The following is a 57,671-nucleotide window of genomic DNA, read 5'->3' as shown; positions in this document are numbered from 1 at the left end:
TCCTACCCCAATATTGGGATGAAGCCGGCGAACAATTCATCATCCTGCGTAATCTGAAAGGGGCCGAACAGAAGGCCGAAAACAAACAGCGTGAAGCCGACAACGCCCTCTTGGTCAAATTCAAGGTCCGCGCCCGTGAGATTATCGAACGTTTCGAACTGGAAGGCATCGACTGGACGCTGAATCAGTTTGAGGACGCCTTCCTCAATACCGCCAGGCAGGGACGATTCAACGACTATTTCACGGCCCGTATCAAAGAGCTGCATGCGACCGGACACATCGGCAATGCTAAAACCTACGAGCAGGCACAGGATATGTTGAAACTGTATGATCGGAAACTGGATCAACGTCTTTTCTCGGATATTGATCTACGTTATGTCCGGGGATTCGATGTATTCCTCCAGAAAAGAGGCTGCCGGGGCAATACACGCAAATTCTACTTCAAGGCCTTGCGGGCCATTTTGAATCGAGCCAATGCCGAAGGAGTCGGTTCCGTGGCGACCTATCCATTCGGTCGGGGCGGATTCGAAATCTCCAAACTCGAAGAGACCACCGACAAGCGGTATCTGCCCGCCTCTGAACTCTTGAAGCTGAAAAACGCCTCTGCCAGTGATCCACGATGCGAATATGCCCGCAAACTGTTTCTCTTTTCCTACTATTGCTATGGAATCTCGTTCGTCGACATGGCTCTGCTCTCCGCATCCCACATCAAGCATATGGAGGACGGAGACTACATTGTCTATAAACGGCAAAAGATCAAGCGACAAAAGAATGTGAAGCCAATCTCAATCAAAATAACGCCTGCCATCCGTCAACTGATCGAAAGCCTGCAGGCAGGTTCTCCGACCGTAGATGATTATCTGCTACCGATTATTACCCGATCGGGATATACGGATGAGAAGCTCTATACGCACATTCGGGGGCGTTACAGCAAGTATCAGAAATACCTGCGGATGCTCGCCGAGGAGTTGCAAATCGCATTTCACCTGACGAGCTATGTCTCCCGCCATACGGCAGCCATGACCTTGCAGCGCAACCATGTTCCGCGTGAAGTCATTTCGCAAATGCTCGGGCACACCGACCTGGAAACCACCAATGTCTATCTTGACAGCTTTGACAACCGGGTAATCGACGAAGCCGCAAAAGTGCTCTAAAATCAGCTATTACATAACCCTGCATCCTATATGCACGAAAAAACACATCCTATGAAAGTACCTTTCAGCTACCAAACTCTCTTGAGGTCATACCCCAACAGAGAATCCGCAATTGCGTTCTACAAAAAACAGCATACCACCTTTTGCCCCAATTGCAACGAAGTTCTTCACAATCCTTTAAGGAAAACAGACCCATTACTATTGCGATGTCCCGATTGTGGGAGAACCGCTTCAATCTTTACTGGAACTATTTTTCAGGGGACACGCGCGGACATTCGTTACTGGCTCTACATCGGCAGCCTGTTCTATTACTGCAAACAACATCTCCAGCAAATCCCGGATCGCCGATTGCTCTCCATCCAATCCATCAAAAGAGCCATCGGAGCCACATCGGATCAAACCATAAGCCGAATATACAAGACCCTCAAGAAACTCTTTGAGAGCACAGAGATAGACGACATTAATTTCTGTAAACTCATTTTCAAACCATTCCTTGAAAAGCTCTGTCCCCAAGGCTTGCTATTGACCCATACAGGCGAAATCCGGTAGTCTGATTCATCATTTTCAGGAAATACCCCTTCGAAATTGCGGTTTCGAGGGGGTATTTTCATTCCCGGCCACAAGAAACCTCGCTCATTATAAATATGGATAGAAACTATTATAAACAAATAAAAAGATGAAAACAATTACAGATGATACCCCAATTGCCATGTTAACAGTGGGGCAACTTAAACAGATTCTATCCATTGACCGCACACTAGGCAACCCTGCATCGGTTCGCACTCCGGAGAACGAGGTTTTGACCGTAGAAGGTGTTACGCGGCTAACCGGCTACAGCGCAGCCACAGTGTATAAACTCACCTGCGAACGCAAGATTCCGTTTCACAAACCGGAGCACGGCGGTCGTCGCCTCTTTTTCAACCGGGAAGAGATTCTCGAATGGATGCAACACCGTTCATCCTCAACCATCGAACAATATTGCAACGAACATGTCAAATTATAAAATACGTAAAATTATGAATAACTATGACCCTTGGCACATGTTAGAGAATGTGTCGGAAGAAGAATTACAAAAATTCTGCAACAAACAAGCCTCAAAATCTGGACAACATCATCAAAGGCCGTTGAGAGAAGGCTTTGTCTTTCTCATATCCTACTTCGAAGCTATTGAGCACATACCTCGACGTCTTCAGTTTCGAGCCTTGAAGGTCCTGTTAGATTACGCCTTTTACGGAGAACTGCCACCCGAGAATACGCCGTCGCGCATCATGCAATCCTTTGTCGGATGGAAACGACTGCTTGACGCCGACGCAAAAAAATACGACAGGCGGAAGAAAGACCGCTTTGCCAGCAAACCTCTCGCTGGTAATGAACAAGAACCCAAGCCACAAAACAACAAAAGCAAGGTACGCAACAAGCAGAAAGCAGGCAAGAAGTGAGCATAAACTAAAAAATAATAAATTATGAATCAAGGAGATAATAATGCAGTTCGCTTACAATATCAACATAAAAAATCTATTAAACTAAAAAAACGAAAATGACAAACACCGTTGTTAGGATTCCCGAAGGAATTCCATCTCCCAAAGTATCTCTTTTCGAGAATATGGTTAACGTGATCCCGGTAAAAACAGTCCCTCTATGGGAGTTTTTACTGAGTTCGGAGTACAAAGACGAGGTTACCAGGTACCGCCAAACACAAGATCCTGAAATTCGCAAAAAAATAAAGAGGTTCAGCCTCCCCTGCGTAACGGTTTCAGGGATTTTCGACACCCGAGGCAAACATAAACTTACCGAACGACACAGTCATTATATTTGTATCGATATTGACGGCAAGGACAATCCTCAAGTCAACGGGAGATGGGAACTCGTCAAACAGGAATTGGCTGATGCGTTCTGCTGTCTGAGTTACGCGGGACTCTCCATTGGAGGTAACGGACTATGCCTTGTCTTCCGAATTGCATACTCAGAAAAACACAAAAGCCAATATTGTGCACTCGTCAATGAACTTCAAATGCAATTCGGATTGGTCGCCGATACCTCATGCTGCGACATTGCCCGATTACGAGTCGCAAGCTACGATCCCAACCCGATTTTTAATCCCAACGCAAGACCCTACTTTCTTCTGGGATTAAATGGTTGCCAGGAGCCTCGCCGGGACAAAAGATCAGCACATGTCGACATCAAGACACGAGCAAGAGTTCGTGCCTGCATCTCACAAATAAACACCTTGAGAATCGACATCACTTCGGACTATGATGCATGGCGTGCAATCGGACAAGCTTTGGCCAGCGAGTTTGGAGCAAAGGAAGGACGACGACTTTTTCATCTGGTAAGCATGGAGTATCCGGACTATTATGGTTCAGAATGTGACGAAATGTTTAATTGGTGCATGTCTCATCATGACTCTGTGGGAATCAGTACGTTTTTCTACTATTGTCTGAAACACGGTATCACCTTCAAATAATCTTCAAACAAATTCATTCCAATGGATCGGCTATTGCCGATCCATTTTTCGTAAAGGCAACAGCCATGTGCGCAAAATTTCAGCACACTCCAACAATAACTTTGCTCCTGAAATCGACAAAACAAGGATGGAATAGACAGAATTTATGAAAGAGTATCCGTATGAAGCAGGCTACAAGGCAGCATGGAAAGAGCCCCGAGAATGTGACTTATAGTCCATTTCCCAGGTAGCCTCGATAAGTTTTGTCTGACACCTCACGGGGAACGCTTCGGAGAGGGTTTTGTTTGACATACTTATCACAGCTGTCGTATCAATGGGAAACGACTTTTAGTATAACATTTATCGATTATTTAACTTTGATGTCTACAATACCCCATCCAAAGAGTGTTGTTTAAAAAACATTTTCTATCTTTGTATGTCGCGCAAGCGACGTACATATTTGATGAAAGTGTTTAGCTTTTATCCTTATGCAGAAATCTGGTAAATTTCACTGAATGTAAGGATTGCTACAACACTCATCATCTGTATTGGTATGTGAGATGTCATCCCATACTATACAGGTGTGGGGTATTGTATCTGTTTATTTACATTCGGGCTTTACCAGAGCCTCTGCATAGATAAACTAACGACTCCACACTTTCTTTTTGTACAAATCCCGCCATACCGGAGTCGAATGGCAACAACCTTTGTTGCTATGAACAAGCGAATCATTTGCGGACTCTTGATTTTTTCATTTACCCTATCCGGTTTGTCCGCAATGCCACAAAGCCAGGAGCCGGATAAAAAAGTTGAGCGCAAAGAACGACGGGAAGAACGGCGCCAGGAACGGGAAGACCGCAGAGAAAAGCGTAAAGCGGAGCGTCAGCAGAAAAAAGACAGCCAGGAACCAGTCGAGACCGAGGAGATCCGCGATACAAATCCGATATTGGAAATGCCCCAGGAGGAAGGAGCCAGCCGCTCCCGTGAATCCGTTGATAACACAGTTCCGGAGAGAGCCACACAAACCGTCGAAACCCGCGAAAACCGGGGATCCCACTCTTCCGCAACTACCTCCCAGCCATCATCCCCGAATTCCGTATCATCGGAAACATCCAAGACATCAGATCAGAGTTCAACCTTATCAACATCGTCGGATGCAAACACGGAAAATTCCGACAGCGGATGGGGGATCGTAATTCTCCTGCTTTTCATCGGATCGATCGTATACTCGATTATCAGTTGGATAAGATCCCGTCGCTGTCCGCATTGCGGCAAACTTCGGGCCATGCAGGAGATCGATGAAAAGTTTCTCGGACTTGCAAAAACCGAACGGGTAAAACGAGACAACCAAATCTATTATGTCCATCACAACCGAGTGCAAATAACACGCCGTTGCAAATACTGCGGATATATGGACTATCAGAACAAGGTTGTAAAAGGAGACGAAGCATAAACACGAACCAAACCAGCCATATTATGAAAAAGATTCTTTGTTTTTTATTCGCCGTCTCGGTTTTATCGGGATGCGGCGATGACTACGACGATTCGGCTTTGACCGGACGTGTGGATGACCTCGAAAATCGAGTCTCCAAACTCGAAGAGTTGTGCAAGCAGATGAATACCAACATCTCATCCTTGCAGGCCCTCATCAATGCCCTCCAAGACAATGATTACATTACCGGAGTTACCCCCATCACCAAAGACGGGGAGACAATCGGCTACACCATCTCTTTTGCCAAAAGTGCACCCATCACCATCTATCATGGAGAGGACGGCAAGGATGGGCAGGATGGCAAACCCGGCGAAGATGGCAATGACGGATTAACGCCGATAATCGGAGTAAAGCAGGATACCGACGGCGTTTATTACTGGACGCTGAACGGCGACTGGCTGACGGATGATTCAGGCAACAAGATTCAGGCAGAAGGTCGCGACGGTGCAGATGGCAAGCCAGGCGAGGACGGCAACGATGGACAGGACGGCAAGCCAGGCGAAGACGGCCAGGACGGCCAAGACGGGAAACCCGGTGAAGATGGAAAAGATGGGATTACTCCTCAGTTAAAAATAGAGGATGGGTATTGGTATGTTTCCTACAACGACGGAGCCTCCTGGACACAACTTGGAAAAGCGACCGGCGACAAAGGAGAACCGGGTGAACCGGGGCAGGCCGGAGGTATTTTCAAGGATGTTGAAGAAACCGACGACAGCGTTATATTCACCTTGAATGACGACAGCACGATTACGATTCCGAAAGCACCGGCATCCGAAACATTGGATATCGTATTCGGCAATACGGATTCGATCAATGTTTTGCCGAACAAAACCTATGAAATCGAGTATACAATTACCGGAGCAGACGAAAACACGCTGATTGAAGTCGTAGCGCAAGACCTTTATAAAGCCTCGGTTTCACCGACGGATTACCGATCCGGAAAAATCATCGTCACAACCCCGTCGGCTGATCTCGGGGCAAGCCGGGTGCTGGTCTTTGTATCCAAAGGGACGAATACCATCATGCGCATCCTCAATTTTGTTGAAAGCGTCATCCTCGTTTCGACCAACACCGTGGAAATCGCCGCAGAAGGAGAAACGGTGCAAGTCGAGGTAGAAACCAACGTAACTTACTCGGTAGAGATTCCGGAAGCCGACCAGACATGGCTTTCAATAGCCGAAACACGCGCGGCAACCCATAAGGAGACACTTACCTTTACGGCACAGGCCAACCCGAACACCACCTATCGTTACTCGACCGTCAATCTGAAAGACGACAGCGGGTTGATTGCCCAAAGCATTCTGTTCGCCCAAAAGGCTTCGGGATACAAGACAGTCCATGTCGAAACGGCAGGAACGTTGGAAACCTACATTTCCACGGATGAGAAAGAGAAATTGATCGGACTGAAACTGACGGGAAAACTCAACACGTTCGACTACGACTTCATGCGCACCATGCCCGCTTTGGAATCGGTCGATCTGGCACAAATCGACAATACGACCATTCCGGCCAGCTGTTTCAAAAGCAGTACAATTAAAACAGTCATTCTGCCTCTGAACCTGGAAGCCATACCGGACAATGCGTTTAAGGGAAGCAGCATTACTTCGATAGAAATTCCAGGCACAGTCCTCTCGATCGGAGCATCCGCATTCGAAGGGTGCTCTTCGTTGGCCGGGAATCTGGTGTTGCCCGAAAGCCTGCAAACGATTGGCGAACGAGCCTTCTACCAATGCGAGGCCTTGACCGGGAGCCTGCACATTCCCAACAGCGTCACCTCATTGGGTACACATGCCTTTTACAATTGTTCCGGATTTACCGGCTCTTTGTCGTTCGGCACAGGAATAACGGCCATTCCAGAATATTGTTTTAAAGGATGTTCCGGATTTACCGGCAATCTGGTAATTCCCGACCAGATAGCAAGAATTGAAAATTGGGCATTTTACCTTTGCACCGGATTCAAAGGCTACCTGACTATCGGCAGTGGAATAAGTCAGATAGGCTCCGGTGTTTTTTGTACGGCCGATAATGGCTTCAACATTTTACGCTTTACCAAAGTGTATTGTAAAGCAACGACCCCACCGAATGTTTCAACCTCTTCGTTTGGAAGTTCCGGTGCGTATAGTTATCTGGGAGTTCCCATCGGATGTAAAGATGCATACGAATCAACATCGCCTTGGTCCTATAGTTTTACCGTTATTGAAGAAATCGAATTTTAAGATTCAGGTATGGCACTACTTTGTTTGGACGACAACGGACTTCATCAAGAAATAACATACTGTCCATGGCAAACAAAACTTGAAACCCGCCAAGAAATTGCAGACTACCTAATCCGTCGCTTGCGAGAAAAGAATTACGCCGCAGGCACATGGTTTACGGCACAAAATTTAGTCGGAGAGAATCAAGTCGATTGGGCCAACACACGCCCTTTAGATTCCATCATAAGACGTTATACACACAGAGAAACTCAAAAGACTATTTTAGGGAAAATTCTGAAACGGGCATTATTCGATCTAAACGAAACCTACGAAATTAAATATGAGTTTAAAACCCATTATCGTAAAATAGAATAGGATTCGTATACAGTTCTGGTCGCGGATAAAACCATAGTTGTAAGTTGTTATCCATCCACCCGCCTCATTCAACTTTTATCCCGACCGTTCCTCGACCTGCCGTTATGCGGCAGGTCGTTTTATTAAATCCCGATAGAGGCGTTTCCGGGGCGATTACAGCCTATATGACCCCAAACTCAATAAAAACTATTTACCGTCCAATTGGGGCCAATGTATAGGCCTTCTATTGAAAATTACCAATCCTGCACCCAAGACAAAACTATCGGCTTTGCATTCGTGTTGCGTATTCATCTTTACAAGGAGTCATTAAAGCACAAACACGATGAAAGACAAAGAAGCAATCAGGCAATATCTCAACTCGGTTTGGGAAACAATGGATAATAATCCGGATTCAATAACACGGGAAGATTTCGACCGCATATTGGACAACGCAACGCACTGTAGGTTGATTTTCCTCGAAGGATCAATTGCAGCTATAATGCCACAACTTCGTTCAGAACTGAAAGACATCTTACCACCCAACACGACTTGTGACATTGCATTAAAAGTATGTCATACTCCACACTCCGAATTGAATTACAATATCATTGTGCAACTTTTAACCATCATCCACAATTTTATGCCATCAGCCAATATCGTCTGGGGTTGTAATGCGGACACAAAACTCTCCGGAAATACTCTTTCCGTGTTATTACTGATTCATCTTCCGACAGAATAGCGCCATAACCTTTTAGAGAATCCTGGAATTTCCAATCGCAGCCTTCCATGTTCCATTTATGTTCCACGGCAGCTGCGAAGGGCAGGCGCAACAACGAAAAAGGCTCGACAATCAGTTGATTGTCAAGCCTTTTCTTCAGTCGGGGTGACTGGATTCGAACCAGCGACCACACGCCCCCCAGACGTGTACTCTAAAGTAGAGTACACCGCTTGCGTTCAACACTTTAGCTTTCTACCTTACAAGGCGGTTGACTTCTCGGTTGATTCGACAGTCAAAGGTTAAACATTAATGAACTATTGGTGATAAGCAATCTTCTTTCGCATATCAGCAGCCAAAGGAAAAAGCCGCATTTTTTCAGCTCTCTTCTTATCCTTTATGGACACGATGCAATCCAACGAAATCAAGTTATTTCGTAAATTGCATCAGATAGTTTTCGCAGAATCCTGCTAACGGAAATTTCATCATCTCTTCCCGCCCATCTCTTTAAGCTCGCACTTTCATCCGAATAGGTAACGCCGATTCTTTGCAAGGATAATTTCAACGGGCTTTGTTATGTCTGCCATATTAGGGGCAAACACATAAATAAATGTTTCGGGAAATATTTCGTCTTTGGATTTTTCGACAAGCAGGGCGATTCCCTCAGTCGGGCTTCATCTGACCGTCTTTTGAATGATCTGCCTGTCTTCCCAAGTTTAGGATTTTCATTCTGTTTTTGGTTATTTGTATTTATTCATATCGTACAAAAAATTATAGTGTTCCATGTCTATAAAGATAAGATTATTAGCTAAATAAAAAAGAGACAGACCCCGCTAAAGGATCTTATTTGCCTTTCACGAAGTCTGTTCTTTGAAATTGGATTACCACAATTTGTTCTCGGGATGTTCTTTGATAATAGCCATGATTTCTTCTTTAGTCATTTCGGAATGTTCGTCTTCACGGGCTTTTAATCCTTTGACTTGGTAATTCGTGATTTTTCGGGTTGTTTCATTCACATCGCTGTATATCCAAGCGTCAAAAATTGTATTTGGGTCATCCAGAAAAAGAACAGAAACAAACAGCCCACCAGCAATGAACGGTTCAACATTGTAGATGACAAACTTACTTTTTAAGATAGATTGATAAGAGGTTAAATCTTTATTTTTAATCTTACCTTGGAGGTAGGCATCAACATATTTACGCAAAGTACGAAAATAGTCATTATCCTGCCAGTCTTCATCAGTCCAATTTCCGAAGCGAATATCGTTCAAAGACTCGGCTTCGTTAGATTCGCTTGTTGAGTCCTGTAAAATCTCCTGATCCTTCTCTTGCACATTAGGTATTGCAATGGATTCTGTTGTTATTTCTGTTGGTTGTGTAGCTGTCTTTTGTTTGGAAGACTGGCTGCCACATCCTGCAATCAGCAGGAAAAACAGAGAAATTAAGTAATTTTTCATATGCTAATCAGGGAAGAAAGTTTCATAATAGTTAAATTTGTTTTTATCAAATTGAACTATCTTCTTGATTAGAAATAATAAACAGCGCTATTATAAGTCGGTTTAACTTTATAGTCATATGCCTGTTCGTAATCATCGGCAATAAAGCCTTTGTCGGTTGGAGAATAGGCATAACAGGTAACCCACCCTTGGTACGACTGGTAATATTCAATAGATTGCGCTTGTCCATTGATATATTTGATTCTGAATGGTGCCGTATGGCCTGATTTGGTCGTACCTGTAACTCTCTGATATGTTACTTGTGTTTGTCTCTGATAGCCAAAAGGTCGTTGCTGAAAATTAAATGTCTGTTGTTGATTGTAATTATAGTTGTCTACTGAAGGTCTTGAATATGGAGTATATGTTGCTCCATAGTTCTGTGCGCTCACGTAACCGCATGACAAAATAAATCCGCAAAGAATCAATAGTTTTTTCATAATTAGGAGTTCTTATTTTAATGTTGGTTAATCATTTGTTTAATCCTTTGTGCCTATTTACATTTCTGTTGTAAAAACAATAGTCATAGCCCTGGCCATATCCGTATTGGGATGATTGAGAACAGCAGGGATTAGAGTTTGTCGGATGTATTCATTTGACATAGGAGTACTTAATCCTTTATTGTAATCCTGCCAAAAGTACATTAAGCACGCTTCTTTATCTGTTTGTGTTAACTTATCCCGATCTGCTAATATCGAGATAACGCCGTTCAGAATAGAAAGTAATTCATTCTCCGACACTTTTTTGAACATAACTGTTTGACATAAACAGGTGTGCATGACTTTTTTGTAATATTCATCATCCCGTTTCATTGTGATAAGTTTTTTGCCGTTCCACCCTCAAACAGCGGTTAATAGTAAAAGGAAGCGCAGGGCTGGAGCTTTATTTTAGTGCGACAGGTCGTAGGAAACCCAATAGATAAAATAAGCAACAACCCCGCGCCGTATCCGTGAAGGATATGACGGGAGAGTCATGCCACCTATTCTCTCTATTGTGCTATGAATTTCCTACGTTCGTCGCACGAGAATAAAGTTACACTTCCGTAATTCAATATGTCTCCTGCAAAAATAGGAAACAATCTTTGGAAATGCAATGGCATAGACCCTCTTTTTCAGGGTTGTTGCAACACAAATTTCGCCAAAACAAAGTTTTTCTCCAAGAGGTTCTTATCTGGATTTAGAACTTTGTTCGTTGTAACATGGGGTTAATTGTCCTCGCAGATTTGTTCAATTACATGGTCCATGTAAATGGCCTGTCCGCTTGACGTTCGTCCCCACCAATGGCTGCCCAGTTCGTCGATGACGGTTTCGCCCTGCTCTCGCAACCGATCAGCCAACCTCGGTGTGACCAGCCACCATTCCAACACCTCTTCCCCATTAAAGGGATAGATGAACTCTTCGTCGATTCGTCCTGCTTGGATTAACTCGTCGATTACCGAACTTTGTCCCCACAAGACATGGAGATCGGTCATGCGTCGTGCTTGTTCCTGAATTGTGCTCATGATTGTTTGTGATTTGAATATTCCCAAATAACCATAGAAACATAACTCCATCGAAAAGGGAATTGAATCCGCGAGCATTCAACTCTGTAAAGCATCTTTTTGATCATCGGATGAGCATCATGCCTGCCTTTTATATGGGCTTTTCAGGGAGGGAATGCAGGAACAGAAGTAGAGGTGGATTCTTACTAAGAGGATAGGTGCAAAAAGATCCTTTCCCATATAAAATGGGGCGGGAGTCGAAAGAGGGATTATCTGTTAGAATGGAGCATATAAAACAAACCCCGATCGACACAACATGTGGATCGGAGTTTTTCTGTGTTCCATGTTATTCTTTCGTGATTCACTTGTCCCGAATGATGGTTATGCAGGCGATCTGTTTTCCCTCCCTGCGAATTGTAGCATCCTTGGTTTCGTATCATTTGGCAAGGTCTGTTGCTTTGGCTGTCCGCTTTAATCCCAACGAATCGTAAATAGCTTGCAAATTCTCCTTTGCTTGGCTTCTGGGAATGGGTTCCTGTTTCTGAAATCTCATGTCTATCATCTTTACAATCTTATAATCGCTCCCTATTTTGAGCCCTTTGACCAGTTCGCGGCGAATATTGCCGACATGGTATTTCAGCGCCTTGACTTTCTCGATTCCCAATTGTTCGTAGGCTTGTTTGACCAATGGATTCCGACGTTCAATGACCGCCCGTTGCTGTGCGGGGCTATCCACAACGAAAAACGATTCGGTTTGTGACTTTAGACGGCAGTATTCATTGAACAGATCCTTGAAGGGAATGCGGGCCGAAGGTTGTTTCTCCAATTTTTCACGGATATAGTCGTAGGTCTGTACCTTTATTTTGTAGTCGTGTTGCCGTAGCTCCTTGGTAAGAGTGATATAGGTGGCATAAATCTGATGGCATATCTTGAAATTCACGATGTCAATGTTGGCCAGATTTTTATCCACAACCAGTTTGTTGTCTTCGATTCGCACATATTGCTCGTTGATATAGGGAATCTTTGAGAGCGTTTTAATCCGAGCGGCTTCACTCAATGAATTTATCTCGGCAGCATAACTTTTGGCCTCGGCTAATGTCCGTTGGGTGGCTTTTACAAAATCATCGAGAGTGACAGCCGAACTGTATTTGGTCGAAGAGTAGACAAGGATGATTTGAGTTTTGTAGCGGGAGTTTCGCACGCGGCCGCATATCTGTGTGAAAAGCGTCGAAATGTCCAATTGAGTGTGTGCTTTTCGTCCGTCGCTGACGATAAATGTCACTCCGTTTTCGTCGTAAATGTCACACCCTTCAAAACAGGTCGAGGTGTAAAAGTTGATCTTCTTTACAGAGTCGGAAGGCTGGCTTATTGGGAAGTCCTCGCCTAACTTGTTTTGATTCTCTTGTCGGCTTTCCCCGCTTGTAGAACAAACGACCTTGACCGTTTCGGGCGTAGCCTTGAGGGCGTTGATTATCCTCGCAATAAATTGGACGCTGTTTACAAAGATATGCAGATTATAGGGGAGATTGCCTTGCAGAACCTTTTGGCATTCCTGAATGATGTACAGATCTGGTTTGTTGGTTTGCCGAGCCCGTACATTTACCTGGGTTAGATCAGGTCAATTTATCTCGCAGGTTGGCAGATGTTGTATTTCATCCAATATATATTCCCGCTCGATCGGTGTTGCTGTCATGTAGGTTACACGCTCGAATTTAGCCGCATAATCCAGTAAAGATGCAATGGCGTGATGTCGGAACGAATAGGCATTGAACAACACGTGCCATTCGTCGATCAAAAGGAAAAGATCTTTATAAGGGGTCAGGCCTGCAATCTCCAACGCTTGTATGGTTCTTGGTAAAGAGTCGTAAGTAACGGCAATCTTCAAAGGGGTATGATTACGGGCGTAGTTGATGATCTCTTGTTCGGTAACACCTTCGTAAACACCCAACACCGAGATATGGTCTTTTCGGTAGATGGTCTTGTTCTTGACCAATGCCACATAAGGCATGGCGATAAGGGTAGGAATCGAGTTGCGGATAGCCAATTCAGTAGCTCCACACCCTGTTTTTTTCTTGTTAAAAAGGCAGTTGACAGGAATTTCAGTCAAAAAATCCGAAAGGTATTCTGCACCTTTGGGGGCTTTTATAATTCATTTTTCCATAGAAGTAATTTTTTGAAAATTTATAAAAATCTCTTGTTATCGAATCTGTTATCTTTTTTGATTCTATCTACTTATCTATTATAGAGGATGTCTATTTCAGGATCAAAAATTATAGCAATTTGAGATAAGAAAAAGAGATGCAAGATGCACCTCCTTTCTTATGGACGTAGAATTATCGACACCCCAAATTGATATTTCCTCTTGTGTATTACAAAGGTAACACTTTTATTTTCAATAAAAAAGGTCGAATGTAATTTATTGTAACATTTTTATTCCAGCCTTAAATGGTGATATATGCCTGTTGTACGGATGCTGAAATGAATCCGATCAGCCGAAAAACGCTTAAAAGGTCTTATTAGCGGGAATTCACTTGGTTCATTGTTCTGAAACACGTTTCGATGTCGATATGCAGAGTCTTATTAGTGGGTTTTATATGGTGTTATTGTTCTGTTATTCGCTTGAAACACACTTTGAGAGTCTTATTAGGGGTTTTTATATGGCGCAGAGGTGCTGTTAGTCCTGAAAAACTGTAATTTTGAATTGCCAACCGCTAAATAATGGAGACTATGGACGAAACGACACGAGAAGAAGCTCGTACGAAAATGTACAAAACGATGTTAATTGAAGACACCGATAGAATTGTATATCGGGACTGGGATCCTTCAAACCCAGAGTTGCGCGAGTATATTGATGTCGCCTGCGGTTGTAACGAAGAAACCTTCGGAGCGCAAACTCTGCAATTCGAATATCGTTATTGTACGGGTAAGATCAAGATGCCTTTTACCAAAGCGGATTATCTTGCGAACGAGGATATAATTGCAACAGTTAAAGGTCTGGGACTGGATGTCGAGAAGTTTTGGTTTGCGCTGGTCTTTATTTACGATTATGTCGAAACCTCGTTTAAGAACTGCGCTCTTATAAGACCAACATCGTTAAATAAGGCCGTACAGGAACTGTTCAAAAAACTAGGGGAGGATTTTACAGATAAGGAGATAGAGATCACCTTTAAAAAGGGCAAAAAGAATATCGAAATTCTTCCAGTAGTGAAGCGGGCCTTGTTAGAATGGTTGCGGGAGACTTATCAACGGGAATGCAAAGACAAGCCGATTCGGTATTGTTCCATTGAAACGGGGAAATTCGAGGAGGTTTTTACCAATTCATCGTATCGGATTTATCTGGCAACACAGATATATCGGAATATGTTGAATAACATATTGGGGGATAAACGTCCGAAGCAGCCAGACAAAAGTGTTTCATTGAATCGCCTACTGTTGATTTCGCGTATCTGCTATTTCTACGAATTCACCCGAAACGATAGCTTTTTATATAGCGATGACTCCCTGAAAGGAATTATTAAGTCCTGTAAAGGCCGTGTTCCTGCAACTCAACCTGCTGTTTATTGGTAATTTATAGAGGGAGAGTAAAAACGGGCCTTTTTCTTGCTCCCCGTATTTATGTCCGCGTAGCCCCACCTTTGCAGTGTCGAAAGGAATAAGCCTGACGACCTGCAACCCCTCGGGCAAGGCGAGCAGCATAATTTAAGCCCCTCCGTAACAGGAGTACCTAGGAATATGGCAAAAAATGCTATCAATTCCGCAGCCGAAGTCGCTGCCAACAACCAAGTCACGGCCCCTGTCGCCGCAACCTCCAGTGTCGCTTCTGCTTCCGAACAGAAAGAACCGCAGACGACGCAGACCTCTCGTCGCCGTCGTTCGACGACGCCTCCAATGTGGCGAGTAATGACGCAAGCACGGCCAGTTTTCGATGTCCAGTTGAAAAAGGACAATGAAATTAAACTGGCCTGTATCGAGAAGTTTATGAATGCGGCTTACTCCGACGTGAACAAATTCTGGTCCGATTTCATGGATCAGGTGAACACCTTACTTGACAGTCGCAAGTATTGTCGGGAGTGTGAAAGTTTGGGTTACGCCCCCGAATGTGTCGCCGAACATATTGTCTTTCTGGGAAGCGCAATTATGAAAAAGGTCCTGAAGGATGGCGTATATCGCACTCTTGGAGCCGATGTGCGACTTTATGGGAAACGATTCTCTCCGAAAGATGCAGATCGGTTTTTGTCGGAAGATGTAAAACGTCTTCCTGAACATGCCTTGGATGCCTAATTCCAGTTGGTCGCCGTTGAAGAAAAAGGGCACTCCCGTAAGGAGTGCCCTTTTTTCATTCATAATAAATTCTGCATGGCCTCATCAATCTGCGAGTTCTCAAACGCGCCCAAATAAATCTGCGTGGTCTTCAGGCTATGATGTCCCAATGCCTCGGATATGATGCCGATATTCACCCCCGATTTCTTCAACACGGTGGCAAAACTGTGCCTTGCAACATAGGTCGTAAGGTCTCCAGATATATCCAACCGACGAGCCAACTGCCGCAACTCCTTATTGACTTGGTGGCAGACCTTATGCACCCGATTCCGTTTCTGCATCGGTGTCGAATGCTTGCATGAATCGAGTATCGGAAAGAGATAACCCGACTGTTTGCAGGATTCGGCATAGCGATTTACAATCCGCATCGCCCGCTCCGACAACGGGACATTGATTGCACCATGCGTTTTCTGACGATGGTACGACAACCGCCCCTCGACGATATTATCGGGTGTCAAATTCGCAACGTCCACAAACGAGATTCCCCCACACAAATAAGAAAATGTAAAGATGTCTTGAGCCAAACGACAAAGATCGCTCTCCGTCGCACAGTCCGTATCGACAATTTTCATTACATCGGCCTTGCTCAACGCCCGCTTCGGAGTTTGGGTATTGAATCGGCTAATCTTATATTCGGTGAAAGGGTTCTTCTCTCGGGCAACGGCACGTCGCTTGATTGCCCGATTGAACACGGCACGCAGGGTGCGCATCTGGAAACTCATTGACGTCTCCTTATTTCCACGCGCCCGCATCCACTCCTCGAATTTTTCCAGATAATCGACATCAATGCGGCTGAATGTGAAATTAAGCGGTTTATCCCGATTAAATGATTTCAGCACGTTATAAGAGTTCAGATAGGCATAGGCATTGCCCACACTTCCCCGCTCTTTCAACTCGGCGATAATCGCTTTATAAACCTCTTCGACAGTCTGCGCCTTGATTCGCTCCTTTTGTTCGGCAACAATCATCTGCGGGGTAAACTCCTCCTCGTTCATCTCTTTCGCCAAAATCTTCCCGTTGTACTCGGATTCATATTTCAGCATGATCTGGCGAATCAACTGTCGATTCGGACAGTTGGGTTTGGGTTGGTTGGTGTCAAAATTCCAGAATTTGGGATCGACCGACACGCCGAGACTCTTCATCGTACGGCGTCCCTCTTTGGAAATGCGGAGCATCAGCGGGGATTCTCCATTTGCAAGTACCTTGTACCTGTAACAAACGACGGAAACACAGGTTTTCATCGGTTTTGGTTGACTTCTTGGTTGACTTTTTCGCGTCAACCGTGGCGTCAACCGCCCGTTCGGCAGAGAGGTGCAAAAACGAAAAAGGCTCGACAACCGTCAGATTGTCAAGCCTTTTCTTCAGTCGGGGTGACTGGATTCGAACCAGCGACCACACGCCCCCCAGACGTGTACTCTAACCGGACTGAGCTACGCCCCGATTCCGCCCTCGCGAAGTCCAAAACCCTTCGCTTTGGGACTGCAAATATACGCACTTTTTTGATAAAACAACACTTTTCTGCAATATTTTTTCCTACTTTTGCAGAAATGAAACCTTTCGCCCTTCTTATCCTGTCCCTCGCAGCCGCCCTCATGACGGGCTGCTCGGGATCCGCTGAACGCCACCTGAGCGACTTCACCTCAACGGTTTACGCCCCGACCTATGCCTCCGGATTCGACATCCGCGGCACCGAACGTGATGCCTCGACCCTCATCTCGGTCCACAATCCCTGGCAGGGAGACGCCCGCTCCGAACAACACCTCATCCTGCTGCGCGGCAAGGCCAAAGCCCCCGCCGACGGATCCGTTCAGGCCGTCCGGGCCCCCGTACAACGCGTGGTCTGCATGTCGTCGAGCCACGTGGCGCTGTTCGACGCCCTGGGGCTCGCCGACCGCATCGTCGGGGTCTCCGGCCTCGACTACATCTCCAACCCCCGGATCCAGCAGCGCAGCCGCAGCGGAGAGCTCCGTGACGTGGGCTATGACACGAATCTCAACTTCGAACTGCTCACCGCCCTGCATCCCGACGTGATCCTGCTCTACGGCATCTCGGGCGAGAACACCACCATCACCGACAAACTCCGCGAACTGGGAATTCCCTACCTCTACGTGGGCGATTACGTCGAGGAGTCGCCCCTGGGCAAGGCCGAATGGCTCGTCGCTGCAGCGGAAATGTGCGACCTGCGGGCGGCCGGAGCCGACACGCTGCGCCGCATCGCCGCGCGCTACAACGACCTCCGGGCACGGCTCGACCCGGCCGACGCCCGCCCGAAGGTGATGCTCAACACTCCCTACCGCGACACCTGGTTCATGCCCTCGACGCAAAGTTACATGGTGCGGCTGATCGAGGATGCCGGCGGAAGCTACATCTACACGAAAAACCACACGAACGCCTCGGCAGCCGTCGACCTCGAGGAGGCCTACCTGCTGGCCAACAGCGCCGACTTCTGGATCAACGTCGGGGCCTGCAACTCGATCGAAGAGCTCACGGCACAGAATCCGAAATTCGCCGAGGTGCCGGCCGTCGTCGACCGCTGCGTCTGGAACAACAACCGCCGTCAGACCCCCTCCGGAGGCAGCGACTTCTGGGAATCGGGCGTCGTACGGCCCGACGTCGTACTGCGCGACCTGAAGACCATCCTGGCCGGCGACAGCGATTCGACCTATTATTATAAACGCCTCGAATAACCGCCGATGTCGCGTACCGCCCTGCTCTTCACGCTGCTCACGCTGCTCACCGCCGCACTTTTCATCGGCGATCTGGCCGTCGGATCGGTCGATATCCCGCTCCGCGAGGTCTGGGCCGCGCTCACGGGCGGCAACTGTGACCCGACCTACGCCACCATCATCCAGAAGATCCGGCTGCTGAAGGCCCTCACGGCCCTGCTGGCCGGCAGCGCGCTGGCCGCCAGCGGACTCCAGATGCAGACGCTGTTCCGCAACCCCCTGGCCGGCCCCTACGTCCTGGGCATCAGTTCGGGAGCCTCGCTCGGCGTGGCCATGTTCCTGCTCGGAGCCCCGCTGCTGGGCGTCGCCGGCCACTCGTTCGTCCAGTCGCTCGGCATCGCCGGGGCCGCCTGGATCGGTTCGGCCCTCGTGCTGGCCATCGTCATGGCCGTCAGCCGTCGCATCAAGGACATCATGGTCATCCTCATCCTCGGCATGATGTTCAGTTCGGGCGTGAGCTCCGTGGTCGAGATCCTGCAATACCTCTCGAACGAATCGGCCCTCAAATCGTTCGTCATCTGGACCATGGGATCGCTGGGCGACGTGACGGGCAGCCGTCTGGCGCTGATGCTTCCGGCCGTCGTGGCGGGGCTCCTGCTGGCCGTGGCCGTCATCAAGCCGCTGAACCTGCTCCTGCTGGGCGAGAACTACGCCCGCACGATGGGGCTCAACATCCAGCGCACCCGCTCGCTGATCTTCCTCTCGACGGTGCTGCTGGCCGGCACGGTCACCGCCTTCTGCGGCCCGGTGGGCTTCATCGGACTGGCCGTGCCGCACCTGGCCCGCATGATCTTCTCGTCGGCCGACCACCGCGTGCTGATGCCCGCCTCGATGCTCTCGGGGGCCGCCCTGCTGTTGATCTGCGACCTGCTGGCCAAGACGCTGACCCTGCCCATCAACACCATCACGGCCCTGATGGGAATTCCGGTGGTCATCTTCGTCGTCATCCGAAACCGCAACCTCTTCTGACGCCATGAGCATCCGACTCGACCATATCACCCTCGCCTACGGCAGCCGCACGCTGCTCGCCGACATCTGCGCCGAGATCGCTCCGGGATCGCTGACGGCCCTCATCGGCCGCAACGGAACGGGCAAGAGTACCCTGCTGCGGGCCGTCGCCGGACTGGGCCCCGTCACGGCGGGACGGATCGAACTCTGCGGGCATACGCTCGCCGGGATGACGCCCCGCCAGCGGGCCGAGACCGTCTCGTTCGTCACCACGGACAAGGTGCGCATTGCCAACCTTGCGTGCGAGGATGTCGTCGCGCTGGGCCGCGCCCCCTACACCAACTGGATCGGACGCATGCAGGAAGAGGACCGCGCCGTGGTCGAACGTTCGCTCCAACTGGTCGGCATGTCGGCATTCGCCCGCAAGACAATGGACCGCATGTCGGACGGCGAGTGCCAGCGGGTGATGATTGCCCGGGCGCTGGCCCAGGATACGCCGATCATCCTGCTCGACGAACCGACGGCCTTCCTCGACCTGCCGAACCGCTACGAACTGGCCACACTGCTGCGGCGTCTGTCCCGCGACGAGCGCAAATGCGTCCTCTTCTCGACGCACGATCTGGACATCGCCCTCTCGCTGTGCGACGCTGTGGCGCTGATCGACACGCCGCAGCTGCACCTGCTGCCGGCCGACGAGATGGTCTCGAGCGGCTACCTCGAACGGCTCTTCTCGGGGCGCAGCGCGCAATTCGACCCCGCAACGCGCAGCGTCCGGCTGCGTTGAGCGGCAAATCCCGGGAAACGAAAAAACGCCTGAACGGCCGCCCGATGGCCCCGGACAAAGGGACGCGAGGGGTCGTTGCCGTATCTCTCACCAAGGCATTCTCAATAAAAATTCAATTTTTTCACCACTTTTTTTGTACAAGAAACTTTTTTGTTTACCTTTGCACCGCTAAAGCGCCCCATTACGGGCAGCGCAATAGTGGTAGAGGCCCATTCGTCTATCGGTTAGGACGCAAGATTTTCATTCTTGAAAGAGCAGTTCGATTCTGCTATGGGCTACCAAGGGGCCGAAAGAGAGGCCGCGAGATCCGAGAGAGGGGGGGGGAAAAAAAAAGGCACACCCCGCAATTTCGCAACTTTCCGACAGCCTTGACGGGTGACAATCCAACAAGGAGCGGACCTTCGGGGTCTATCCGAAAGCGGCCACGGCCGTTCGAGTGCAGAAACTGAAAAAGTAAAAAAATAAAAACAACGGATTATGGCAAACCATAAGTCATCGAAAAAACGCATTCGTCAGACGCTGACGAAGCGTGCTCATAACCGGCTCTATCACAAGACGACGCGTAACGCCGTGAAGGCCTTGCGCGCCACGACCGAGAAGAGCGCTGCCGAGGCTCTGCTGCCCAAGGTAACGGCAATGCTCGACAAGCTGGCCAAGCACAACATCATGCACAAGAACAAGGCTGCAAACCTCAAGAGCGCCATTCAGCTCCACGTGAACGCCCTCTAATTCTTGAGCAACCATCTGCAAGGCCCGGACCTCAAAGTCCGGGCCTTGTCATTTCCGGCCACCCCCCCCCTTCCAACCGGGAGGGAATGCCCGGGGCAACCTTACACCCGCCGGAATATCGAGCGAAAGGATGGGGCAATTCGATTTTGCAGCACCCACAAAAAACCGGTCCGCCCGAACGGGCGAACCGGCAGCGGCAGACTCCGAATTGCGGAGCCCTATTTCTCGAGACCGTCAATCACGGTGGCAATCCGGTCGAAGACCTCCTCCATCGTTCCGACGCCGTTGACCGAAGCATACTTGCCCTGAGCGGCATAGTAGTCGGCCACGACGGCCGTCTGCTTGTGGTAAACGGCCAGACGCTCGCGGATCACCTCCTCCGAGGCATCGTCGGCACGTCCCGAATCCTTGCCGCGCAGCAGCAGGCGGTGTACCAGCTCCTCCTCCGGAACGTGGATGTCGACCATGATGTCAACCTTCAGACCGTGCTTGGCAAGAATCTTGTCGAACTCCTCGGCCTGAACCGTCGTACGGGGGAAACCGTCGAAGATGCAGCCTTTGGCATCGAGGTGATCGGCCACGTAGTTGGCGATCATGCCGATGACGATCGAATCGGGAGCCAGTTTGCCCTCCTTGATGTAGGACTCCATGCTGCGGCCGAGTTCCGTACCGCGGCGGATCTCGTCGCGGATCACCTCGCCGGTCGAAACATGGTCGATTCCGTAGTGTTCTTTCAGACGCTGCGCCTGGGTTCCCTTGCCGCAACCCGGTGCACCGAATAAGACGATATTGATCATAACTAACCCGTTTTTAGGATTTAAACCGGACAAAAATACGTTATTTTTGCCCAAATCAAGAATGTTTGGCTAATTTTGTAAAAAATCTCAGAAATATGGAGCCCAAAAAACGCACCGAGATCGCCACGCTCGGACAATTCGGATTGATCGATCTCCTGACGAAGGATTTCCCCCTGCGCCAACCCTCTTCGCTCACGGGTGTCGGCGACGATGCCGCGGTGATCGCTCCGCCCGACGGCGAGACGCTGCTCTGCACCACCGACTCCTTCTACGAAGGGGTGGATTTCGACCTCACCTACTTCCCGCTCAAGCACCTCGGATACAAGGTCGTGACGGCCGGCGTGAGCGACATTCTGGCCATGAACGCGCGGCCGTCGCAGATCACCGTCTCGCTGGGCGTCTCGGCCAAAATACCGGTCGAAGCGCTGCAGGATCTCTACGAGGGGATCGCATTTGCCTGCCGCGAGCAGGAGATCGACCTGGTGGGAGGCGACACACGCGCCTCGATGACCGGGCTCGTAATCACCGTCACCGTGCTGGGGCACGCCCCGAAACAGGAGCTCGTCCGCCGCAGCGGAGCACAGCTCCACGACCTGATCTGCATCACGGGCAATCTCGGCGCCGCCTTCATGGGGCTTCAGCTGCTGGAGCGCGAGAAGCGGGTCCTGGCCGACGTCGCAAACCCCGAGCCGCAGTTCAAGGGATATGAATACCTGCTGGAGAAGTACCTGAAGCCGCGCCCGCGTACGGACATCATCGAAACGCTCCGCGAGGAGAAGATCCTCCCGACCTCGATGATCGACCTCTCGGACGGTCTGGCCAGCGATCTGATGCAAATCTGCAAGTCGTCGAAGTGCGGTGCGCGGATCTACCTCGAGCGGATTCCCATCGCGCAGCAGACCACCTCGCTGGCCGAGGAGATGCACACGGACCCGGTCGTGGCGGCATTGAACGGCGGTGAGGACTACGAACTGCTCTTCACCGTACCGCTGTCCATGCAGGAGCAGGTGATGCGACTGGGACTGGTGGACGTCATCGGCCACATCTCGGCCGAATCGACCGGCGCCTACCTCGTGACGCCCGACGGCGGCGAGATCCGGCTGAAGGCCCAAGGCTTTCCCGACCCCGCTTAAGAAGCGGGTTTTATGCGCCCGAGCCTCATCCCGTTTCGGTAGGTCCTTGGCGATAAAACCGGACTTTGCCACCAGGCTTAACAGGCTTAAGAAGCCTGCCTTGTGCGCCCGAAACTCGGCACGGATCGGCCGGTCCTCGGCGATAAAACCGGACTTTGACGCCTAAGAAGCCTGCCTTGTGCGCCCGAGCCTCATCCCGTTTCGGCTGGTCCTTGGCGATAGACCGGACCACCACGCCCCTTCCCGGTACAAAGCACCGAAAACCACCCTCTTGAAGAAAAATTTCCACACCAAATTTTTCTTTTCCCGATTTAATCCGTATCTTTGCGGTCCCGAAATGGGACTAACAACTAATTAAACGCATTATGAACAATTACGAAACCGTTTTCATTGTCACGCCGGTTCTGTCCGATGCTCAGGTGCAGGAGGTCGCTGACAAATTCCAGGGTGTCATCACCGAAAACGGCGGTCAGATCGTGAACCGGGAGTCGTGGGGCCTTCGCAAGCTCGCCTACCCGATTCAGAAGAAGACCACCGGTTTCTACTTCCTGATGGAGTTCACGGGCGAAGGCTCGCTGATCAACACCCTCGAAACGCAGTATCGCCGCGACGAGCGCGTGATCCGTTTCTTGACTTTCAAGCAGGACAAATTCGCCGTTGAGTACTCGGAGAAGCGTCGTGCTAAACTTGCTAACAAACAGGAGGAGTAAACCATGGCACAGGAAAACAAGGCTCAGTCGGAAATCCGTTACCTCAACCCCGTATCGGTCGACGTTAAAAAGAAGAAATACTGCCGCTTCAAGAAGCTCGGCATCAAGTATGTAGACTACAAGGACGGTGAGTTCCTCAAGAAGTTCCTCAACGAACAGGGCAAGATTCTGCCCCGCCGCCTGACCGGAACCTCGCAGAAGTTCCAGAAGAAGGTCGCACAGGCCGTCAAACGTGCACGTCACCTGGCTATCCTGCCCTTCGTAACCGATTGCATGAAATAATTTAAAGGAGGACAACCATGGAGGTAATTCTGATCAAAGATATCGAGAAGCTGGGTTACGCCAATGACATCGTCAACGTAAAACCCGGATACGCCAACAACTATCTGATTCCCCAGGGTCTGGCCAAGGCCGCTACGGCTTCCGCCAAGAAAGTCCTGGCCGAGAATCTCAAACAGCGCGCTCACAAGGACGCCAAGATCCTGGCTGATGCCCAGGCGCTGGCCGAGACGATTGCAAACCTGCCGCTGACGCTTTCGATGAAGGCCGAGGAGGGCAAGCTCTTCGGTACGGTAACCGCTACGGACCTCGCCGAGGCCCTGGCCGGCAAGGGTATCACCATCGACCGCAAGCAGATCACCGTCGAGCCCATCAAGACCGTCGGCGAGTACGAGGCTTCGGCCCGTCTGCACAAGGAGGTCAAGGCTACGATCAAATTCTCGGTGGTGGCTGCCGAATAAGGCATCGACTTCCGATCACGAGAAAAAGGCTTTCCGCTCAGCGGAGAGCCTTTTTTGTGTTGACAGACGAAAAGGTTGTGGGTGCATAAGGAGACGCGGAGAGAAGACCAGTGAAGGCGGGAAGATCTGTGGAGACGGGAGAAGGAAATGGGAGGAGGCGGGAGGAGACGCGGGGAAGAGACCAGTGAAGTCGGGGAGCGTGAGGGCGTTTAAGCGGAGAGTTCTCCCCCCCCCATGCGGTGCTGGAGAAATGGCCGTTATCGAGGCCGGCGCCGCACAGAGTCTCGCAGAACCGCGCAGCCCCGCTAAAACCATCCAGAGCCGCGCAGAGTCTCGCAGAGCCACAAGCCATCCAGAACCGTACAGGGTCACGTCCAAACCATCCAGAGCCGTGCAGGCCCTCGAAACCCCGCAGAGTCACGCAGAACCTCACAGAGTCATACAAGAGCCACGCAGGGCCATCCGACTGCCAATGATTTCCGGTCGGCCGGTCATCAATATTGCGGCAGAAAATCGGATGGTGAGGCTCCGGGGAGTTCGCGGCCGCGGAACCAGACCCGCCAGGCATCACGGGCATAGCCTCGGCCCAGCACCTCGAACGATAACGGAGCGGCATCCGACAGAGGCCGGCCGTTCCAGAAGACCCGCCACGCATCGCGTGCATAGCCGTCGCCCAGCACCTCGAACGACGACGAGGCAACCTCCGACAGGGGTTGGCCGTTCCAGAAGACCCGCCACGCATCGTGTGCATAACCGTCGCCCAGCACCTCGAACGACGACGGGGCAACCTCCGACAGGGGTTGGCCGCTCCAAAAGACCCGCCACGCATCGCGTGCATACCCCCAGCCGAGTGTCTCAAACGACGACGGGGCGGCATCAGCCACCGGACGGCCGCACCAATAGATGCGCCATGCATCGCGGGCATACCCGTCGCAAAGCACCGTGAACGATTGAGTCGCGGCATCTACTACGGGGCGCCCCTCGAAAAAGACCCTCCAGGCATCCTTGCCGTAACCGTCGTCCAGATCCACGAACGACGAGGGAACGGCATCGACAACCTCGCGGCCACGGAACCAAACCCGCCACGCATCCTTCGTATAATGCACCGGCGGGGTTCCGAATCCGGCAGGATACTGGGCGGTCACCCGTGACGGGGTTATGGCTGCAACCGGCTGTGAGGGCAGGCAGACAAGGAAAATCGGCAGAGTCAGCAAGATCGGCAACCATCCTGTTCGGGAGGTTCGTTTCATAGCGGCAAATCGGGTCAATCGGTGCAGTCGGGTCATCATAAGCTTCGTGTTTCAAGGGTTACAAGATAGCGGTTTTCGGGCGGACGGCCAAAGATCGGAGCAAAAAACGCCCGCACTCTTTTCTGAGTGCGGGCGTTACTGATCGGTTCGGGGGATTTTCTGGGGTCGGAGTGTCTCGGGATCATGCAGCCTCGGGATCGTACAACCCCGGGATCATGCAGCCCCGGGATTTCGCGCCCCCTTCAGGAGTACCTCTCCCGGACTCACTTCCCCCCCCTCGGGAAGATTACTCCTCCTTCTTGGCGGCAGCCTCCTTGGCCTCCTTGGCCTCGGCAGCCTCCATGGCGCTCTTCAGAGCGGCCAGGCCGGCGATGTCGCCCAGGGTGGTCTTCTCAACCGAAGCGTTGATCTTCTTCACGGTCGACTTCGTAGCGTCGGCAGCAGCACGCTTCTCGGCCTTCTCGGCGGCAACGGCCTCCTTACGGGCATCGTCATAGGTGCGCAGGTGCGAGAGGGTGATACGGCGCGTAGCCTTCGAGAATTCGATGACCTTGAAGTTGAGCTTGTCGCCCACCTTCGGGGTCGTGCCGTCCTCCTTGACGAGCTGGCGCGACGGGCAGAAGCCCTCGACATTCTCACCCAGCGATACGACGGCACCCTTGTCCGTAAGTTCAGTGATCGTACCCTCGTGGATGCTCTCTACGGGGAACTGGTTTTCGAAGGTGTTCCAGGGATTCTCCTCGAGCTGCTTGTGACCCAGCGAGAGGCGACGGTTCTCCTTGTCGATCTCCAGGACGACAACCTCGATGTCGGCACCTACCTGGGTGAACTCGGCCGGATGCTTGATCTTCTTGGTCCAGCTGAGGTCCGAGATGTGGATCAGACCGTCGATGCCCTCCTCGATCTCCACGAATACGCCGAAGTTCGTGAAGTTACGCACCTTGGCCATCGTACGGGTTCCGACGGGGTATTTGGTTTCGATATTCTCCCAGGGATCGGGCGTAAGCTGCTTGATGCCGAGCGACATCTTGCGCTCCTCGCGGTCGAGGGTCAGGATGACGGCCTCAACCTCGTCGCCGACCTTCAGGAACTCCTGAGCCGAACGCAGGTGCTGGCTCCAGGACATCTCCGAAACGTGGATCAGACCCTCCACACCGGGAGCGATCTCGACGAAGGCGCCGTAGTCGGCCATAACGACCACGCGGCCCTTGACCTTGTCACCCACCTTGAGGTTGGGATCGAGCGCCTCCCACGGATGCGGGGTGAGCTGCTTCAGACCCAGGGCGATACGCTTCTTGGCCTCGTCGAAGTCGAGGATTACGACGTTGATCTTCTGGTCGAGCGAAACGATCTCTTCGGGGTGGTTGACGCGACCCCACGAGAGGTCGGTGATGTGGATCAGACCGTCTACGCCGCCCAGGTCGACGAATACGCCGTAGGAGGTGATGTTCTTGACGGTACCCTCGAGAATCTGACCCTTCTCGAGCTTCGACATGATGATCTGCTTCTGAGCCTCGAGTTCGGCCTCGATGAGGGCCTTGTGCGAAACGACCACGTTGCGGAACTCCTGGTTGATCTTGACAACCTTGAATTCCATGGTCTTGTCGACATATACGTCGTAGTCGCGGATGGGTTTCACGTCGATCTGCGAGCCGGGGAGGAAGGCCTCGATGCCGAATACGTCGACGATCATACCGCCCTTCGTACGGCACTTGATGTAACCCTTGATAACCTCGTCCTTCTCGAGGGCCTCGTTGACGCGATCCCACGATTTGAGCTGACGGGCCTTCTTGTGCGAGAGGGAGAGCTGACCGTTCTTGTCCTCGGCCGACTCCACGTAGACCTCCACCTTGTCGCCCACCTTCAGATCGGGGTTGTAGCGGAACTCCGAGACGGGAATCACGCCCTCGCTCTTGTAGCCGATGTTGACCATGACCTCACGCTTGGTGATGGCGGTTACGGTACCCTCGACCACTTCGCCGACGTTGACATTCGACAGCGTCTTGTCGTAGGCTTCGGTGATCTGGGCCTTGTCCTGATCCGATACGGCCAGGTCGTTTTCAAAGGCGTTCCAGTCGAAATTCTCGTTTGCGACTTTCTTTGCTTCTTCCATGTTGGAAATTGTTTTTGCGATACAATCGCTCGTTAAATGGTTAATAATAAAGTTTTTGCCCGCGCGCGGGAGCAATCTCCCGGGCTTGCGGAGTGCAAAGGTACGGCTTTTTGGCTGAAAATCAAATTTTTTCAGCCGTTTTTCAGTCGTTTTTCGCGGCCGGCGGTTCAGAGCGGCCGCTTCTACGGGCGGACGATGCGCTGATGCGGCCGGTTGTCGGGCTCGAGCGGCGAATCCTCCTCCAGCTCTTCGAGCAGCACGTCAGCCACCTTGATGTCGGTGATCGCACCGTCGACATAGTCCAGATCGTGGTAGTTCTTGAAGACGTAGTCGCTGATGGCCACACGGTACATACGCCCCTCGCGCAGCTGCGGGAAACGCACATCCAGCGCGCTGTCGGCGGCATTGGTGACGATCTCATAGGGGGTTGTCGAGATGAGATCGATGCGGTGCGACTCCTTGCGGTTCTCCGTATCGTTGTACTTCGTAAGGATCATCCGCCGCATCTGGGCCGGCGTCATACGCATCACGGCAATCCGCGAGTCGAAGGGTTCGAGGTCGTAGACGCGCGCCGTACTCATGCCGCCGGCCGGGATCGAATCCAGCCGTACGCCGCCGACGTGGTAGAATCCCACCTCGGCCGCCGTCTTGTCGGCCACGCCCCGGGCCATCCAGTTGGCCACGCCCCAGCCGCTGGCCGCACGGGCGAATTCACCCACCGGACGGTTCAGCTCCGGATCGGCATAATAACGGTCGACCTCGGCCCGAACGAGCGAATCGGGGGCGTAGTCCGCCAGCGGGACGATGCGATAGTCGATCGCCGCGATCTTCTTCCCGCGCAGGCGGATGGTCGTGGCACCGACGTTGGTCAGATTCTTGCCCGTCTGGGTGAGCAGCGTGCCGCCGATGAGCGTATCACGCAGCTTGTGGGTGTGGCCCCCGATCACCAGATCGTAGCGGTGTTCCGTGGCAAGGAGTTCGGCATCGCGGTCGTCGCCCATGTGCGAGAGGAGCACCAGCACGTCGACCTTCGAGCGCAGCGAATCGGCACAGCGGCGGGCCGCCTGTTGCGGATCGGGGAAGCGCAACCCCTCGAAATTGGCGTCGTTGCCGGCCGGATGGCCCGGGCCCTCGTAGTTGGTCACCACGCCGACCACGCCGATGCGGATTCCGCCCCGCTCGATGATCGTCCAGGAGGCCGGCTGCGGGAAGATGCACGTATCACTCTCCAGATTGGCACAGACCACCTTGAAGTCCATGCTGTCGATCATCCGGGCCAGATGGGCCTGCCCGAAGTCGAATTCGTGGTTGCCGAACGTGGCCACGTCGTAGCCCAGGCGGTTCATCAGCGCAATGACCGGCATGCCGGGCGTCGGGGCCTTGTCGACGTAGGCGTTGCCGGTCCAGCGGTCACCGGCGTCGGCCAGCACTACCAGCCGGGCCGTATCGCGGCAGGCCTCGACGGCGGCGGCCAGGCGCGGGAAGTTCTGAATGCGGGCGTGCATGTCGTTGGTCGACAGCACCACGAGGGTCGTTTCGCGGGGCGTGCAGGCGGCCGCAACGACCACGGACAGGGCCAGCACCCCCTGGAGCAACTTTTTCATATTCACGACATTGTTTTTCATTTCGGAAAATCGGTTGCCAAATGTACGAATTATTCCTATCTTTGGCTTCGATACAGCCAAATTTTTCCGATGAACGATACCATTCAGATCATCTGCGAAAACCTCGGCGGGAAGCTCTCCGTGGAGATGGGGACCCCGCTGCGGCAGATCGCCGGGCGGATCACGCCGGGGCCTCACCCCTTCCTGGCCGCCTTCGTCAACAACCGCATCAAGGAGCTCAGCTACCGGATCTATACCCCCGTGACGGTCCGCTTCGTCGACATCACCTCGTTTGCCGGCATCCGCGTCTACCAGCGCACGGCGTGGTTCCTGCTGCAGAAGGCCGTCAAGGACCTCTATCCGGGCCGGCGGCTCCACATCCGCCATTCGATGGGCCAGAGCGGCTTCTACTGCGAAATCGAAGGGATCGACCGCTTCTCCCCGTCCGAAACCGACCGTCTGCGCGACCGCATGCGCGCGCTGGTCGAGCAGGACCTTCCGATCGAACGCCGCCGGATGCTCACCTCCGAGGTCCGGGCCCGCTACGCCGAGGAGGGCTTCGCGGACAAGATCGAACTGCTCGACACCCGTCCGCGCCTCTACAGCGACCTTTATACATTGGACGACACGGTGGGCTATTTCTACGGCTCGCTGGCCCCCTCGACGGGCTATCTGGACCTGTTCGACCTCGAACCCTGCTACAACGGCTTCTACCTGGCGCTCCCGCTGCGCACGGATCCCGACCGGCTGAACAAGAACGTCCAGCAGGAGAAGATGTTCTCGATCTTCCAGGAGTACCAGTCTTGGGTGACGCTGATGGGCGTCCCGACCATCGGGGCGGTCAACGCCCGCACGCTGGCCGGCGATGCCGGCGGCATGATCAAGATGGCCGAGGCGTTCCACGAGCGGAAGTTCGCAGACGTGGCCGACGCCATCCAGCGCGCCAACGCCGAGCGCGGCATCCGCATGGTGCTGATCTCGGGCCCCTCGTCGAGCGGCAAGACCACCTCGGCCAAGCGGCTCGGCATCCAGCTGGGCGTGCTGGGGCTGCGGCCCGTGATGATCTCGCTCGACGACTACTTCGTCGACCGCGAGAAGACCCCCCTCGACGAGAACGGCGAGTACGATTACGAAGCCCTCGAGGCGATCGACCTCGAGCTGTTCAACGACCACCTGCGGCGGCTGATGGCCGGCCAGAGCGTCGACATCCCGCGCTACGACTTCATCACCGGGCGCCGTACGCAGCACGGCACGCCGCTGACGCTCGACGAGCGGTCGATCCTCATCATCGAGGGGATCCACGGCCTGAATCCGCGGCTGACCCCCTCGATCCCCGACTCGAAGAAGTTCCGCATCTACATCTCGTGCTTCACGTCGGTGGCCATGGACAACCTCTCGCGCATCGCCACGACGGACAACCGCCTGCTGCGGCGTCTGACGCGCGACTACAAGCAGCGCGGAGCCGATGCCCTGCACACGCTTTCGCGCTGGGCCTCGGTGCGCCGCGGCGAGGAGCGGCACATCTTCCCCTATCAGGAGAATGCCGACGTGATGCTCAACTCGTCGTTGTTCTACGAGATCTCGGTGCTGCGCCCCTATGCGGAGAAGATCCTGCGCGAGGTGCCCGACACGGTGCCGGAGTTCGACGAGGCGCGGCGCATGCTCAAGTTCCTGGACAACTTCATTCCGATCCCCTCGGACGAGATCCCGCCGACGTCGATCCTGCGCGAATTCATCGGCGGCAGCTCGTTCACCTACTGACCGCAGGCCGGACAACCTCCTCCGCCCCTTCCGAATCCCCGTTTTTGCGGGGATTCGGCGTTTTTCGCCCCGCCCGAAAAATAGCGGCGGAAAATTTGGGCGTCCGTTGCATTTGTCTTACCTTTGTATGATCCCGGGACGGGAGGAGTGAAGAGACCGCAACCGCCGCCCCCCCCGGAACCGAATACGCAGACAACGCAAAAAACCAACATAACCCGTAAACCTTTTATGTTCGACAAATTCTCCGGACGCCACATCGGCGTCAACAACGAAAAGGACCTCAAGGCGATGCTCGACGTGATCGGCGTGGGGTCGGTCGACGAACTGATCGCACAGGTCATTCCGCAATCCATCCGGCTCAAGAAACCCCTGGCGCTGCCCGCCGAAGGGATGAGCGAGTACGAATTCGCCGCCCACATCCGCGAGCTGGCCGACCGCAACCGCACGCTGCGGTCGTTCATCGGCATGGGATGGTATCCGTGCGCCGTGCCGGCCGCCGTCTCGCGCAACGTCTTCGAGAACCCCGCGTGGTACACCTCCTATACCCCCTATCAGGCCGAGATCTCGCAGGGCCGCCTCGAGGCGCTGCTGAACTTCCAGACCGCCCTGATCTCGCTGACCGGCATGGAGATCGGCAACTGCTCGCTCCTGGACGAGGGCACGGCCACGGCCGAAGCCATGCTGATGATGTACGCCCTGCGTTCGCGCGAGGCCGTCAAGGAGGGACGCAACCAGCTCTTCGTCGACCGCAACCTCTTCCCGCAGACGCTCGACGTGCTGCTCACGCGCAGCGAACCCTTCGGCATCGAGCTGATCATCGACGAGTATGACGAATACGAATTCACGGGCCGCGAGTTCGGCGCCATCGTCCAGTATCCGGCCGCCGACGGCACGGTGCGCGACTACGCCGACTTCACCGCCGCCGCCCACGCCAAGGGGGCACTCGTTACGGCCGTGGCCGATCCGCTGGCGCTGGCGCTGCTCAAGGCGCCGGGCGAATGGGGCGCCGACATCGCCGTGGGTTCGACCCAGCGGCTGGGTACGCCGATGGGCTTCGGAGGCCCGAGCGCCGGCTACATGACCACGCGCGAGGCCTTCAAGCGCAACATGCCGGGCCGCATCATCGGCGTCTCGGTCGACAGGCTGGGCAACAAGGCCCTGCGCATGGCCCTGCAGATGCGCGAACAGCACATCAAGCGCGAACGCGCCACGTCGAACATCTGCACCGCCTCGGCGCTGATGGCCTCGATGGTGGGCTTCTACTGCGTCTACAACGGCCCCGAGGGGCTGCTGCGCGCCGCCATGACGGCCCATCTCGCGGCCGCCACCGTGGCCCGCGCCCTCGAAGCGCTGGACTACAAGCTCTCTTCGAAGGAGTTCTTCGATACGCTGGAGGTCGAGGCCGAAGCCGCCGTCGTACAGTCGCTGGCCCTCGACAAGGGGATCAACTTCTTCTACCCCTCGGAGGAGCGCGTGCGCATGTCGTTCGACGAGGTGACCACCCCCGAGGAGGTCGAGACCGTCATCGGGATCTTCGCCGCCGCCAAGGGCAAGAAGGCCAAGGCCGTGAAGGCTGTCACCGAAAGTTGCATTCCGGTGGCGCTGCGCCGTCAGTCGGCCTTCCTCCAGGAGCCGGTCTTCAACCGGTACCGCTCCGAAAGCGCCCTGATGCGCTACATCAAACGCCTCGAACTGAGAGACATCTCGCTGGCCAACTCGATGATCTCGCTCGGTTCGTGCACCATGAAGCTCAATGCCGCGGTGCTCATGCAGCCGCTCTCGCTGGCCGGCTTCCAGAACATGCACCCCTACGCTCCGGCCGACCAGGCCGAGGGCTATCTGACGATGATCGCCGAACTGGAGCACGATCTGGCCACGATCACCGGACTGGCCGCCTGCTCGCTGCAGCCCAATTCGGGTGCCGCCGGCGAGTACTCGGGACTGATGGTGATCCGCGCCTACCACCAGAGCCGCGGCCAGGGCTACCGCAACGTCGTGCTGATCCCCGCCTCGGCCCACGGCACGAATCCCGCGTCGGCCGCCATGGCCGGCATGAAGATCGTCACGGTGGCCTGCGACGAGCGCGGCAACATCGACGTCGACGACCTGAAGGCCAAGGCCCGCGAGTGCAGCTCGGAGCTGTGCGCGCTGATGGTGACCTACCCCTCGACGCACGGCGTCTTCGAGAGCCGCATCCGCGAGATCGTCGACGCGGTGCACGACGCCGGCGGTCTGGTCTACATGGACGGCGCCAACATGAACGCCCAGGTGGGACTGACCAACCCGGGCTACATCGGAGCCGACGTCTGCCACCTGAACCTCCACAAGACCTTCGCCATGCCGCACGGCGGCGGCGGCCCGGGTGTGGGCCCGATCTGCGTGGCCGAACCGCTGAAGGCCTTCCTCCCCACCCACCCGATCGTCGCCACGGGCGGCGAAGAGGGCATCACGGCCGTCGCTTCGGCACCGTGGGGCTCGGCCATGCTGCTGCCCATCACCTACGGATACATCAAGATGCTCGGCGCCGAGGGGCTGAAGCGGGTCACCGAAATGGCCATCGTCAACGCCAACTACATGTCGGCAGCCCTCAAGAAGGAGTTCCGCACCTACTACTCGGGTGAGACGGGGCGTGTGGGTCACGAGATGATCCTCGACCTGACCCACTTCAAGAAGGATTACGACATCGACTGCGGCGACATCGCCCACCGTCTGATGGACTACGGCTTCCACGCCCCGACCCTCTCGTTCCCGGTTCACGAGACGCTGATGGTCGAGCCCACGGAGTCGGAACCCAAGGAGGAGATGGACCGCTTCATGGAGGCGCTGGTGCAGATCAAGCGCGAATGCGAAGCCGCAGCGGCCGCCGGAGAGAAGAACAACGTGGTGACCAACGCCCCACATACGGCCGTCGAACTGGCCGGCGAGTGGCCCCACCCCTACTCGCGCATGGAGGCCGCCTTCCCGCTCGAATGGGTCCGCACGGCCAAGTTCTTCCCCTACGTGTCGAAGATCGACAACGGTTACGGCGACCGCAACCTCTGCTGCCGCAACTGCGACTGATCCGGAGCCGAAGGAGGGGGGGGGCAGCCTGAGGAAGACGCAGAGAGCACAAGGGAGACGCTGAGAGAAACACGGCTTCGAAACTGCACACCCCATCCGAAATGCCTCATCCGAAAAAAGGGCGGCGAAGCGATTTGCCGTCCTTTTTCACGGAATTCGGCACGATGTTTTCAGGGGACCGTTTCCTGAAAATTTTGCCTGATAATTTGGCAACTCGCCCCGAAGTGCGTACCTTTGGGCGCTGCAAGCAACATCAGCACGCAAACATTCTAAAGACATAGAAAAATGAAAGTAGAACAGAACAAAATGGTCGCCGTAGACTACAAACTCACCGTCGACGGCAAAATCGCAGACCAGTCGCGCCCCGGACAGCCCCTGGAGTTCATCTTCGGTACGGGCATGCTGCTCCCCAAATTCGAGGAGGCCATCCTCGGCAAGGAGCCCGGCGACAAGGTCTCGTTCACGCTCGAGCCCAAGGACGGCTACGGTGAGGTGATCGAGGAGGCGATCGTCAAACTTCCCAAAAATATCTTCATGGTCGACGGCAAACTCGCCGAGGAGATCCTCTTCGAGGGAAGCCAGGTGCCGATGAGCGATGCCCAAGGCAACCGCATGATGGGTACGGTCAAGGAGGTCGGCGACGAGCACGTGAAGATGGACTTCAACCACCCGATGGCCGGCAAGACGCTGAACTTCGACGTGGAGGTGGTCTCGGTGCGCGACGTGACGCCCGAAGATCTGCAGGGCCACTGCTCGTGCGGATCGTGCGGCGGCGACCACGAATGCGGCGACGGCTGCTGCGACGACCACGACGGTCACTGCCACTGCCACTAATTCCTCGCAGGGGGGGGGCAGTCGAAGGGAGGGGTACGCCCGAAGACCAGTTCCCGCGTGACGCCCAAACGGGCGGAGCGATGCCCGAGCAGGCGGAGCGACGTCAAACGGACGGTACAACACCCAGGCAACAAGGCGATGTCCAACCGGGCGGAGCGATGCCCGAGCAGGCGGAGCGATGTCAAACGGACGGTACAACACCCAGGCAACAAGGCGATGTCCAACCGGGCGGAGCAACGCCAAGGCGACAGAACGACGCCAAACCGGACGAACCGGGCAAATACCGCCTCAACGAAAACACCTCCTCAACGGGGAAAGAGCCGGTCGACATCCGCTGATGCCGACAGTCCGATACGAAAAACCGGGTTTTCAATCCGGTTTTTTTTGTCGGGTGGGGGGGGGCGAGGAAGGAGACTCGACTGCCCCGGGAAACCGCCGACAGGCAGACTTTTATAGAAAATGCATACCCTAGGCCAATACCTGATGACGTTGTCCGATCCCGACGGACTGACCCGCACGCTGGGAGCGGTGGAGGTATGCCGCGACCCGTCGGGGAGAATGTGCTTCAGCGTCGGGAACTCGGCGGCCGTCTTTCGCATCCGCCACCAGGGGCGGATCCGCTCGCTGCGTTGTTACCTGCGGCCGCAGCGCCACCTGAGGGAGATCTACGGCGGGCGGCTGCTCGAACGGGAACTCTACCTCTACACGTCGCCCGACAGCGGCGTATGGGTCGACGTGGTGATCGGCGACTGGATCGAAGGCGAAGACCTGCACACGGCCATCGCCCGCGCCGCTACGGAGGGTGACACCCGGCGTCTCGGAGAGTTGGCCGAGGCATTCGACCGGCTGGCCGCCCCGATGGTGGCCGACGACCGGGCCCATGGCGATCTCAAACCCGAAAACATCCTGGTCGATGCGGCGGGACGGCTGCACGTGATCGACCTGGACGCCTCCTTTCTGCCCGGCATGAAAGGGGAGACAAGCCCCGAACTGGGAACGGCCGCCTATCAGCATCCGGCCCGCACGGCCGCGGACTTCAACGCTCGGCTGGACGACTATCCGGCGGCGCTGATCTCCACGGCACTCCATGCACTGGCCCTCGATCCGACGATGTGGAAGCGTTACGGGAAGGCGGATGCACTGCTCTACGATCCACGACGGGCCGCCACGGATCCGGCTTTGTGCGAGACGCTCGGGCTGTTCGAGACGCGGGGCATGGCCCTTGCCTACCGCATCGCCCAACTGCTGCGGGCTCCGCGGCCGGAACTTCCCGACCTTTCGGCGCTGCTGGCCGAGGCGGTTCGGAGAGCCGACCGGGAGCGGTCCGAAGGGGTGAGAAACGAACGGATGCGAGCCGCAGAACAAAATCCAGCAACCGTCGGAGAGGTTCCGGAGTCGGGAAATCCACCGTCGGAAGAGGAGGATTCACTGCCGGAGTTGTATGCCGAGGGCGGCCGCTGGGGTTTCCGCACACGGGAGAGGGTGGTTATTCCGCCGCTCTACGACAACGGATTCGACTTCACCGAGGGGCTGGCCGCCGTACTGCTGGGCCGCACGTGGCACTTCATCGACCCGCAGGGGCGCACCCGTCTGAGCTGCCGGGGGTGTCAGGCCGTCAAGCCCTTCCGCGAAGGCTGGGCCCGGATTCTGCGCGACGGCCGCTGGCGGAGAATCAACCGCGCAGGGCAGGAATTTGACATTTGACGGCAAATCGTTATATTTGTAGGTTGTAGGATACGGATTGCCCGCCGGAAGATCGCCATCCCCGAGACCGCCGGCGGCATGATGATTGAGAACCGAAAAGTTATGACTCCATTCAGAACGTTGACCGCCGAGCAGATCGCGTCGCTCGAAGCACTGGGTAATACGGCCGAAGATTGGTCGCAAGTCCGGGTTTCGGAGGATTTCCAGCCCTTCCAGCTGCAGCAGAGCCGCCTCGAAGGCGAGGTCCGCATCGGCTCCGAGGCCCGCATCATCCACTCCCGGGTGCGCAACTGCCAGATCGGCGAGGGATCCCTGATCGAGGATGTCACGGCGCTGGAGTGCCGCCACCGCTCGTCGTTCGGAAACGGCGTCGGCGTGGCCACGATGAACGAATGCGGCGGCCGCACGGTGCGGATCTTCGATACGATGTCGGCCCAGATGGCCTACGTCATGGCCCTCTACCGCCACCGTCCGCAGACCCTGGCCGCCCTGGAGCGCATGATCGACCGCCGGGTCGAGGAGCGGCAGTCGGAGATCGGCCGCGTGGGACGCAACTGCCGCATCGTCGGAGCCCGCTTCCTGCGCGAGGTATGCATCGGCGACGAGGTCCGCATCGACGGCGCCTCGCTGCTCGAAAACGCCACGCTCTGCGACGGTGTCGAGATCGGCGTCGATGTCAAGGCCTGCGACCTGATCGCCGCCGAAGGGGCCCGCATCGGAAACGGCTCGACCGTCGAACGCTGCTTCGTGGGCGAGAGCTGCATCCTCGACAAGGGCTTCACGGCCGCCGAATCGCTCTTCTTCGCCAATTCGCACTGCGAAAACGGCGAAGCCGCCTCGATCTTCGCCGGTCCCTACACCGTCTCGCACCACAAGTCGTCGCTGCTCATCGCCGGCATGTTCTCGTTCTTCAATGCCGGCAGCGGCTCGAACCAGAGCAACCACCTCTTCAAGAGCGGGGCCGTCCATCAGTCGGTCCACCTGCGGGGCTGCAAGTTCGCCTCGGGGGCCTACATCATGTCACCGGCCCTCGAAGGGGCCTTCACGATGGTCATGGGCCACCACTCCTACCACCACGACACGTCGGCCCTTCCCTACTCCTACCTGATCGAAAAGGAGGGGCGCAGCCATCTGATGCCGGGGGCCAACCTGGCCAGCTACGGCGCCGTGCGCGACATCGAGAAGTGGCCGGCACGCGACCACCGCAAACTCAAACGCGACGTGATCGACTTCGACGAATACAACCCCTACGTCACGCAGGCGATGCTCGATGCGGTGAACATCCTCCACACGCTGCAGGAGCAGGACCCCGACGCCGAAGTCTACACCTACAACAAGACGCTGATCCGCGCCGCCTCGCTCCAGCGGGGGCTGAAACTCTACAACAAGGCCATCGTGGCGGCTCTCGGGTCGATGCTCGACCGCGGAGAGTCGAATCCCCGTCACAACGGCGCGGGACGCTGGATCGACGCCGCCGGACAATACATCACGCGGCAGGCCATGCGGGAGATTCTCGACGCCGTGGATCGCGGCGAACTCACCGATCCGACGGCCGTCGACAACCGCTTCCGGATCTTCGACGTCCACTACGACGACTATGCCCACAGCTGGGCTCTGCAGGTCTATGCCTCGCTGCTGGGCCACACACCGACCGTCGGGGAGCTCAACGACGCCATCCAGGCCGGGCGCAACGCCCACGCCGCCCTGCGCGAGATGACCGACGCCGACCGCCGGCGCGACTGTTCGCTCGACATGGCCGTCGGCTACGGCCTGGACTGCGACAACGAGGAGGACCGGCGCAGGGATTACTTCGCCGTGAGAGGTTTGAAATAGAGATAGCACGTAAAACCCATGTACACACAAAGCATCACACGCTCCCACCGCACGGCCTTCGTGCTGCTGATCGACGGTTCGGGATCCATGGCCGAGGAGATCGACGTCCACGGCCGGCGCATGACCAAGGCCGAAGCCGTGGCCTCGATCACCAACGGACTGCTGTTCGAACTGATCGAACGGGCCCGCCGCAACGACGGCGTGAGGGATTACTACGATATCGCCGTCTGGAGCTATTCGGGCAACGACGAGGTCTACTCGCTGCTGCCCGACGGCGTCGAGATGATCTCCGTGGCGAAGCTCGCCGCCCTGCAGGTCCCCATGCGGCGCGAGGTCATCGAGTGCCGGATGCCCGACGGTTCGACGGCCCTGCGCGAGATTCCGGCTCCGGCGTGGGTTGCACCCGAGGCTGCCGGGCAGACGCCGATGTATCAGGCGCTGGACCAGGCTGCGGAGCTGCTCGACGCCTGGTGCCGCCGTCCGGAGCATGAGCTACAACGCCTCGGCCGAACAGCTGATCGCCATGCTCAACATCGGTTCCATCAGCGTCAAGATCGAATAACACCATGACACCTACGATCCAAACTTTCACCCGGGCGCTGCTGACCCCCGACCTCTGCTTTTCGCACCTGACCGACGCCCGGGCCGTGCCCGGCCCCGAAGGGCTGCCGCTGTTGATGCGCACGACGCGCTTCGCCGAGGCGCAGATCGACTGGCAGGGACACCGCTGGCTGGTGTCGATGCCCCTCTCGTCGTCGGCCATCCACTCGGTCGAGCGCACCGCCTCGCGCATCGGCCGCCTCAATTCGGAGTGGCTCTCGCCGTACCGGATCCTTCCGGGCGAGATGCGCTGGACAGGCCCCACGGGCGAGGAGCTCCGCTGCGATCTGGTGCTGGAGTACCTCCCGGAGGGGATCTCCTTCGAAGAGGCCCTGCGCCGCGAATCGACCGATCGGCTCCTCACGGCCCTCGACACCCTGCAGCAGGCGCTCCGCACGCTGGAGTTCGCCCACAACAACCTCCGGCCGCGGAATCTGCGCTGGGTCGGCGACCGCTTCATACCGCTGCGCTACCACGACGCCCGGTTCGGACACCCGGAGAACGACGAACCCTCGTTCGAGGATCTGCGCGCGGAGGTGCTCCGCCGTTCGGACCCGATGCAGGTCTCGGATGTCGAGATGCACTACAACCCGCTGCGCAGGCTCACCGGCCACCTCTGGACCGGCCAGTTGTCCGAAGGGCTGGTCTGTGTCGAGGACAAGAGCGGCTACGGCTTCGTGGATGCCGAAAACCGCGTGGTGATCCCCGCAACGCTCCGCTGGGCCGGCGACTTCCACGAAGGCCGCGCCAAGGCCGAAACCGATACGGGCATGGGACTCATCGACCGGCAGGGACAATGGATCATCCCGCCCATCTACGAAATCATCGACTACGACCCGGTCGAAAGCAACGTCTTTGTCCGCAAGGAGGGACTCTGGGCCGAATTCGACTATCTGGGACGCCGGCAGTCGGAGTTGGGCGAACGCTCGGCCCGCCCGTAACCCCAGGAGGGGGGGGGAATGCAGCCGGAAGCGCCGGATCCCGAAACTCCCGAACACACAACACAGGCAAAAGAAGACGAACAATAAAAACAAGACACCATGGAAAACAACCAAACTGAAGAGGTAAAGGTCCTGATCATCGGAAGCGGCCCGGCCGGCTACACGGCCGCCATCTATCTGTCACGCGCCAACCTGGCACCGGTCCTCTACGAGGGCATCGAACCCGGCGGCCAGCTGACCACCACCACCGAAGTCGAGAACTTCCCGGGATTCCCCGAAGGGGTAGACGGCCCGCAGCTGATGGCAAACATGCGCCAGCAGGCCGAACGGCTGGGCACCGACCTGCGGTCGGGCAGCATCACGAAGGTCGACCTCTCGGAGCGTCCGTTCCGCGTCGAGGTCGACGGCGAAAAGGAGATCCTGGCCCGGAGCCTCATCGTCTCGACGGGCGCCACGGCCAAATACCTCGGCCTGCCCTCCGAGACGAAATTCCGCGGACAGGGCGTCAGCGCCTGCGCCACGTGCGACGGATTCTTCTACCGCAAGAAGGATGTGGCCGTTGTCGGCGGCGGTGACACGGCCTGCGAGGAGGCCACCTACCTCGCCTCGCTCTGCCGCAAGGTCTACATGATCGTCCGCAAACCCTTCCTGCGGGCCTCGAAGGCGATGCAGGAGCGCGTCTTCCACACCGAGAACATCGAGGTGCTCTTCGAGTACAACACCGCCGAGGTGCTGGGCGACGAGCAGGGCGTGACGGGGGCCCGTCTGGTGAAGACGGACGGTTCGGAGCGCACGATCGACATCGCGGGCTTCTTCCTGGCCATCGGCCACCACCCCAATACGGAGCTCTTCGCCGGACAGCTCGAACTGGACGAGGAGGGCTACATCCGCGTCGAGAGCAACACGTCGAAGACCTCGGTCGAGGGTGTCTTCGCCGCCGGCGACGTGAAGGATCCCCACTACCGTCAGGCCATCACCGCCGCCGGTTCGGGCTGCATCGCCGCCCTGGACTGCGAACGATTCCTGCTGCGGTGAGTTTCGCGGTAACCATACTGGGCTGCTCGTCGGCCAAGCCGACTCCGAACCGCCACCCCTCGGGACAGGCGGTGAACATCCACGAGCAATACTACCTGGTGGATGCCGGCGAGGGGACGCAGCAGCAGCTGATCCGTTACGGGATCAATCCGCTGAAGCTCCGTGCGGTATTCATCTCGCATCTGCACGGCGACCACGTCTACGGCATCTTCCCGCTGATCTCGACCCTGGGGCTCTACGGGCGGCGCACGCCGCTCGAGGTCTATGCCCCGGCGCCGTTCGGCGAGATGCTGGAGGCCGACCTGCGGCTGTTCGACGCCGACCTGCCCTACGAAGTGATCTGGCACCGGGTCGACACCACGAAGCACGCCCTGCTGATGGAGAACCGCACGGTGGAGGTGTGGAGCATCCCGCTGCGCCACCGGGTGCCGTGTGCCGGGGTGCTCTTCCGCGAGAAGGAGCCGCCGCTGAACGTCGACAAGTTCAAGATCGTGAAATACGGCCTCTCGATCGCCCAGATCACCGCCGCCAAGAGAGGGGAGGATGTCACGCTGGAGTCGGGCGAGGTGATCCCCAACGGCGAGTTGACCTACCGCCCCTACCGGGCCCGGTCGTACGCCTACCTCTCGGACACGAACTTCTCGGCCCGGGCCGCGGAGCTGTGCCGCGGGGTGGATCTGATGTATCACGAGGCGACCTACGCCGCCGCCGAGCAGCGTTCGGCCCGCGACCGCGGCCACTCGACGACGCTCGATGCGGCGAAGGCGGCGCTGAAGGCCGGGGCCCAACGGCTTATCATCGGACACTACTCGTCGCGCTACAAGGACGAAGGGGTGCTGGTCGAGGAGGCCCGGACGCTCTTCCCCGACACCTGGCCCGCCACCGAAGGGGTTACCTTCCGCATAGACAAAGAAGCATGACAAAAGCCGAAATCCAACTCGTCCGCTCGCTGGCCGACAAACGCGGCCGCACGGAGCAGGGACTCTTTCTGGCCGAGGGCGAAAAGCTCATCGGTGAACTGCGCACGTCGCAACTGCGCGTGCGGCAGATCTACGCCCTCGAGGGGATCTTCGCGGGCGACGAGGTCGAGGTGGTCACGCCGCGCGAGATGGAGCGTCTCTCGCAACTGAAGACGCCGTCGAACTCGGTGGCCCTGGTCGAGATCCCCCGCTACCGGCTGCACCCCGAAGAGCTGCGCGAACGGCTGACGCTGGCCCTCGACGAGGTGCAGAACCCCGGCAATCTGGGGACCATCATCCGGCTGGCCGACTGGTTCGGCATCCGCGACATCCTCTGCTCGGAGGGGACCGCCGACTGCTTCAATCCGAAGGTCGTGCAGGCTACGATGGGGGCCATTCTGCGCGTGCGGGTCCACTACACGGATCTGGCCGCCGCGCTCACTGCGGCCGCACGCGACGGGGTACCCGTCTACGGCACCTTCCTCGAGGGGGAGAACCTCTACGAGAGCCGCCTCTCGCCCGCGGGCATCGTCGTGATGGGCAACGAAGGCCGCGGCGTAACTCCCTCCGTGGCGCAATGTATCTCGCGCAAACTCTTCATCCCGCCCTGGCCCGCCGACCGACGCGGCTCGGAGTCGCTCAACGTTGCCATGGCAACGGGAATCGTCTGCGCCGAATTCCGGCGCCGGACCGCCATGCACGGGGCGAAATGACCCCCGCACGGAGCAAATGCGGCGAAAATCGCATTTTTATCCCCCGCCGGAGCACGCCATATTCCGAAAATTTATACTTTTGTGAGTTGAAACAGTTGCATTTGGCTCCGGACCCTCCGATCGGAGGATACCTTCGGAACCGGCAACCCGAAAAAGAGTTATGACCGAACCCAAATACAAGATAGGCATCACGCAGGGTGACCCCAACGGAATCGGCTGGGAGGTGATCATCAAGACACTGTCCGACCCCCGTATCACGGAGTTCTTCACCCCCGTTCTCTACGGATCGCCCCAGGCGGCTGCCGCATACCGAAATACCCTGACGGAGGTCGAGCAGTTCGCCCCGACGACCGTCGCCTCGGCCGCCGAGGCCCGCCGCGGACGGATCAACCTCGTCGCCTGCGGCCAGATCGCCCGGGTCGAACCCGGAAAACCGACCCCTGAAGCCGGCCGCGCCGCCGTCGAGGCGCTGCGCACGGCCATGCGCGACCTGAAGGCCGGCGAACTCGATGCGCTGGTCACCGCCCCCTTCGACAAGGAGACCGTCCAGAGCGACGACTTCCGCTTCACGGGACACACCGAATACCTCGCCGCGGAACTCGGAGGCGAGTCGATGATGATCATGTGCAGCGACGTGCTGCGCGTGGGGCTGGTCACCAAGCACATTCCCGTCTCGGAGATCGCCGCCCGCATCACCCGCGAAGAGATCCTCGCCGATCTGCGGATCTTCAACCGCTCGCTCATCGAGGACTTCGGCATCGTCCGGCCCCGTATCGCCGTGATGGCCCTCAACCCCCACGCCGGTGACGGCGGACTGCTGGGCCGCGAGGAGCAGGAGATCATCCACCCGGCCATCGTCGACGCCTTCCATGAGGGGATTCTCGCCTTCGGGCCCTTTGCCGCCGACGGGCTCTTCGCCGGCGGAGGCTATGCCAAATACGACGGCATCCTGGCCATGTATCACGACCAGGGGCTGGCACCCTTCAAGAGCCTCTCGCCCGACGGTGTGAACTTCACCGCCGGCCTGCAGGCCGTACGCACCTCGCCCGACCACGGCACGGCATTCGACATCGCCGGCAAGGACAAGGCAAACCCGCAGTCGATGCGCAACGCCATCTACACAGCCATCGACATCCTCCGCCACCGCGCCCAGTGGGCCGAGTGGAGCGCCAACCCCCTGCCCCGTGCCGAACGCGAAAAATCGGCCCGCGACGGCGCAAAGGAAACCCCGCAGAATGCCAGGGAGCCCAAAGAGTAACAGAAAAACAAAATAACGGACAAACCCGAAGTGTATTCCGTCTCGTAATTGTGGAAGCACCGAAGGCCCCGAAAATTTTAATAAAAACCTTTATGATCAAAATCACTTTCCCCGACGGTTCCGTACGCGAGTACGCCGAAGGGACAACTGCTTACCAGATCGCCGAGAGCATCAGCCCTCGTTTAGCTGCGGACTCGCTGGCGGCCTCGGTAAACGACGCAACGGTTGACATGATGCGCCCGATCGACGCCGATGCCTCGATCAAATTCTACAAGTGGGACGACGACGAAGGCAAGCACGCCTTCTGGCACACCTCGTCACACCTGCTGGCCGAAGCCCTCGAAGCCCTCTATCCGGGCATCAAGTTCGGTATCGGCCCCGCCATCGACAACGGCTTCTACTACGACGTCGATTCGCCGACGCCCATCACCGAAGCCGATCTGCCGGCCATCGAAAACAAAATGGTGGAACTGGCCCGCAACAAGGAGCCGCTCGTTCGCCGCGAGGTTCCCAAGGCCGAAGCCCTCGAGACCTTCACCCGGAAGGGCGACCAGTACAAGGTCGAACTCATCTCGGATCTGCAGGACGGTACCATCTCCTTCTATACCAACGGCGCCTTCACGGACCTCTGCCGCGGTCCCCACATCCCCAATACGGGATACATCAAGGCCATCAAGCTGACCTCCGTGGCCGGAGCCTACTGGCGCGGCAACGAGAAGAACAAGATGCTGACGCGTATCTACGGCATCTCGTTCCCCAAGAAGTCGATGCTCGACGACTACCTCAAGATGATGGAGGAGGCCAAAAAGCGCGACCACCGCAAGCTGGGCAAGGAGCTCGAACTCTTCACCTTCTCGCAGCGCGTCGGCCCGGGACTCCCTCTGTGGCTGCCCAAAGGCGCCGCCCTGCGCGACCGTCTGGAGCAGTTCCTGCGCAACGTCCAGAAGCAGTACGGCTACCAGCAGGTCATCACCCCGCACATCGGCAACAAGGAGCTCTACGTCACCTCGGGCCACTACGCCAAGTACGGCAAGGACTCCTTCCAGCCCATTCACACCCCGATCGAGGGCGAGGAGTATCTGCTCAAACCGATGAACTGCCCCCACCACTGCGAAATCTACCGCTCGAAACCCCGTTCGTACAAGGAGCTGCCGGTGCGTCTGGCCGAGTTCGGTACGGTCTACCGCTACGAGCAGTCGGGTGAACTCCACGGACTGACCCGTGTGCGCGGATTCACGCAGGACGATGCACACATCTTCGTACGCCCCGATCAGCTGCTCGACGAGTTCGAACGCGTGATCGACATCGTACTCTACATCTTCAAGACGCTGAAGTTCGACAGCTACACCGCCCAGATCTCGCTGCGCGACCCCAACAACCGGGAGAAGTACATCGGTTCGGACGAAAACTGGGAGAAGGCCGAGTCGGCCATCATGCAGGCCGCCAAGGAGAAGGGCCTCACAACGGTGGTCGAGTACGGCGAGGCCGCCTTCTACGGTCCGAAACTCGACTTCATGGTCAAGGACGCCATCGGCCGCAAGTGGCAGCTGGGTACGATCCAGGTGGACTACAACCTCCCGGAGCGTTTCGACCTGACGTACAAGGGCGCCGATGACAAACTCCACCGCCCGATCATGATCCACCGTGCGCCGTTCGGCTCGATGGAGCGATTTGTGGCAGTATTGTTGGAGCATACGGGCGGTAAATTCCCGCTGTGGCTCTCGCCCCAGCAGGTGGTCGTACTCCCGATCTCGGAGAAGTTCAACGGCTACGCCCAGACCGTCTGCGAATACCTGAACCGCTACGACGTCCGCACGGAGGTCGACGACCGCAACGAGAAGATCGGCCGCAAGATCCGCGACAACGAGCTCAAGCGCATCCCCTACCTGCTGATCGTCGGCGAGAAAGAGGAGGCCGAAGGGCTGGTTTCGGTCCGTGCCCAGGGCGAAGGCGACAAGGGGCAGATGAAACTCGAGGAGTTCCGCGACTTCCTGACCGGCCTGGTCAAGGCCGAGGTCGAAGCCAACAAGATCGTGAAGAACTGATCCGAAGGCAACCAAGACAACACATTATTAACTTAAATACGTACAACTATCGCAGCACCGAAACCATTCCCGCCGCGGCCGTTCAACCCCGGGAATAACAGACCGAAACCGGCTACAGGCAACAATCCCCGCCTGGGACGCAGAGCGCCCGAAAAGGAGAATCCGCACCGTATCAACGACCAGATTACGGCTCCCGAAGTGCGCGTGGTGGGCGACAACGTGCCTCAGGCACAGGTCATGCCGATCCGCGACGCACTGCGTCTGGCCGACGAGCTGGAGCTCGACCTGATCGAGATCTCTCCGAAGGCCGATCCTCCCGTCTGCCGCATCGCCGATTACCAGAAGTTCCTCTACCAGCAGAAAAAGAAGGCCAAGGAGCTGAAGGCAAACCAGGCGAAAGTCGTCGTCAAGGAGATCCGTTTCGGCCCCCAGACCGACGACCACGACTACAATTTCAAGCTCAAGCATGCCCAGAACTTCCTCAAGGAGGGCTGCAAGGTGAAGGCTTACGTCTTCTTCCGCGGACGTTCGATCGTCTTCAAGGAGCAGGGCGAAATCCTGCTGCTGCGCTTCGCCACCGATCTGGAGGATATCGCCAAGGTGGAGATGATGCCCAAGCTCGACGGCAAGAAGATGAACATGATGCTTGCACCCAAGTCGAAAAAGTAGTGCGCTGCACCGGATGACGCCTCCATGCCCGACGAAAAGCGGGTTCGGAACGGATCGATCCGGATTGTATGAAGAAGGGACAACCCCCGGAGGAGTCTTCCTCCGGGGGTTGTCGTTTGTCGATTTTTGTGTACCTTTGCATTGATGATCTCCACCGACGACATATTCCTCCTCGCGGAGGGCGACAAGGCCGCCTTCGAAACCGCGGCACTGGAGCTGTTCCGCTTCCAGGCCGAAGCATGCCCGCCCTACCGCGAATACCTCGACCGCATCGGCGTCCGACGGGAAGCGGTCGCCTCGCTGCGGCAGATTCCGTTCCTGCCCATCGAGCTCTTCAAGAGCCACAAGGTCTACTGCTGTGCGGAACCGCCCGAGGCGGTCTTCACTTCGTCGGCCACCACGGGCATGATCCCGTCGCGCCATCCGATGCGCTCGCTGACCCTCTACGAGCAGGCATTCCGCGGGGCATTCCGCGCGTTCTACGGCGATCCGTCGCGATGGAGTCTCTACGCCCTGCTGCCGAACTACCTGCGCCGCAAAGGGTCGTCGCTGGTCTACATGGCCGACCGGCTGATCGCCGACTGCGGGTCGGGAGGCTTCTACCTGGACGATTACGACGCGCTGCTGCGCGATATGGCCCGGGATCCGAAGCCGAAGATCCTGCTCGGCGTGAGCTACGCGCTGTGGGATCTGGCCGAACGCTACGCCCCGAAGCTGAACAACACCATCGTCATGGAGACCGGCGGCATGAAGGGCTATCGCGAGGAGATTCCCAAGGAGGAGTTCCACCGCATTCTGTGCGACGCCTTCGGCGTGGAGGCCATCCACTCGGAGTACGGCATGGCGGAGCTCACCTCGCAGGCCTACTCACAGGGCGGGAACCGGTTCCGCTGCCCGGCGTGGATGCGGGCCGTGTGCCGCGACGTAAACGATCCCTTCGAGGGGTTGCCCGCGGGCCAGCGCGGCGGGCTGAACATCATCGACCTGGCCAACCGCTGGTCGTGCGCCTTCATCCAGACGCAGGATGTCGGACACGTCGACACCGACGGTTCGTTCGTCGTCGAGGGTCGGGTCGACCACGCCGAGATCCGCGGCTGCAACCTGCTGGTCCAATAGGGGGGGGGCCGTCGGGATCGCGCCGTCAAACACCGCATCGACAAAAAGATTCATACGCATGAAAACCGTTGCATTCGTACCCATCCGGCTCAACAGCCAGCGCGTGGCGGGAAAAAACCTCCGCCCGTTGAGCGGTTCGCCGCTGATGTGCCACATTCTGCGAACCCTGACGCAGGTCGAAGGGATCGACGAAGTCTACGTCTACTGCAGCGACGAAAGCATCCGCCCGCTGTTGCCCGACGGGGTGCGGTTCCTGCGCCGCGACACCTCGCTGGACCGCGACACAACGCTCGGACGCGAGATCTACGACGCCTTCACCGCCGAGGTCGAGGCAGATCTCTACGTCCTGGCCCACGCCACGTCGCCCTTCATCCGGCCGGCAACGATCGCCGAAGCGCTCGCAAAGGTAAAGTCGGGCGAGTACGATTCATCGTTCAGCGCCGAGCGGATCCAGACATTCGCCTGGTACGAGGGGCGGCCGCTCAACTACCGCCTCGACAACATCCCCCGCACGCAGACCATCGAACCCGTCTACATCGAGACGAGCGCCTTCTTCATCTTCTCGCGGGAGTTGTGGTGCGGCCGCGGACAGCGCATCGGCGACCGCCCCTGGATGGCCGTCGTCGATCGCATCGAAGGGCTCGACATCGACTATCCCGAGGATTTCGCCATGGCCGAGATCATTGCCGCCAGCCGCAACCTGCCGCAGTAGGTGCGGAAAGAGGGGCCCCCGACTGCGTAAATGAACGATCCGGAGCGGAGATCCCGCTTCGGACCGTTTGCATAACAGGGCGCCTTGCCTGAACCGACCACATGGAGCAACCGATCGGCGAACCGGACAGTCCGGATGAAACCGGGCGGTCGGGACGGTCGGGACGGTCGGAGCAGTCGGAACGGTCGGAGCGATCAGTCGAGCGGATCGCGCTCGTAGGCGTCGATCAGCGAGCCGCGCGTGCGATTGACAATCCGCGCCCCGAGCCACGCGGCATAGTCGCGCAGGATCTCGTGCCCGCGGAAGAGTTCGGCCACCTCCGAGAGGTAGAGCGCCATCGTATAGGGGCGCGGAGGAACCTTCTGGAAAATCGGCTTCGGGGCGACGGGCTTCGTGTCGTAGTAGTGGCTGTCGATACGGCAGAGGCGGTTCTCATCGTCGACCATGAGGCCGTCGAGCAGCGTATGGTCCACACCGTAAAGCTCCACCGTGCGGTAGCCCAACAGCAGGGCAATGTATTCGCACACCTGGACCACCGTGCCGAAGTTGGCACTCCCCAGCCCGCGGCGGAAGAGCCGGCGGCGCAGCGACGGGAAGCCGTTGTAGAGCTGCGTGTGGAAGAGGATGATGCGGATCCGGGGGTTGGGCAGCACGGCCCGATAATCGAAATGTTCGGGGTTGTAGTACTGCACGTAGAGGTGCATGGGCCACGTGACCCGGGCGTTGAGCGTGCGGTAGAGTTCGTCGACCCGTTCGCGCTGGGCGCTCCGGCGGAAGAACATCGGGTCCGACAGCACATAGTAGGCCGGGCGCAGTTGGTCAAACCGCTCGTCGAGGGCGAAGAAGTTGACCGCCATAAAGTCGCGCTCCCGGGCCGCCCCGCTTTCGAGCAGCCGGGGCAGTTCGCGCCCCAGCGAGGGGCCGTTGCCGAGGATGGCCGCAACGGGGCGCGGACGGCCGACCGTACCGGCCCGCCCGACGTAGTTGCGGAAATTCTCCTTCCAGGCCATGACGGCCAGATAGAAGACCGTTTCGTAGAGATTGCGCACGAAACGGTCGACTTTTTCGAATGCGGTCATACCCCCTGATTTTCTTGCAAAAGTAGCAAAAGATCGGTATCTTCGCAAAAATTCACCCCGCAGCCATGCCGAAAACCACCTTCACGGTCGTCATTCCCCTCTACAACAAGGAGCGCGAGATCGAAGCCACACTCCGCTCGGTGCTGGCACAGAATCGTCAGCCCGAGGAGATCGTGGTCGTCGACGACGGCTCAACCGACCGCAGCGCCGAGGTGGTGCGCCGTATCGGATCGCCGCTCGTGCGGCTTATCCAACAGCCCAACGCCGGCGTCAGCGCCGCCCGCAACCGCGGCATCGCCGAAGCCCGCAGCTCGCACATCGCCCTGCTGGACGGCGACGACGGCTGGGAGCCCGGCTATCTGGCCGCCATGGAGCGTCTGATCGACGACTACCCCGACTGCGGACTCTACTGCGCGGGGTTTACGATCGAGAGCCACGACGGATGCTTCCCCGCCTCGGGGCTCGACCGCCGGGGGGTGGTCGAGAACTTCTTCCGCGACTCGGCCCACCGCTACATCGCCATCCCCTCGGCCAGCTGCATTCCCCGCCGGGTTTTCGACACCATAGGGGGATTCCCCGCGGGGATGAAGATCGCCGAGGACCTCTATCTCTGGATCGAAATCGCCCGCCGCTATCGGGTCTGCTACACCCCCGAACGGCTGGTCCGCTATTCACGCATCGCACAAAACCGATCGGCTTCGGGCTACACCCCCGAACGGACCGACTTCTCGTTCGAAAAGCTCTATAACCCCGATGCTCCCGAGGAGGAACGCGAATTCATTGCCCGGGCGGCGCTGGGCAAGGCGCTGGTATTGAGTGTCAAGGGCGGCACCGAAGAGGCAGCCCGCGCCGCCCGTTTCTTCCACTGGACGAAGACCTATCGCCGTACGCTGCGCAAGGTGCGGCTGCTGAACCGGCTGCCCGTCGCCTGGCGCGGGCCGCTGCTCGACGCCTACAACGCCCTGGCCTGGCGCCTGGCCCGCAAAGGATTGTAAACGAACGCCAACCACCAAGAAAGCCATTTCATGAGATTACTCCGAAGATTGACTCCGACCCTTCTGCTGACACTGCTCTCCGCAGCGGTTCAGGCTCAGGTGGACCGCACCGAGACCCTGCGTTCAAGCAGTATCGACCGCACCTATACGATCCACCTCCCGGCGGATCTTCCATCGGAAGCGCCTCTGGTCGTCGTCCTCCACGGCTACACCGGCAAGGCTGATCCGAACTACTTCGGCATGAATGCCACGGCCGATCGTCACGGCTTTGCCGTCTGCTACCCGCAGGGCGAACGCGACGGCCGCGGCAAAACCTGCTGGAACGTGGGATACCCCTTTCAGGCCGACATGCGGATCGACGACGTGAAGTTTCTCTCCGACCTGGTCCGCCATCTGCAGCGTCGCTACGGGCTGAGCCGCCACAACGTCTTCTGTACGGGCATGTCCAACGGCGGCGACATGTGCTACGGGCTGAGCCGCCACAACGTCTTCTGTACGGGCATGTCCAACGGCGGCGACATGTGCTACCTGCTGGCCTCGAAACGCCCCGATCTCTTCGCTGCACTTGGCCCCGTGGCTGGTTTCATGTCGGTCGAAATCCTCAGAGGGGACAAATGCCGCCGACCGGTTCCGCTCTTCGAGATCCACGGAACAGCCGACCCGACAACCCGCTGGGAGGGAGATCTGGAAAACCGCGACGGCTGGGGCGCCTATCTCCCGATCCCGATGGCCGTCTCCTACTGGGCCGCCCGAAACAAATGCCTCGAACACCGTATCGACACACTGCCACGCCGCGAAAGCCAGCTGCAGGTCGTCGCCCACCGTTACACGGACGGCACGGACGGCCACGAAGTATGGCTCTATGAAACGATCGGCGGCCGGCACTCGTGGCGCAACACAGGCGTCGATACCTGCGAGGAGCTTTGGCGCTTCTTCAGTCGCTGGATCCGATAAACCGGCCGGGCCCGATCCGGAGCCTTGTCGTTCCAAGGCTGCGTGCCAACCACTCCACGAGATACGGGCACAAAAAAAGGGTTCCACACCTTTCGGGGTGGAACCCTTCGTTATTGGCTGCCGCAGCAGCGGCTGCGGTCCGTAGACAATCAGTTCGCAAAGGTCAGACCGTTGGCGTCGGCATCGATCGAAATGGGTTTCGAACGATCGACCTCGCCGGCCAAAATCCGCTTCGACAGATCGTTGACCACGTAACGCTGGATGGTCCGCTTGACGGGTCGTGCACCATAGAGCGGATCGTAACCCGCCTTGGCGATCCATTCGCGCGCCTTGGCCGTATACTCGAGCCGGATGTTGTTCTCGGCCAGCAGTTTGCGTACAGAGTTCAACTGCAGATCGACGATACGTTCGATATCTTCGCGCGTCAGCGGCTCGAACATCACAATCTCGTCGATACGGTTCAGGAACTCGGGCTTGAGCTGCTGCTTCATCAGGTCGATCACCTCGCGGCGCGTCCGCTCCAGCACCTCAGCCGGGACCTTGTTGCCGTCGAAGTTGGCGAAGTTCTCCTGGATCACCTGCGACCCCATGTTCGAGGTCATGATGATGATCGTGTTGCGGAAGTCCACCGTACGACCCTTGTTGTCGGTCAGACGACCGTCGTCGAGCACCTGCAGCAGGATGTTGAAGACATCCGGGTGTGCCTTCTCGATCTCGTCCAACAGAACCACCGAGTAGGGCTTGCGCCGCACGGCTTCGGTCAGCTGGCCGCCCTCGTCGTAACCGACGTATCCGGGAGGCGCTCCGACGAGTCGCGAAACGCTGTGACGCTCCTGGTATTCACTCATATCGATACGCGTCATCATCTGATCGTCGTTGAAGAGGAACTCGGCCAGCGCCTTGGCCAACTCGGTCTTACCGACACCCGTCGTACCGAGGAAGATGAACGATCCGATCGGCTTGCGCGGGTCGTTCAGTCCGGCACGCGACCGGCGAACGGCATCCGAAATGGCGGCAATGGCCTGATCCTGACCCACGACCCGTTTGTGAAGCTCCTCCTCCATGTGGAGGAGCTTCTCGCGCTCCGAGGCCAGCATCCGCGTGACGGGAATGCCCGTCCAGCGCGATACCACCTCGGCGACATCCTGGGCGTCGACCTCCTCCTTGATCATCGAACCGTTGGTCGATGCCAGCTTGAACTCCTCCTGGAAGGCTGCAATCTGCTTCTCGGCCTCCTGGATCTTGCCGTAACGGATCTCGGCCACCTTGCCGTAATCGCCCTGACGCTCGGCCTGCTGGGCCTCGATCTTCAACTGCTCGATCCGGTCCTTGTTGGCCTGGATCTTCTTCAGCAGATCGCGCTGCCCCTGCCATTTGGCCCGCATCTCGGAGTCCTTGGCCTTCAGGTCGTCGATCTCCCTGGTCAGCGACTCGATACGCTCCTCGTCCTTCTCGCGGCGGATCGCCTCACGTTCGATCTCCAGCTGGCGGATCTTCCGATCGAGGCTATCGATCTCATCCGGCACGGAGTTCATCTCCAGACGCAACCGCGAGGCGGCCTCATCGATCAGGTCGATGGCCTTGTCGGGCAGGAACCGCGACGTGATGTAACGCGTCGAGAGTTCGACGGCCGCAATGATGGCCTCGTCCTTGATCCGCACCTGGTGATGGTTCTCGTAACGCTCCTTCAGACCACGCAAGATCGAGATGGCATCCTCCTGCGAAGGCTCGTCGACCATCACCTTCTGGAAACGACGCTCGAGAGCCTTGTCCTGTTCGAAGTATTTCTGGTACTCGTCGAGGGTCGTAGCACCGATCGTCCGCAGTTCGCCACGGGCCAGCGCCGGTTTGAGGATGTTGGCCGCATCCATCGCACCCGAGGACTTGCCCGCACCGACCAGCGTGTGGATCTCATCGATGAAGAGCAGGATCTCGCCTTCGCTGGCAACGACCTCCTTGACGACAGCCTTCAGACGCTCCTCGAATTCACCCTGATACTTGGCTCCGGCAATCAGCGCACCCATGTCGAGCGAATAGATCACCTTCGATTTCAGGTTCTCGGGGACATCGCCGTCGATAATCCGTCGGGCAATACCCTCGGCAATGGCAGTCTTGCCCACACCGGGTTCACCGACCAGGATCGGGTTGTTCTTCGTACGCCGCGAAAGGATCTGCAGCACCCGACGGATCTCCTCGTCACGTCCGATCACCGGGTCGAGTTTGCCGTTACGGGCCTGTTCGTTCAGGTTGATGGCATACTTGCCCAGCGCGTCGAACTCCTGCGAAGAGGTCTGCGAATCGACCGTCGCCCCCTTGCGGAAGGTGCGGATCGCCTCGATGAGCTCCTTCTCCGAAGCACCGCTGCGCTTCAGCAGATCGGCCGCCTGTCCGCGCTCGGCCACAAGGCCCAGCAGCAGGTGCTCGACCGAAGCGTACTTGTCGCCGAAATTCTTCGTGAAGTCGACGGCACGCTGGATCATGCGCGACGCATCCTGCGAAAAGTACTGCTCGCCGTTGCCGCCCTCGACGCGGGGCAACTGCCCCACGGCCCGGTCGACCTCACCGCGCAGCCCGCGGACGTTCACGCCGACACGCCCCAGCAGAAAGGTAGCAAGCGAATCATCCTCGCGGATCAACACCGCGAGCACGTGGAGCGGTTCGACAGCCTGCTGTCCGCGCTCCCGGGCAAGAGTAAGCGCCGCCTGCAACGCCTCTTGCGCCTTGATGGTTAAAGTGTTGATGTTCATATCCGTGTTGTTCTGTTAGTTTTCAAGTTTCGATCGGTAACCGATCAAAAGGCTTGCCACATTCGGCTTCCGGACATTTCGACATACTTTTCGCAAGAAATGTCATGAATTGTCACCCGCCGACTGACACACTGCGACAATCCGACAGACCGCGGGCTGCCGCCGGGCCGAACACCGCCGGAAAACATCCGGGAGGAGCAGCGCCGACTCCGCAGAAAATCGGTTTCCGGCTCCAAAATAAGAAGAATATTGTATATCTTTGCAACACCATGAGTGATTTCATCGTCAGTGCACGCAAATATCGCCCCGCAACCTTCCGTTCGGTCGTCGGGCAAAAGCATATCACCTCCACGCTGCAGAATGCCATCGAGCGCGGACAGCTGGCCCACGCCTACCTCTTCTGCGGACCGCGGGGCGTCGGCAAGACCACCTGCGCACGCATCTTCGCCAAGGCCATCAACTGTCTGAACCCCCACGGCGCCGAGGCCTGCAACGAGTGTGAATCGTGCCGCTCGTTCAACGAGGGGCGCTCGCTCAACATCCACGAGCTGGACGCCGCCTCGAACAATTCGGTCGAGGATATCCGCTCGCTCATCGAGCAGGTGCGCATCATCCCGCAGGTGGGACGCTACTCGGTCTTCATCATCGACGAGGTCCACATGCTCTCGGCCGCGGCCTTCAACGCCTTTCTGAAGACCCTCGAGGAGCCCCCCGCCCACGCTATCTTCATCCTGGCCACCACCGAAAAACACAAGATCCTGCCGACGATCCTCTCGCGCTGCCAGATCTACGACTTCAACCGCATCCGCGTCGAGGATTCGGTCGAGTATCTGAAATACATCGCCTCGCAGGAGGGGATCACGGCCGACGAAGAGTCGCTGAACCTCATCTCGCAGAAGGCCGACGGCGGCATGCGCGACGCCCTGTCGATGTTCGACAAGGCGGTCTCGTTCTGCGGCACGACGCTCGACTACCGCCACGTGGCCCAGACGCTCAACGTCCTGGACTACGACACCTATTTCAACGTCACGAAAATGCTCCTCGCGGGCAACTATGTCGAGGCGCTGGTTCAGTTCGACGAGGTGCTCTCGAAGGGCTTCTCGGGCCAGACCTTCATGGCCGGTCTGAACCGCCACATGCGCGATCTGCTGATGGCCAAACGCCCCGAGACGCTGCGGCTGATCGAAATGACCGGAACCCTGCTCGAACGATACCGCGCGCAGGCGGAGGCCTGCAGTGTCGAGTTTCTCTTCGGGGCCATTGCCCTGCTGACGGATCTCGACGGGAAGATCCGACAATCGTCGAACCAACGATTGCTCGTGGAGCTGGGCCTGATGAAGATCGCAGGGCTCGGCCAAAAAAAAAATAACGACCTGATATCTCCCGGGGAGTATCCGCTTCCCGAACTGACACCCCGCCCGGCGACAGGCCCGACGGCAACCCCGCAATCCGGACCAGCTTCGCAACCCGGCCCGCAAACCGCAGGCAGAGAGGCGGCGATCAACGCAACGGCGCAAGGTTCCGCATCGGCAACAGGCCCGACGGCAGCTTCGCAACCCGGCCCGCAAACCGCAGGCAGAGGGGCGGCGATCAACGCAACGGCGCAAGGTTCCGCATCGGCGGCAGGTCCGGCGGCAACCCCGCAAGCGGGACCGGCTCCGCAACCGGCGGCAGCGCAAGCAACAGGGAATTCCCCGGCCTCGACGGTACACCCCCATCGCAAACCGCTGATTTCGGGAACGTCTCTCTCGGAACTGCTCTCCACGGGAGGAGCCTCGCAGAGCGTGGATCCTGAGTCGGAGAAGGCGGCCCGGACCACCGACATCGTGATCGACCCGGCGAGCGAAAGCAAACTGACAAAGGCCCGGGACGAGATTCTGAAGCTTATCCGGGAACGTCGGCCGCGCTTCGTACAGGTCTTCGAGGAGATGCGCTTCCAGGGCAATACGATTGCCGTCAGCGTTCCGACCAGCGAACTGCGCGAGGAGATTCTCCGCTCGAAGACAGCCATGCTGATGCGTATCGCCGAACTGGCCGGAATCAACGGAGCCCTGGAACTCGAGGTAAAGGTCAACGAGGAGATTCGGGCCGCACGCCCGATCAAACTCGAAGACCGGGTCAAATACATGACCGACAAGAACCCGCTGCTCACGGAGTTCCGCAAGGCGCTGGATCTCGAAGTCGAATAACAAAAGCGAGCGGGCATACCGCTCCGGAAAACGAATAAGAAGAGAACAAAAGAATATGGCAACCAAGAACTTTATCGAAGAACTCGAATGGCGCGGCATGATCCACACGATCATGCCCGGAGCCAAGGAACAACTGGAGAAAGAGATGACGACGGCCTACCTGGGCATCGACCCCACGGCCGACTCGCTGCATATCGGCCACCTGGTGGGAGTGATGATCCTCAAGCACTTCCAGCTCTGCGGCCACCGTCCGCTGGCCCTCGTGGGCGGTGCCACGGGCATGATCGGCGACCCCTCGGGCAAGTCGCAGGAGCGCAACCTGCTCGACGAGGCAACCCTGCGTCACAACCAGGAGGCCATCAAGGCCCAGCTGTCGAAACTCCTCGACTTCGACTCCGACGCCCCGAATGCCGCCCGCATGGTCAACAACTACGACTGGATGAAGGACTTCACGTTCCTGGACTTCATCCGCGACATCGGCAAGTGCATTACGGTCAACTACATGATGGCCAAGGATTCGGTCAAGAAGCGCTTCAACGGCGAGGGTGACGGCATGTCGTTCACCGAGTTCACCTACCAGCTGGTTCAGGGTTACGACTTCCTGCACCTCTACGAAACGATGAACTGCAAGATCCAGCTCGGCGGCGCCGACCAGTGGGGCAACATCACCACCGGCACCGAACTCATCCGCCGCAAACTGGGTCCCGAAGCCGAAGCCTATGCCATCACCTGCCCGCTGATCACCAAGGCCGACGGCACGAAGTTCGGCAAGACCGAGAGCGGCAACGTCTGGCTGGATCCGCGCTATACGTCGCCCTACAAGTTCTACCAGTTCTGGCTCAACGTCAGCGACGAGGACGCCAAACGCTACATCAAGATCTTCACGCTGCTCGACCGCGAGACGATCGAGTCGCTGATCGCCGAGCACGAGACCGCCCCGCACCTGCGCGTGCTGCAGAAGCGGCTGGCCGAGGAGGTCACCACGATGATCCACTCGCGCGAGGAGTACGAAAAAGCTGTCGAGGCGTCGCAGATCCTCTTCGGCGGCGCCACCTCCGAGGCGCTGCGCCGGCTGGACGAAACGACGCTGTTGCAGGTCTTCGAAGGGGTTCCGCTGTTCCGCGTGGCCCGCACCGAACTGGAGGCCGGCCTGCCGTTCGTCGAACTCTGCACCGAGCGTGCGCAGATCTTCCCCTCGAAGGGCGAATGCCGCAAGCTGATTCAGGGCGGCGGCGTCTCGATGAACCGCGAGAAGATCGCCGATGCCATGCGTCAGGTGACGGCCGA

At 57.1% G+C, this 57,671-nt stretch carries 51 protein-coding genes and 3 tRNA genes (2 of these 54 running past the window's edge); 38 read left to right on the top strand and 16 right to left on the bottom strand.

The features are described from left to right. A protein-coding gene (locus B5G09_RS04905) for a site-specific integrase (RefSeq protein ID WP_087404268.1) crosses the window boundary here: on the top strand, positions 1–1,154 show its 3' portion. 121 nt of this gene lie to the left of the window's left edge; 1,154 of the gene's 1,275 nt are visible here — the last part of the coding sequence; its start codon lies beyond the left edge, outside the window; the stop codon is at positions 1,152–1,154. 231 nt (positions 1,155–1,385) lie between these two features. Here the strand turns inward: B5G09_RS04905 and B5G09_RS13865 are convergent, their stop codons facing one another. Then, positions 1,386–1,667 carry a hypothetical protein gene (locus B5G09_RS13865; protein WP_143256481.1) on the bottom strand — a complete coding sequence of 94 codons (282 nt, stop codon included), beginning with the start codon at positions 1,665–1,667 and terminating at the stop codon, positions 1,386–1,388. Positions 1,668–1,830: 163 nt separating this feature from the next. Here B5G09_RS13865 and B5G09_RS04895 point away from each other — a divergent pair, with 163 nt between their 5' ends. From B5G09_RS04895 to B5G09_RS13850, 7 genes are all read left to right on the top strand, one after another. Continuing rightward, positions 1,831–2,157 carry a helix-turn-helix domain-containing protein gene (locus B5G09_RS04895; protein WP_087404266.1) on the top strand — a complete coding sequence of 109 codons (327 nt, stop codon included), beginning with the start codon at positions 1,831–1,833 and terminating at the stop codon, positions 2,155–2,157. Positions 2,158–2,170: 13 nt separating this feature from the next. Further along, positions 2,171–2,593 (top strand): DUF6291 domain-containing protein, encoded by a 423-nt coding sequence (locus B5G09_RS04890; protein WP_143256480.1) that lies wholly within the window; start codon positions 2,171–2,173, stop codon positions 2,591–2,593. A gap of 98 nt (positions 2,594–2,691) precedes the next feature. Further along, complete coding sequence (locus B5G09_RS04885; protein ID WP_087404264.1) at positions 2,692–3,618, top strand: BT4734/BF3469 family protein; 927 nt, start codon at positions 2,692–2,694, stop codon at positions 3,616–3,618. Positions 3,619–4,312: 694 nt separating this feature from the next. Continuing rightward, a complete protein-coding gene (locus tag B5G09_RS13860; protein WP_143256479.1) occupies positions 4,313–5,050 on the top strand; it encodes a hypothetical protein in 738 nt (245 codons plus the stop codon). 23 nt (positions 5,051–5,073) lie between these two features. Further along, positions 5,074–7,305, top strand: a complete 2,232-nt coding sequence (locus tag B5G09_RS04875) for a leucine-rich repeat protein (RefSeq protein WP_087404262.1) — start codon at positions 5,074–5,076, stop codon at positions 7,303–7,305. A 9-nt stretch (positions 7,306–7,314) separates the two neighbouring features. Continuing rightward, positions 7,315–7,659: a hypothetical protein gene (locus tag B5G09_RS13855; RefSeq protein ID WP_143256478.1), complete on the top strand. Its 345-nt coding sequence runs from the start codon at positions 7,315–7,317 to the stop codon at positions 7,657–7,659. Between the two features lie 322 nt (positions 7,660–7,981). Continuing rightward, complete coding sequence (locus B5G09_RS13850) at positions 7,982–8,377, top strand: hypothetical protein (RefSeq protein ID WP_143256477.1); 396 nt, start codon at positions 7,982–7,984, stop codon at positions 8,375–8,377. Positions 8,378–8,519: 142 nt separating this feature from the next. On the opposite strand, the gene B5G09_RS04870 is transcribed toward B5G09_RS13850, so the two are convergent. From B5G09_RS04870 to B5G09_RS04845, 7 genes are all read right to left on the bottom strand, one after another. Further along, positions 8,520–8,588: transfer RNA gene (locus B5G09_RS04870), tRNA-Pro, on the bottom strand. 646 nt (positions 8,589–9,234) lie between these two features. Beyond that, positions 9,235–9,810, bottom strand: a complete 576-nt coding sequence (locus B5G09_RS04865) for a hypothetical protein (RefSeq protein ID WP_087404261.1) — start codon at positions 9,808–9,810, stop codon at positions 9,235–9,237. A 68-nt stretch (positions 9,811–9,878) separates the two neighbouring features. Next, complete coding sequence (locus B5G09_RS13845; protein ID WP_143256476.1) at positions 9,879–10,286, bottom strand: hypothetical protein; 408 nt, start codon at positions 10,284–10,286, stop codon at positions 9,879–9,881. 57 nt (positions 10,287–10,343) lie between these two features. Then, complete coding sequence (locus B5G09_RS04860; RefSeq protein ID WP_087404260.1) at positions 10,344–10,658, bottom strand: hypothetical protein; 315 nt, start codon at positions 10,656–10,658, stop codon at positions 10,344–10,346. A 392-nt stretch (positions 10,659–11,050) separates the two neighbouring features. Next, positions 11,051–11,347 (bottom strand): hypothetical protein, encoded by a 297-nt coding sequence (locus tag B5G09_RS04855; protein ID WP_087404288.1) that lies wholly within the window; start codon positions 11,345–11,347, stop codon positions 11,051–11,053. A 415-nt stretch (positions 11,348–11,762) separates the two neighbouring features. Next, positions 11,763–12,608, bottom strand: coding sequence for a hypothetical protein (locus tag B5G09_RS04850; RefSeq protein ID WP_241147570.1), 846 nt, complete (start codon positions 12,606–12,608; stop codon positions 11,763–11,765). Between the two features lie 336 nt (positions 12,609–12,944). After that, on the bottom strand, positions 12,945–13,433 hold the full coding sequence (locus tag B5G09_RS04845; protein ID WP_087404258.1) for a DEAD/DEAH box helicase family protein: 489 nt from the start codon (positions 13,431–13,433) through the stop codon (positions 12,945–12,947). A 620-nt stretch (positions 13,434–14,053) separates the two neighbouring features. Here B5G09_RS04845 and B5G09_RS04840 point away from each other — a divergent pair. Both B5G09_RS04840 and B5G09_RS04835 read left to right on the top strand, forming a co-directional pair. Next, complete coding sequence (locus tag B5G09_RS04840) at positions 14,054–14,893, top strand: hypothetical protein (RefSeq protein ID WP_087404287.1); 840 nt, start codon at positions 14,054–14,056, stop codon at positions 14,891–14,893. Positions 14,894–15,058: 165 nt separating this feature from the next. Then, positions 15,059–15,607, top strand: coding sequence for a hypothetical protein (locus B5G09_RS04835; protein ID WP_087404257.1), 549 nt, complete (start codon positions 15,059–15,061; stop codon positions 15,605–15,607). A 59-nt stretch (positions 15,608–15,666) separates the two neighbouring features. Here the strand turns inward: B5G09_RS04835 and B5G09_RS04830 are convergent, their stop codons facing one another. Both B5G09_RS04830 and B5G09_RS04825 read right to left on the bottom strand, forming a co-directional pair. After that, on the bottom strand, positions 15,667–16,887 hold the full coding sequence (locus B5G09_RS04830) for a site-specific integrase (RefSeq protein WP_087404256.1): 1,221 nt from the start codon (positions 16,885–16,887) through the stop codon (positions 15,667–15,669). A 124-nt stretch (positions 16,888–17,011) separates the two neighbouring features. Beyond that, positions 17,012–17,086: transfer RNA gene (locus B5G09_RS04825), tRNA-Pro, on the bottom strand. Between the two features lie 107 nt (positions 17,087–17,193). Between B5G09_RS04825 and B5G09_RS04820 the strand changes: the two genes are divergently transcribed. From B5G09_RS04820 to rpsT, 5 genes are all read left to right on the top strand, one after another. Further along, the gene (locus B5G09_RS04820) at positions 17,194–18,333 is read left to right on the top strand and encodes an ABC transporter substrate-binding protein (RefSeq protein WP_087404255.1); all 1,140 of its coding nucleotides are present in this window, start codon (positions 17,194–17,196) and stop codon (positions 18,331–18,333) included. Positions 18,334–18,339: 6 nt separating this feature from the next. After that, positions 18,340–19,341 (top strand): iron ABC transporter permease, encoded by a 1,002-nt coding sequence (locus B5G09_RS04815; protein WP_087311371.1) that lies wholly within the window; start codon positions 18,340–18,342, stop codon positions 19,339–19,341. 4 nt (positions 19,342–19,345) lie between these two features. Next, entirely contained in the window at positions 19,346–20,104 is a 759-nt protein-coding gene (locus B5G09_RS04810) for an ABC transporter ATP-binding protein (RefSeq protein ID WP_087404254.1), read from the top strand. Positions 20,105–20,310: 206 nt separating this feature from the next. Further along, a tRNA-Glu gene (locus B5G09_RS04805) sits at positions 20,311–20,385 on the top strand. Positions 20,386–20,581: 196 nt separating this feature from the next. After that, on the top strand, positions 20,582–20,833 hold the full coding sequence (gene rpsT, locus B5G09_RS04800; protein WP_087311373.1) for a 30S ribosomal protein S20: 252 nt from the start codon (positions 20,582–20,584) through the stop codon (positions 20,831–20,833). 218 nt (positions 20,834–21,051) lie between these two features. Here rpsT and B5G09_RS04795 read toward each other — a convergent pair whose 3' ends face one another. Further along, complete coding sequence (locus B5G09_RS04795) at positions 21,052–21,630, bottom strand: adenylate kinase (RefSeq protein ID WP_087311374.1); 579 nt, start codon at positions 21,628–21,630, stop codon at positions 21,052–21,054. A 95-nt stretch (positions 21,631–21,725) separates the two neighbouring features. On the opposite strand from B5G09_RS04795, the gene thiL reads away from it, so the two are divergent. From thiL to rplI, 4 genes are all read left to right on the top strand, one after another. Beyond that, a complete protein-coding gene (thiL, locus tag B5G09_RS04790) occupies positions 21,726–22,763 on the top strand; it encodes a thiamine-phosphate kinase (RefSeq protein WP_087404253.1) in 1,038 nt (345 codons plus the stop codon). Positions 22,764–23,128: 365 nt separating this feature from the next. After that, entirely contained in the window at positions 23,129–23,473 is a 345-nt protein-coding gene (gene rpsF / locus B5G09_RS04785) for a 30S ribosomal protein S6 (RefSeq protein ID WP_087311376.1), read from the top strand. A 3-nt stretch (positions 23,474–23,476) separates the two neighbouring features. Next, the gene (rpsR, locus tag B5G09_RS04780) at positions 23,477–23,755 is read left to right on the top strand and encodes a 30S ribosomal protein S18 (protein WP_018694586.1); all 279 of its coding nucleotides are present in this window, start codon (positions 23,477–23,479) and stop codon (positions 23,753–23,755) included. 17 nt (positions 23,756–23,772) lie between these two features. Further along, positions 23,773–24,213: a 50S ribosomal protein L9 gene (gene rplI, locus B5G09_RS04775; protein WP_087311377.1), complete on the top strand. Its 441-nt coding sequence runs from the start codon at positions 23,773–23,775 to the stop codon at positions 24,211–24,213. 494 nt (positions 24,214–24,707) lie between these two features. Here rplI and B5G09_RS04770 read toward each other — a convergent pair whose 3' ends face one another. From B5G09_RS04770 to B5G09_RS04760, 3 genes are all read right to left on the bottom strand, one after another. Continuing rightward, the gene (locus B5G09_RS04770; RefSeq protein ID WP_162608238.1) at positions 24,708–25,358 is read right to left on the bottom strand and encodes a DKNYY domain-containing protein; all 651 of its coding nucleotides are present in this window, start codon (positions 25,356–25,358) and stop codon (positions 24,708–24,710) included. Between the two features lie 391 nt (positions 25,359–25,749). After that, positions 25,750–27,576 carry a 30S ribosomal protein S1 gene (gene rpsA, locus B5G09_RS04765; RefSeq protein ID WP_087404251.1) on the bottom strand — a complete coding sequence of 609 codons (1,827 nt, stop codon included), beginning with the start codon at positions 27,574–27,576 and terminating at the stop codon, positions 25,750–25,752. A 182-nt stretch (positions 27,577–27,758) separates the two neighbouring features. Further along, on the bottom strand, positions 27,759–29,180 hold the full coding sequence (locus tag B5G09_RS04760; protein ID WP_087404250.1) for a bifunctional UDP-sugar hydrolase/5'-nucleotidase: 1,422 nt from the start codon (positions 29,178–29,180) through the stop codon (positions 27,759–27,761). A gap of 90 nt (positions 29,181–29,270) precedes the next feature. Between B5G09_RS04760 and B5G09_RS04755 the strand changes: the two genes are divergently transcribed. The 15 genes from B5G09_RS04755 (at position 29,271) to B5G09_RS04680 (ending at position 48,420) form a co-directional block, all read left to right on the top strand. Continuing rightward, positions 29,271–30,941, top strand: coding sequence for a nucleoside kinase (locus tag B5G09_RS04755; RefSeq protein ID WP_087404249.1), 1,671 nt, complete (start codon positions 29,271–29,273; stop codon positions 30,939–30,941). A 228-nt stretch (positions 30,942–31,169) separates the two neighbouring features. Then, entirely contained in the window at positions 31,170–34,001 is a 2,832-nt protein-coding gene (gcvP, locus tag B5G09_RS04750; RefSeq protein WP_087404248.1) for an aminomethyl-transferring glycine dehydrogenase, read from the top strand. A 285-nt stretch (positions 34,002–34,286) separates the two neighbouring features. Further along, entirely contained in the window at positions 34,287–34,835 is a 549-nt protein-coding gene (locus B5G09_RS04745) for a peptidylprolyl isomerase (RefSeq protein ID WP_087311382.1), read from the top strand. Positions 34,836–35,294: 459 nt separating this feature from the next. After that, complete coding sequence (locus B5G09_RS04735) at positions 35,295–36,539, top strand: WG repeat-containing protein (protein ID WP_087404246.1); 1,245 nt, start codon at positions 35,295–35,297, stop codon at positions 36,537–36,539. 102 nt (positions 36,540–36,641) lie between these two features. Then, on the top strand, positions 36,642–38,372 hold the full coding sequence (locus B5G09_RS04730) for a DUF4954 family protein (protein WP_087404245.1): 1,731 nt from the start codon (positions 36,642–36,644) through the stop codon (positions 38,370–38,372). Positions 38,373–38,390: 18 nt separating this feature from the next. Next, positions 38,391–38,942, top strand: a complete 552-nt coding sequence (locus B5G09_RS04725; protein WP_241147569.1) for a hypothetical protein — start codon at positions 38,391–38,393, stop codon at positions 38,940–38,942. Then, positions 38,939–39,913: a WG repeat-containing protein gene (locus B5G09_RS04720; protein WP_087404244.1), complete on the top strand. Its 975-nt coding sequence runs from the start codon at positions 38,939–38,941 to the stop codon at positions 39,911–39,913. Before B5G09_RS04725 ends, B5G09_RS04720 begins: the two co-directional genes overlap by 4 nt. 99 nt (positions 39,914–40,012) lie before the next feature. Next, complete coding sequence (trxB, locus tag B5G09_RS04715; RefSeq protein ID WP_087404243.1) at positions 40,013–40,948, top strand: thioredoxin-disulfide reductase; 936 nt, start codon at positions 40,013–40,015, stop codon at positions 40,946–40,948. Further along, complete coding sequence (locus B5G09_RS04710) at positions 40,945–41,868, top strand: ribonuclease Z (protein ID WP_087404242.1); 924 nt, start codon at positions 40,945–40,947, stop codon at positions 41,866–41,868. Before trxB ends, B5G09_RS04710 begins: the two co-directional genes overlap by 4 nt. Next, positions 41,865–42,620: an RNA methyltransferase gene (locus B5G09_RS04705; protein WP_087404241.1), complete on the top strand. Its 756-nt coding sequence runs from the start codon at positions 41,865–41,867 to the stop codon at positions 42,618–42,620. The genes B5G09_RS04710 and B5G09_RS04705 overlap by 4 nt, the downstream gene beginning before the upstream one ends. Before the next feature lie 160 nt (positions 42,621–42,780). Next, entirely contained in the window at positions 42,781–43,878 is a 1,098-nt protein-coding gene (gene pdxA, locus B5G09_RS04700) for a 4-hydroxythreonine-4-phosphate dehydrogenase PdxA (protein ID WP_087404240.1), read from the top strand. A gap of 92 nt (positions 43,879–43,970) precedes the next feature. Beyond that, positions 43,971–45,923 carry a threonine--tRNA ligase gene (gene thrS / locus B5G09_RS04695; protein WP_087404239.1) on the top strand — a complete coding sequence of 651 codons (1,953 nt, stop codon included), beginning with the start codon at positions 43,971–43,973 and terminating at the stop codon, positions 45,921–45,923. 132 nt (positions 45,924–46,055) lie between these two features. Beyond that, positions 46,056–46,592 (top strand): translation initiation factor IF-3, encoded by a 537-nt coding sequence (gene infC, locus B5G09_RS04690; RefSeq protein ID WP_087311392.1) that lies wholly within the window; start codon positions 46,056–46,058, stop codon positions 46,590–46,592. Between the two features lie 144 nt (positions 46,593–46,736). Continuing rightward, entirely contained in the window at positions 46,737–47,708 is a 972-nt protein-coding gene (locus tag B5G09_RS04685; RefSeq protein WP_087404238.1) for an acyltransferase, read from the top strand. 58 nt (positions 47,709–47,766) lie between these two features. Beyond that, complete coding sequence (locus B5G09_RS04680; protein WP_087404237.1) at positions 47,767–48,420, top strand: acylneuraminate cytidylyltransferase family protein; 654 nt, start codon at positions 47,767–47,769, stop codon at positions 48,418–48,420. A gap of 194 nt (positions 48,421–48,614) precedes the next feature. Here B5G09_RS04680 and B5G09_RS04675 read toward each other — a convergent pair whose 3' ends face one another. Next, positions 48,615–49,499: a hypothetical protein gene (locus B5G09_RS04675; protein WP_087404236.1), complete on the bottom strand. Its 885-nt coding sequence runs from the start codon at positions 49,497–49,499 to the stop codon at positions 48,615–48,617. A 65-nt stretch (positions 49,500–49,564) separates the two neighbouring features. Between B5G09_RS04675 and B5G09_RS04670 the strand changes: the two genes are divergently transcribed. Together B5G09_RS04670 and B5G09_RS04665 are read left to right on the top strand one after the other, a co-directional pair. Further along, entirely contained in the window at positions 49,565–50,494 is a 930-nt protein-coding gene (locus tag B5G09_RS04670; RefSeq protein ID WP_087404235.1) for a glycosyltransferase family A protein, read from the top strand. 30 nt (positions 50,495–50,524) lie between these two features. Then, the gene (locus B5G09_RS04665) at positions 50,525–51,448 is read left to right on the top strand and encodes a PHB depolymerase family esterase (RefSeq protein ID WP_087404234.1); all 924 of its coding nucleotides are present in this window, start codon (positions 50,525–50,527) and stop codon (positions 51,446–51,448) included. Positions 51,449–51,597: 149 nt separating this feature from the next. Here B5G09_RS04665 and clpB read toward each other — a convergent pair whose 3' ends face one another. Continuing rightward, a complete protein-coding gene (gene clpB / locus B5G09_RS04660; protein WP_087311397.1) occupies positions 51,598–54,195 on the bottom strand; it encodes an ATP-dependent chaperone ClpB in 2,598 nt (865 codons plus the stop codon). A 269-nt stretch (positions 54,196–54,464) separates the two neighbouring features. Here clpB and B5G09_RS04655 point away from each other — a divergent pair, with 269 nt between their 5' ends. Together B5G09_RS04655 and tyrS are read left to right on the top strand one after the other, a co-directional pair. Further along, complete coding sequence (locus B5G09_RS04655; protein WP_087404233.1) at positions 54,465–56,384, top strand: DNA polymerase III subunit gamma/tau; 1,920 nt, start codon at positions 54,465–54,467, stop codon at positions 56,382–56,384. A gap of 55 nt (positions 56,385–56,439) precedes the next feature. Continuing rightward, positions 56,440–57,671, top strand: the 5' portion of a protein-coding gene (gene tyrS, locus B5G09_RS04650) for a tyrosine--tRNA ligase (protein WP_087404232.1). It continues 73 nt past the right edge of the window; only the first 1,232 of its 1,305 coding nucleotides appear in the window; the start codon lies at positions 56,440–56,442; its stop codon lies off the right edge, out of view.

The sequence above is a fragment of the Alistipes sp. An54 genome (assembly GCF_002159375.1).
GTDB classification, from domain to species: Bacteria; Bacteroidota; Bacteroidia; order Bacteroidales; family Rikenellaceae; genus Alistipes; species Alistipes megaguti.
This window is presented reverse-complemented; position numbering and strand designations above follow the sequence as displayed.

What these genes read in the sequence shown, in the direction of transcription:
- thrS (WP_087404239.1), top strand. Translation starts at nt 43,971, where the DNA reads ATGATCAAAATCACTTTCCCCGACGGTTCCGTACGCGAGTACGCCGAA.
- B5G09_RS13855 (WP_143256478.1), top strand. Translation starts at nt 7,315, where the DNA reads ATGGCACTACTTTGTTTGGACGACAACGGACTTCATCAAGAAATAACA.
- B5G09_RS04810 (WP_087404254.1), top strand. Translation starts at nt 19,346, where the DNA reads ATGAGCATCCGACTCGACCATATCACCCTCGCCTACGGCAGCCGCACG.
- B5G09_RS04885 (WP_087404264.1), top strand. Translation starts at nt 2,692, where the DNA reads ATGACAAACACCGTTGTTAGGATTCCCGAAGGAATTCCATCTCCCAAA.
- rpsF (WP_087311376.1), top strand. Translation starts at nt 23,129, where the DNA reads ATGAACAATTACGAAACCGTTTTCATTGTCACGCCGGTTCTGTCCGAT.
- B5G09_RS04725 (WP_241147569.1), top strand. Translation starts at nt 38,391, where the DNA reads ATGTACACACAAAGCATCACACGCTCCCACCGCACGGCCTTCGTGCTG.
- B5G09_RS04875 (WP_087404262.1), top strand. Translation starts at nt 5,074, where the DNA reads ATGAAAAAGATTCTTTGTTTTTTATTCGCCGTCTCGGTTTTATCGGGA.
- rpsA (WP_087404251.1), bottom strand. Translation starts at nt 27,576, where the DNA reads ATGGAAGAAGCAAAGAAAGTCGCAAACGAGAATTTCGACTGGAACGCC.
- rpsR (WP_018694586.1), top strand. Translation starts at nt 23,477, where the DNA reads ATGGCACAGGAAAACAAGGCTCAGTCGGAAATCCGTTACCTCAACCCC.
- B5G09_RS04705 (WP_087404241.1), top strand. Translation starts at nt 41,865, where the DNA reads ATGACAAAAGCCGAAATCCAACTCGTCCGCTCGCTGGCCGACAAACGC.
- B5G09_RS04670 (WP_087404235.1), top strand. Translation starts at nt 49,565, where the DNA reads ATGCCGAAAACCACCTTCACGGTCGTCATTCCCCTCTACAACAAGGAG.
- B5G09_RS04665 (WP_087404234.1), top strand. Translation starts at nt 50,525, where the DNA reads ATGAGATTACTCCGAAGATTGACTCCGACCCTTCTGCTGACACTGCTC.
- pdxA (WP_087404240.1), top strand. Translation starts at nt 42,781, where the DNA reads ATGACCGAACCCAAATACAAGATAGGCATCACGCAGGGTGACCCCAAC.
- thiL (WP_087404253.1), top strand. Translation starts at nt 21,726, where the DNA reads ATGGAGCCCAAAAAACGCACCGAGATCGCCACGCTCGGACAATTCGGA.
- gcvP (WP_087404248.1), top strand. Translation starts at nt 31,170, where the DNA reads ATGTTCGACAAATTCTCCGGACGCCACATCGGCGTCAACAACGAAAAG.
- trxB (WP_087404243.1), top strand. Translation starts at nt 40,013, where the DNA reads ATGGAAAACAACCAAACTGAAGAGGTAAAGGTCCTGATCATCGGAAGC.
- B5G09_RS04755 (WP_087404249.1), top strand. Translation starts at nt 29,271, where the DNA reads ATGAACGATACCATTCAGATCATCTGCGAAAACCTCGGCGGGAAGCTC.
- B5G09_RS04815 (WP_087311371.1), top strand. Translation starts at nt 18,340, where the DNA reads ATGTCGCGTACCGCCCTGCTCTTCACGCTGCTCACGCTGCTCACCGCC.
- B5G09_RS04830 (WP_087404256.1), bottom strand. Translation starts at nt 16,887, where the DNA reads ATGAAAACCTGTGTTTCCGTCGTTTGTTACAGGTACAAGGTACTTGCA.
- clpB (WP_087311397.1), bottom strand. Translation starts at nt 54,195, where the DNA reads ATGAACATCAACACTTTAACCATCAAGGCGCAAGAGGCGTTGCAGGCG.
- B5G09_RS04675 (WP_087404236.1), bottom strand. Translation starts at nt 49,499, where the DNA reads ATGACCGCATTCGAAAAAGTCGACCGTTTCGTGCGCAATCTCTACGAA.
- B5G09_RS04895 (WP_087404266.1), top strand. Translation starts at nt 1,831, where the DNA reads ATGAAAACAATTACAGATGATACCCCAATTGCCATGTTAACAGTGGGG.
- B5G09_RS04855 (WP_087404288.1), bottom strand. Translation starts at nt 11,347, where the DNA reads ATGAGCACAATTCAGGAACAAGCACGACGCATGACCGATCTCCATGTC.
- B5G09_RS04760 (WP_087404250.1), bottom strand. Translation starts at nt 29,180, where the DNA reads ATGAAAAAGTTGCTCCAGGGGGTGCTGGCCCTGTCCGTGGTCGTTGCG.
- B5G09_RS04680 (WP_087404237.1), top strand. Translation starts at nt 47,767, where the DNA reads ATGAAAACCGTTGCATTCGTACCCATCCGGCTCAACAGCCAGCGCGTG.
- B5G09_RS04685 (WP_087404238.1), top strand. Translation starts at nt 46,737, where the DNA reads ATGATCTCCACCGACGACATATTCCTCCTCGCGGAGGGCGACAAGGCC.
- B5G09_RS04820 (WP_087404255.1), top strand. Translation starts at nt 17,194, where the DNA reads ATGAAACCTTTCGCCCTTCTTATCCTGTCCCTCGCAGCCGCCCTCATG.
- B5G09_RS13845 (WP_143256476.1), bottom strand. Translation starts at nt 10,286, where the DNA reads ATGAAAAAACTATTGATTCTTTGCGGATTTATTTTGTCATGCGGTTAC.
- rplI (WP_087311377.1), top strand. Translation starts at nt 23,773, where the DNA reads ATGGAGGTAATTCTGATCAAAGATATCGAGAAGCTGGGTTACGCCAAT.
- B5G09_RS13860 (WP_143256479.1), top strand. Translation starts at nt 4,313, where the DNA reads ATGAACAAGCGAATCATTTGCGGACTCTTGATTTTTTCATTTACCCTA.
- B5G09_RS04745 (WP_087311382.1), top strand. Translation starts at nt 34,287, where the DNA reads ATGAAAGTAGAACAGAACAAAATGGTCGCCGTAGACTACAAACTCACC.
- B5G09_RS04655 (WP_087404233.1), top strand. Translation starts at nt 54,465, where the DNA reads ATGAGTGATTTCATCGTCAGTGCACGCAAATATCGCCCCGCAACCTTC.
- B5G09_RS04890 (WP_143256480.1), top strand. Translation starts at nt 2,171, where the DNA reads ATGAATAACTATGACCCTTGGCACATGTTAGAGAATGTGTCGGAAGAA.
- rpsT (WP_087311373.1), top strand. Translation starts at nt 20,582, where the DNA reads ATGGCAAACCATAAGTCATCGAAAAAACGCATTCGTCAGACGCTGACG.
- B5G09_RS04720 (WP_087404244.1), top strand. Translation starts at nt 38,939, where the DNA reads ATGACACCTACGATCCAAACTTTCACCCGGGCGCTGCTGACCCCCGAC.
- B5G09_RS04860 (WP_087404260.1), bottom strand. Translation starts at nt 10,658, where the DNA reads ATGAAACGGGATGATGAATATTACAAAAAAGTCATGCACACCTGTTTA.
- B5G09_RS04795 (WP_087311374.1), bottom strand. Translation starts at nt 21,630, where the DNA reads ATGATCAATATCGTCTTATTCGGTGCACCGGGTTGCGGCAAGGGAACC.
- B5G09_RS04735 (WP_087404246.1), top strand. Translation starts at nt 35,295, where the DNA reads ATGCATACCCTAGGCCAATACCTGATGACGTTGTCCGATCCCGACGGA.
- B5G09_RS04730 (WP_087404245.1), top strand. Translation starts at nt 36,642, where the DNA reads ATGACTCCATTCAGAACGTTGACCGCCGAGCAGATCGCGTCGCTCGAA.
- B5G09_RS04865 (WP_087404261.1), bottom strand. Translation starts at nt 9,810, where the DNA reads ATGAAAAATTACTTAATTTCTCTGTTTTTCCTGCTGATTGCAGGATGT.
- B5G09_RS04835 (WP_087404257.1), top strand. Translation starts at nt 15,059, where the DNA reads ATGGCAAAAAATGCTATCAATTCCGCAGCCGAAGTCGCTGCCAACAAC.
- B5G09_RS04840 (WP_087404287.1), top strand. Translation starts at nt 14,054, where the DNA reads ATGGACGAAACGACACGAGAAGAAGCTCGTACGAAAATGTACAAAACG.
- B5G09_RS13850 (WP_143256477.1), top strand. Translation starts at nt 7,982, where the DNA reads ATGAAAGACAAAGAAGCAATCAGGCAATATCTCAACTCGGTTTGGGAA.